This is a genomic window from Mariprofundus sp. KV (assembly GCF_013387475.1).
Lineage (GTDB): Bacteria > Pseudomonadota > Zetaproteobacteria > Mariprofundales > Mariprofundaceae > Mariprofundus.
On record NZ_VWNB01000011.1, the window covers coordinates 57,672 to 115,342 of the forward strand.

48 protein-coding genes, 1 tRNA gene and 1 pseudogene (2 of these 50 cut by a window edge) are annotated in these 57,671 nt (G+C 51.7%); 17 read left to right on the forward strand and 33 right to left on the reverse strand.

The genetic code is table 11. The annotated features are described in order from the left end of the window. The 3 genes in view from miaA to mutL are tightly spaced (at most 9 nt apart) and all read right to left on the reverse strand, a layout consistent with a single transcriptional unit that may run on beyond the window. A protein-coding gene (gene miaA / locus F3F93_RS09945; RefSeq protein ID WP_176959031.1) for a tRNA (adenosine(37)-N6)-dimethylallyltransferase MiaA crosses the window boundary here: on the reverse strand, window positions 1-845 show its 5' portion. The gene continues 76 nt to the left of window position 1, outside the view; only the first 845 of its 921 coding nucleotides appear in the window; it begins with the start codon at window positions 843-845; the stop codon falls past the left edge of the window. Beyond that, window positions 842-2,017, reverse strand: coding sequence for a cation:proton antiporter (locus F3F93_RS09950; protein WP_176959032.1), 1,176 nt, complete (start codon window positions 2,015-2,017; stop codon window positions 842-844). The genes miaA and F3F93_RS09950 overlap by 4 nt, the downstream gene beginning before the upstream one ends. Before the next feature lie 9 nt (window positions 2,018-2,026). After that, window positions 2,027-3,841: a DNA mismatch repair endonuclease MutL gene (gene mutL / locus F3F93_RS09955; protein ID WP_176959033.1), complete on the reverse strand. Its 1,815-nt coding sequence runs from the start codon at window positions 3,839-3,841 to the stop codon at window positions 2,027-2,029. Window positions 3,842-4,005: 164 nt separating this feature from the next. Between mutL and F3F93_RS09960 the strand changes: the two genes are divergently transcribed. Beyond that, window positions 4,006-4,413, forward strand: coding sequence for a cyclic nucleotide-binding domain-containing protein (locus tag F3F93_RS09960; protein WP_176959034.1), 408 nt, complete (start codon window positions 4,006-4,008; stop codon window positions 4,411-4,413). Window positions 4,414-4,428: 15 nt separating this feature from the next. Here F3F93_RS09960 and F3F93_RS09965 read toward each other — a convergent pair whose 3' ends face one another. From F3F93_RS09965 to F3F93_RS09985, 5 genes are all read right to left on the reverse strand, one after another. Continuing rightward, the gene (locus F3F93_RS09965; protein WP_176959035.1) at window positions 4,429-4,707 is read right to left on the reverse strand and encodes a peptidylprolyl isomerase; all 279 of its coding nucleotides are present in this window, start codon (window positions 4,705-4,707) and stop codon (window positions 4,429-4,431) included. 9 nt (window positions 4,708-4,716) lie between these two features. Then, window positions 4,717-4,992 carry a hypothetical protein gene (locus F3F93_RS09970; protein WP_176959036.1) on the reverse strand — a complete coding sequence of 92 codons (276 nt, stop codon included), beginning with the start codon at window positions 4,990-4,992 and terminating at the stop codon, window positions 4,717-4,719. 93 nt (window positions 4,993-5,085) lie between these two features. Then, entirely contained in the window at window positions 5,086-5,817 is a 732-nt protein-coding gene (locus F3F93_RS09975) for a TSUP family transporter (protein ID WP_176959037.1), read from the reverse strand. 135 nt (window positions 5,818-5,952) lie between these two features. Next, window positions 5,953-7,167, reverse strand: coding sequence for a UbiH/UbiF/VisC/COQ6 family ubiquinone biosynthesis hydroxylase (locus tag F3F93_RS09980; protein ID WP_176959038.1), 1,215 nt, complete (start codon window positions 7,165-7,167; stop codon window positions 5,953-5,955). Beyond that, entirely contained in the window at window positions 7,167-8,399 is a 1,233-nt protein-coding gene (locus tag F3F93_RS09985) for an FAD-dependent oxidoreductase (RefSeq protein ID WP_176959039.1), read from the reverse strand. Before F3F93_RS09985 ends, F3F93_RS09980 begins: the two co-directional genes overlap by 1 nt. A gap of 150 nt (window positions 8,400-8,549) precedes the next feature. Here F3F93_RS09985 and F3F93_RS09990 point away from each other — a divergent pair. The 5 genes from F3F93_RS09990 to F3F93_RS10010 all read left to right on the forward strand — a co-directional run bounded on the left by F3F93_RS09990 (window position 8,550) and on the right by F3F93_RS10010 (window position 12,844). Beyond that, window positions 8,550-8,636: transfer RNA gene (locus tag F3F93_RS09990), tRNA-Leu, on the forward strand. A 404-nt stretch (window positions 8,637-9,040) separates the two neighbouring features. Continuing rightward, the gene (locus tag F3F93_RS09995; protein WP_176959040.1) at window positions 9,041-9,199 is read left to right on the forward strand and encodes a hypothetical protein; all 159 of its coding nucleotides are present in this window, start codon (window positions 9,041-9,043) and stop codon (window positions 9,197-9,199) included. A gap of 300 nt (window positions 9,200-9,499) precedes the next feature. Then, a complete protein-coding gene (locus F3F93_RS10000; RefSeq protein ID WP_176959041.1) occupies window positions 9,500-10,552 on the forward strand; it encodes a type IV pilus twitching motility protein PilT in 1,053 nt (350 codons plus the stop codon). 52 nt (window positions 10,553-10,604) lie between these two features. Then, window positions 10,605-11,753, forward strand: coding sequence for a PilT/PilU family type 4a pilus ATPase (locus tag F3F93_RS10005; protein WP_176959042.1), 1,149 nt, complete (start codon window positions 10,605-10,607; stop codon window positions 11,751-11,753). After that, on the forward strand, window positions 11,753-12,844 hold the full coding sequence (locus F3F93_RS10010) for a PilT/PilU family type 4a pilus ATPase (RefSeq protein WP_176959043.1): 1,092 nt from the start codon (window positions 11,753-11,755) through the stop codon (window positions 12,842-12,844). The genes F3F93_RS10005 and F3F93_RS10010 overlap by 1 nt, the downstream gene beginning before the upstream one ends. Before the next feature lie 25 nt (window positions 12,845-12,869). Here the strand turns inward: F3F93_RS10010 and F3F93_RS10015 are convergent, their stop codons facing one another. The 5 genes from F3F93_RS10015 to F3F93_RS10035 form a co-directional block, all read right to left on the reverse strand. Then, window positions 12,870-13,493 (reverse strand): lysophospholipid acyltransferase family protein, encoded by a 624-nt coding sequence (locus F3F93_RS10015; protein WP_176959044.1) that lies wholly within the window; start codon window positions 13,491-13,493, stop codon window positions 12,870-12,872. Window positions 13,494-13,572: 79 nt separating this feature from the next. Then, window positions 13,573-14,289, reverse strand: a complete 717-nt coding sequence (locus tag F3F93_RS10020; protein WP_176959045.1) for a DUF6765 family protein — start codon at window positions 14,287-14,289, stop codon at window positions 13,573-13,575. Next, on the reverse strand, window positions 14,267-14,452 hold the full coding sequence (locus tag F3F93_RS10025; RefSeq protein ID WP_176959046.1) for a DUF6765 family protein: 186 nt from the start codon (window positions 14,450-14,452) through the stop codon (window positions 14,267-14,269). The genes F3F93_RS10020 and F3F93_RS10025 overlap by 23 nt, the downstream gene beginning before the upstream one ends. A 137-nt stretch (window positions 14,453-14,589) precedes the next feature. Further along, window positions 14,590-16,782, reverse strand: coding sequence for a 1,4-alpha-glucan branching protein GlgB (glgB, locus tag F3F93_RS10030; protein ID WP_176959047.1), 2,193 nt, complete (start codon window positions 16,780-16,782; stop codon window positions 14,590-14,592). A gap of 45 nt (window positions 16,783-16,827) precedes the next feature. Beyond that, window positions 16,828-18,459, reverse strand: a complete 1,632-nt coding sequence (locus F3F93_RS10035) for an alpha-D-glucose phosphate-specific phosphoglucomutase (RefSeq protein WP_176959048.1) — start codon at window positions 18,457-18,459, stop codon at window positions 16,828-16,830. 127 nt (window positions 18,460-18,586) lie between these two features. Between F3F93_RS10035 and glgC the strand changes: the two genes are divergently transcribed. The 6 genes and pseudogenes from glgC to F3F93_RS10065 all read left to right on the forward strand — a co-directional run bounded on the left by glgC (window position 18,587) and on the right by F3F93_RS10065 (window position 25,593). After that, window positions 18,587-19,852 (forward strand): glucose-1-phosphate adenylyltransferase, encoded by a 1,266-nt coding sequence (glgC, locus tag F3F93_RS10040; RefSeq protein WP_176959049.1) that lies wholly within the window; start codon window positions 18,587-18,589, stop codon window positions 19,850-19,852. A gap of 174 nt (window positions 19,853-20,026) precedes the next feature. Beyond that, entirely contained in the window at window positions 20,027-21,724 is a 1,698-nt protein-coding gene (locus F3F93_RS10045) for a glycoside hydrolase family 57 protein (protein ID WP_176959050.1), read from the forward strand. 57 nt (window positions 21,725-21,781) lie between these two features. After that, a complete protein-coding gene (gene malQ / locus F3F93_RS10050) occupies window positions 21,782-23,260 on the forward strand; it encodes a 4-alpha-glucanotransferase (protein WP_176959051.1) in 1,479 nt (492 codons plus the stop codon). A gap of 50 nt (window positions 23,261-23,310) precedes the next feature. After that, window positions 23,311-23,571, forward strand: a pseudogene (locus F3F93_RS12480) (DUF2238 domain-containing protein); the annotation flags it as partial. Between the two features lie 80 nt (window positions 23,572-23,651). After that, complete coding sequence (locus tag F3F93_RS10060; RefSeq protein WP_241697085.1) at window positions 23,652-24,848, forward strand: lytic transglycosylase domain-containing protein; 1,197 nt, start codon at window positions 23,652-23,654, stop codon at window positions 24,846-24,848. Between the two features lie 370 nt (window positions 24,849-25,218). Further along, window positions 25,219-25,593, forward strand: coding sequence for a hypothetical protein (locus F3F93_RS10065; protein ID WP_176959053.1), 375 nt, complete (start codon window positions 25,219-25,221; stop codon window positions 25,591-25,593). A 33-nt stretch (window positions 25,594-25,626) separates the two neighbouring features. Here F3F93_RS10065 and F3F93_RS10070 read toward each other — a convergent pair whose 3' ends face one another. Together F3F93_RS10070 and sixA are read right to left on the reverse strand one after the other, a co-directional pair. Then, the gene (locus F3F93_RS10070) at window positions 25,627-28,893 is read right to left on the reverse strand and encodes a PAS domain-containing protein (RefSeq protein WP_176959054.1); all 3,267 of its coding nucleotides are present in this window, start codon (window positions 28,891-28,893) and stop codon (window positions 25,627-25,629) included. Window positions 28,894-29,080: 187 nt separating this feature from the next. Then, complete coding sequence (gene sixA, locus F3F93_RS10075; RefSeq protein ID WP_176959055.1) at window positions 29,081-29,551, reverse strand: phosphohistidine phosphatase SixA; 471 nt, start codon at window positions 29,549-29,551, stop codon at window positions 29,081-29,083. A 127-nt stretch (window positions 29,552-29,678) separates the two neighbouring features. Between sixA and map the strand changes: the two genes are divergently transcribed. Further along, the gene (gene map, locus F3F93_RS10080; RefSeq protein WP_176959056.1) at window positions 29,679-30,431 is read left to right on the forward strand and encodes a type I methionyl aminopeptidase; all 753 of its coding nucleotides are present in this window, start codon (window positions 29,679-29,681) and stop codon (window positions 30,429-30,431) included. 215 nt (window positions 30,432-30,646) lie between these two features. Continuing rightward, the gene (gene typA / locus F3F93_RS10085) at window positions 30,647-32,464 is read left to right on the forward strand and encodes a translational GTPase TypA (RefSeq protein ID WP_176959057.1); all 1,818 of its coding nucleotides are present in this window, start codon (window positions 30,647-30,649) and stop codon (window positions 32,462-32,464) included. 50 nt (window positions 32,465-32,514) lie between these two features. Here the strand turns inward: typA and F3F93_RS10090 are convergent, their stop codons facing one another. Then, entirely contained in the window at window positions 32,515-33,576 is a 1,062-nt protein-coding gene (locus F3F93_RS10090) for a PilZ domain-containing protein (RefSeq protein ID WP_176959058.1), read from the reverse strand. 92 nt (window positions 33,577-33,668) lie between these two features. Further along, window positions 33,669-34,794 (reverse strand): peptide chain release factor 2 gene (prfB, locus tag F3F93_RS10095; protein ID WP_206675424.1). Its coding sequence is split into 2 segments (ribosomal slippage): window positions 33,669-34,718 and window positions 34,720-34,794, totalling 1,125 coding nucleotides; the frame shifts between segments, so codons are not numbered across the junction. Window positions 34,795-34,957: 163 nt separating this feature from the next. Between prfB and F3F93_RS10100 the strand changes: the two genes are divergently transcribed. The 3 genes from F3F93_RS10100 (at window position 34,958) to F3F93_RS10110 (ending at window position 36,340) form a co-directional block, all read left to right on the forward strand. Next, on the forward strand, window positions 34,958-35,494 hold the full coding sequence (locus F3F93_RS10100) for a YaeQ family protein (protein ID WP_176959060.1): 537 nt from the start codon (window positions 34,958-34,960) through the stop codon (window positions 35,492-35,494). A gap of 6 nt (window positions 35,495-35,500) precedes the next feature. Beyond that, on the forward strand, window positions 35,501-35,881 hold the full coding sequence (locus tag F3F93_RS10105) for a S4 domain-containing protein (RefSeq protein WP_176959061.1): 381 nt from the start codon (window positions 35,501-35,503) through the stop codon (window positions 35,879-35,881). A gap of 102 nt (window positions 35,882-35,983) precedes the next feature. Beyond that, window positions 35,984-36,340, forward strand: a complete 357-nt coding sequence (locus F3F93_RS10110; RefSeq protein ID WP_176959062.1) for a hypothetical protein — start codon at window positions 35,984-35,986, stop codon at window positions 36,338-36,340. 23 nt (window positions 36,341-36,363) lie between these two features. Here F3F93_RS10110 and F3F93_RS12755 read toward each other — a convergent pair whose 3' ends face one another. The 16 genes from F3F93_RS12755 to F3F93_RS10195 all read right to left on the reverse strand — a co-directional run. After that, complete coding sequence (locus F3F93_RS12755) at window positions 36,364-37,002, reverse strand: Crp/Fnr family transcriptional regulator (RefSeq protein WP_176959063.1); 639 nt, start codon at window positions 37,000-37,002, stop codon at window positions 36,364-36,366. A 155-nt stretch (window positions 37,003-37,157) separates the two neighbouring features. Then, window positions 37,158-38,933 carry an ATP-binding protein gene (locus F3F93_RS10120; RefSeq protein ID WP_176959064.1) on the reverse strand — a complete coding sequence of 592 codons (1,776 nt, stop codon included), beginning with the start codon at window positions 38,931-38,933 and terminating at the stop codon, window positions 37,158-37,160. Beyond that, entirely contained in the window at window positions 38,917-39,693 is a 777-nt protein-coding gene (locus F3F93_RS10125) for a phosphate/phosphite/phosphonate ABC transporter substrate-binding protein (RefSeq protein WP_176959065.1), read from the reverse strand. Before F3F93_RS10125 ends, F3F93_RS10120 begins: the two co-directional genes overlap by 17 nt. Beyond that, window positions 39,693-40,652 carry an ABC transporter substrate-binding protein gene (locus F3F93_RS10130; protein ID WP_176959066.1) on the reverse strand — a complete coding sequence of 320 codons (960 nt, stop codon included), beginning with the start codon at window positions 40,650-40,652 and terminating at the stop codon, window positions 39,693-39,695. Before F3F93_RS10130 ends, F3F93_RS10125 begins: the two co-directional genes overlap by 1 nt. Window positions 40,653-40,823: 171 nt before the next feature. After that, window positions 40,824-42,047: an EAL domain-containing response regulator gene (locus tag F3F93_RS10135; protein WP_176959067.1), complete on the reverse strand. Its 1,224-nt coding sequence runs from the start codon at window positions 42,045-42,047 to the stop codon at window positions 40,824-40,826. Then, complete coding sequence (locus tag F3F93_RS12485) at window positions 42,048-46,751, reverse strand: PAS domain S-box protein (RefSeq protein WP_241697086.1); 4,704 nt, start codon at window positions 46,749-46,751, stop codon at window positions 42,048-42,050. A gap of 181 nt (window positions 46,752-46,932) precedes the next feature. Further along, a complete protein-coding gene (locus F3F93_RS10150; protein WP_176959068.1) occupies window positions 46,933-47,337 on the reverse strand; it encodes a hemerythrin family protein in 405 nt (134 codons plus the stop codon). A 179-nt stretch (window positions 47,338-47,516) separates the two neighbouring features. After that, window positions 47,517-49,202 (reverse strand): single-stranded-DNA-specific exonuclease RecJ, encoded by a 1,686-nt coding sequence (gene recJ / locus F3F93_RS10155; protein WP_241697087.1) that lies wholly within the window; start codon window positions 49,200-49,202, stop codon window positions 47,517-47,519. Further along, complete coding sequence (locus tag F3F93_RS10160; RefSeq protein WP_241697088.1) at window positions 49,199-50,092, reverse strand: threonine synthase; 894 nt, start codon at window positions 50,090-50,092, stop codon at window positions 49,199-49,201. The genes recJ and F3F93_RS10160 overlap by 4 nt, the downstream gene beginning before the upstream one ends. 11 nt (window positions 50,093-50,103) lie before the next feature. Then, window positions 50,104-51,162 (reverse strand): threonine synthase, encoded by a 1,059-nt coding sequence (thrC, locus tag F3F93_RS10165; RefSeq protein WP_176959070.1) that lies wholly within the window; start codon window positions 51,160-51,162, stop codon window positions 50,104-50,106. Between the two features lie 166 nt (window positions 51,163-51,328). Beyond that, the gene (locus F3F93_RS10170) at window positions 51,329-52,654 is read right to left on the reverse strand and encodes a homoserine dehydrogenase (RefSeq protein ID WP_176959071.1); all 1,326 of its coding nucleotides are present in this window, start codon (window positions 52,652-52,654) and stop codon (window positions 51,329-51,331) included. A gap of 121 nt (window positions 52,655-52,775) precedes the next feature. After that, a complete protein-coding gene (gene alaC, locus F3F93_RS10175; protein ID WP_176959072.1) occupies window positions 52,776-53,954 on the reverse strand; it encodes an alanine transaminase in 1,179 nt (392 codons plus the stop codon). Window positions 53,955-54,149: 195 nt separating this feature from the next. Next, window positions 54,150-55,457 (reverse strand): methyl-accepting chemotaxis protein, encoded by a 1,308-nt coding sequence (locus F3F93_RS10180; protein WP_176959073.1) that lies wholly within the window; start codon window positions 55,455-55,457, stop codon window positions 54,150-54,152. 12 nt (window positions 55,458-55,469) lie between these two features. Then, window positions 55,470-56,309 carry a protein-glutamate O-methyltransferase CheR gene (locus tag F3F93_RS10185; RefSeq protein ID WP_176959074.1) on the reverse strand — a complete coding sequence of 280 codons (840 nt, stop codon included), beginning with the start codon at window positions 56,307-56,309 and terminating at the stop codon, window positions 55,470-55,472. Next, complete coding sequence (cheB, locus tag F3F93_RS10190; RefSeq protein WP_176959075.1) at window positions 56,306-57,373, reverse strand: chemotaxis-specific protein-glutamate methyltransferase CheB; 1,068 nt, start codon at window positions 57,371-57,373, stop codon at window positions 56,306-56,308. The genes F3F93_RS10185 and cheB overlap by 4 nt, the downstream gene beginning before the upstream one ends. Then, window positions 57,370-57,671 carry the 3' portion of a response regulator gene (locus F3F93_RS10195; protein ID WP_176959076.1) on the reverse strand. Its footprint extends 85 nt past the window's final position, so only the last 302 of its 387 coding nucleotides appear in the window; the start codon falls outside the window, past its right edge; it ends in the stop codon at window positions 57,370-57,372. Before F3F93_RS10195 ends, cheB begins: the two co-directional genes overlap by 4 nt.

Genomic DNA, 57,671 nt, shown 5'->3' on the forward strand with positions numbered 1-57,671 from the left:
TGATTGAACCAGGTCACCTGCCGCTTGGCGTAACGACGTGTGGCGGTGATGGCATCACTAATCGCTTTCTCCAGCGTCAATTCACCCTTGAGGTGGTCAAGCAGCTGGCGGTAGCCCACGGCGCGCATGGCAGGGTGTGTATCCGCAAGCTTCAACGTAGCCAACCAGCGCACCTCATCCAGCCAGCCGCTCTCTATCATCCGCTGAAAGCGAGAAGCAATACGCTCGCGCAATACCTCACGCGGCACATCAAGCACAAACACCGGGCAATCTATCGCCACGACTTCACTTATCGCCTCAGCCTGCCACGCAGCCAGCGAGCGGCCTGTACTCTCCAGCACACAGAGAGCACGCATAATACGCTGGCTATCACCGGCTTTCAGACGCTCCGCCATCACAGCGTCGTGCTGCTGCAGGTAGCTGTACAAACCCTCTGTACCCTCCACCCAGTGCATCATCTCAAACTTTTTACGCACCTCAGGTTTCTCATCCGGAATATCGGCAAAACCTTCCAGAAGCGCTTTAAGATAGAGACCCGTACCACCGACAATCAACGGCACACGCCCGGCCGCATTTTCACCGGCAATCACCAGCCGCACCTCTTCAGCCCAGCGTGCTGCCGAATAGAGATCAGGCAGTTCACAGCAATCGACAAGAAAATGATTTATCTCAGCACGCTCTTCTGCACTTGGTTTGGCTGTACCGATATCCAGTCCGCGATAGAGCTGCATCGAATCACAACAGATAATCGAGCTCTGCGTAGCCGCTGCAATCTCCACTGCCAGCGCCGATTTCCCCGTGGCCGTAGCCCCCATCAGGGCAACGGCTCGCAACCCGCCACTCATAGACGATCCGAGGTGTAAACACCACGCATGCGAGCAAAACGCTTAATCAGAGAGTGCCAGAGTGGACTGAGCATCAGCGTCAGGGCAATCACCAGTACCGTCATGGAGTGCAGCGCCTCATCGATCAGCGCCACATGCAGTCCCACTGCCGCCAGCAGGAAGGAGAACTCACCGATCTGACTGAGCAGACCGGCCGTAACCAGCGCCGACTCCCACTGTTCTCCAAGCGCACGCATGACAAACACGTTGGAGCCTGAGTTGAAGAGAAAGACCAGCAGTGTCACAGCCAGTACAACCTCAAGATGAGCGAAGAGATAATCGAGTTCAACAAGCATGCCGACAGAGAGAAAAAACATCGCCATGAAGATGACCTGTACAGGGCCGAGATGCTCATGTACCCATTTGGACTGATCCGAGGAGGCCAGCAGCACACCGGCCAGGAATGCTCCCAGTGCCGGAGAGAGACCCAGCCAGCCGGTCAGCGAGGCTGAACCGAGGCAGAGCAGCAGACCGAGCATCATCCTGTGCTCATAACTACCCAGCAGTGCCGCAGGTATGTGGAAACGTTTGCTGCGCATCAGCCAGAAGACAAACAGCAGAATGGCAATACCGCCTGCCACCTGCAGTGCGATGCCTGAAACCGAGATATGTTCACCGCTGCCGAGCATACTGAGGATAATCATCATCGGAATGATCGCCATATCCTGCACAAGCAGCACGCCCAGTGCGCTCTGCCCCATCGGCAGCTCGAGCTCGCCGGAATCCTGCAGCATTCTGAGCACTACCGCTGTACTGGAGAGGCTGATAATAAAACCGTAGAGCACCCCCTGCTGCCATGTCATATCAACCAGCAGTGCCAGCCCCACACAGGCAGCCACACTGATGATGATCTGAATATTGGTGCCGACAAAGGCCACCTTCCAGCCCTGCATCAGGCGCGGAATAGAGACCTCCATACCGACAAAGAAGAGCAGCATAATCACACCGATCTCACCAATACGGGTGACCAGATCATGATCTTCAATCACCGCAAAACCGGATGGCCCGATCACAATGCCGGTGAGAATATAGGCCACCACAATCGGCAGCTTCAGTCGCATCGCGGCATAAGCCATCAGCATGGAGAAGAACAGTACAATCGTAATCACCAGTATGACCGGATCTAAGTGCATCGAATCACCCTACTCCTTACGGCCAAACAGGCGGTCGAGATCATTCAGGGAGAGGCTGACATAGGTGGGACGACCATGGTTACACTGGGCGATATTGGGGGTAACCTCCATTTCACGCAGCAGCGCCTCCTGCTCATCAACAGAGAGCAGACGTCCGGATTTGATTGAACCTTTACAGGCGCGATTACCCAGCCAGCGCTCAAGTATGCGACCCAGACCACGCCCGTCGGCTTCAGATTCAGCCCCCATCAGCATGATGCTCTGCACCAGCTCGGCAACCAGCTCGCCAGCCGGTTCGCGCACCAGCATCCCAGGCACGGCACGAATCAGAAAGGACTCATCACCTGTAATCTCCAGCTCCACACCAAAGGGGTGCAGATCATCACTATGTTCATGCAGCCAGGCCGCCGTCTCACCTGTCAGATGCAGCAATTCAGGTGTGAGAAGCTTCTGACTGGATACTTTTTGACCGGCCAGCTGTCGTTTCAGTTTCTCGTAGGTCATGCGCTCGTGTGCCGCATGCTGATCCACAAGAATCACACCGGAGTCGGTCTGGGCGAGAATATAACAGCGGTGAATCTGAGCCAGTGGATGACCTAAATGCAGCTGTCCGGCAACCCCGTACTCGCCTGTCGGCTCAGCGACACCCGGTGCAGAGAAGAGGATGCGCTGCATATCTTTCGGCATTGCGCTGGAACCGGTCGACGCTGATGAACCTCTGAAATCTCCGGAGGAGAAGCGCGGCATACTGCCGGATGCAGAACCGGAAGCAGCGGCACCATACTGCATCGAACGCATCGCCTGATGCGAGGTGGTTGACGAGACCGACTTTCCGAACTGCTCAATGGCGGCCCGGATACAGGCGATCACTCCGGCACGTACCGCCTGCGGCGACCTGAAGCGCACCTCGCGCTTGGCCGGATGCACATTGACATCAACATCCGCCGGGTCGATCTCAATCCTGATCACTGCCACAGGATAGCGGTCATGGAACATCACATCGCGGTAACCTGCACGCACAGCTGCCAGCAGTTGTTTGTCGCGGATCACACGTCCGTTGACCATAAACAGCATGCGCGTGGAGTCGCGATGGTGGAATGTCGGCAGGCCCAGATGGCCGGAGATCTGCATCCCCTCATGCTCAATGGCCATCTCGATGCTATTGTCGGCAAAATCACTGCCGAGAATGGCAAATACACGCGAAGGCTCATCCTGCGGGCTGAAATCAAAACGTTTGCGACCATCGAGCTCCAGTTGCATGGCCACCGACGGATTGGCCAGCGCCAGTGAGCGGAACACCTCAACAATCGCGGCATCCTCGGTTTTATCGCTGCGCATAAAATTCAGACGTGCAGGTGTATTGAGAAAGAGATCAAGCACCTCGATGCGGGTGCCTTTGCGCGGTGGCGCCGGACGCACTTCGGTAGTGCCACCACCATCCACACGCACCTCAACCCCCTCACTGCTACCTGCCAGAGCTGTCTGCATGCGAAAACGGGAGACAGAGGCGATCGAAGGCAGCGCCTCTCCGCGAAAGCCGTGGCTGGCGATCAGATGCAGATCTTCCGAGCTCTCAATCTTGCTGGTGGCGTGGCGCTGCAGTGCCAGCTCGGCATCAGCAGCTGACATGCCGCAACCATCATCTTCTATGACAATAGACTTTTTGCCTGCGCCAGTGATTCGAACAACGACTTTGCTAGCTCCTGAATCAAGTGAGTTCTCCATCAGCTCTTTGACCGCAGAGGCTGGTCGCTCCACCACTTCACCGGCAGCGATCTGGTTGGCCACCTGAGGCGAGAGAATATGTATCAGTTGATCAGGCATCAGCGAACTCAGAGAAAAAGAGGCAAACAGTGATAATGGGGCTCCTTAATATAGAAGTAGCGCAAATCTGCTTTTTTTAACTCAAACAATCCACCTTCATAATCAAAAGGTGCACATCCTTCATTGATCTCTAGAGTGTTGCGATTCTGAAACAGGGGTCTGATATGATTGATACGGCAAACACGGTAACATTAATGAAGGGCAACCCCCTTTTTGCCCCGCTGCCTGCCGAAGGTTTAGCTCTGATGGCTGATCACAGCACCATTACAACATTCAATTCCGGTGAAAAACTGATCGAAGAGAACGGTGAAAACAGATCGCTATTCCTGCTGATTTCGGGAAGTGTGAAAGTGATCTCCAATGGTACCGAAGTGGACAGGCAGCAGGCTGGTGATACCGCCGGTGAGGTATCAATGTCAAAGATCAGCCCGCCGGTTGCCGATGTCATTGCTGATGGTGAAGTCGAGGCCATTCTCTTTCCAACTGAAACAGTTGATGCCGCCTGCAGCCAATATCCCGCGTTTGCCAAACTGCTGCGCGAAACTGCCATGAAAAAGGTCTACGACAGATAATCGGATACCGGGGCTTCAGCCCCTGAAGTAGACAACAACCAGATGATAACCGAATTTTGTTTTGATCGGCCCATGCACCTTAAGCAGTGGCTTCTTGAAAACCACATCCTCAATCGGCTTAACCAGCTGACCTGGATAGATCTCGCCGAGATCACCATCCCGTTTCTTTGACGGGCAGGTTGAATACTTTCTCGCCAGTTTGGCGAAATCCTCACCTCTGGCCAGCCGTTGTTTCAACTGCTCAGCCTCATCCTTTGTTTTGACCAGAATATGTTTCGCCATAGCACTTTTCATACAGGGCTCCTAGCAACCATCTTCCCGGTGATATTTGAAAATCATCACCAGTATCAGCAGGCAACACGTTGTACCAAAAACCGATACAGCCACCATCAACCATTGATCCAGATGCGAGTAATATGCGGCAAACGTCGCCGATGCCGCAGCAAACACCATCCACTGCAGACGGGAGAGGCCATCCACATCACGCGTTTTACAGGTAATGCGAAGCTGATCCACAAAACCCAGAGTAAAAGCCAGCGCTGCCAGTGAGCCCATCATTTGCCACAGATCGATATCCACTTACTACCTCTTCCATCGTTAACGCTTCAGCTTCATCAATGTTGATGCGAGGCGCGCACCCTTCTGTTTATCTAATACACTGTCTATCTGATATTAACGCAACAGGCCAACGATACAGATCAACACCAGAGCCCCGCCAATCACCTGCTTGAAGGTGGCAGCATCGCCAGCCATCAGGTGGTCGTGCATTTTAAGACCTATGACATGACCAATGGCTGCACACGGCAGCAGCCAGAGATGGTGCAGCCACCAGAAGTCGACATCTGCCCAGAGCAGCACGGAGAGCTTGATCACCACCAGAATAAACCAGAGCACAAACAGCGTATTGCGCAGCTGATCCCGTGCTACATGCTGGGTGAATACTGCCACAATCAATGGGGCACCGATCAGTGAGACACCTGCGGCATAAGCGCCACTGATCAGTAGTGTGAAATCAACCCAGGCGTGATGACTGCTGATCTGAAACCGGAACAGGTAACAGAGGGCATAAAAAAGCGTGGTGAGATAGACAAAAACAACCACCCATTGCGAGGGTAGCGTCAACAGTCCGAAGACGCCGATCAGCATAGGGATGATCATGATTGCCAATGCTTTTTTCAGGTATGGCCAGTTGATATGGTTGATGCGCGAACTGAGTGTGATGGAAGAGAAGAAGAGCAGGTGCACACCGATCAGCGGCAGCCAGATCAGAGCATCATCAACCACCAGCAGTAGCAGCGGCAGACCAAGGGCGGCACCGCCGAACCCCAGACCGGAGCGCACAAATCCGGTCCAGACAAAAATCAGTGCTGTGGCAATGTATTGCCAGCTTTGCAGCTCATCCATGTTAAAACTCAGTTAATCCGAAAAGCTATTGGAGTGGTTCAGTTTGATGCGATGCAAGGCGTTCAGAGCGTAGTGTACTAAAAGTACATGAGCGAGGAACAACACAGCAGCGCGCAAACTGAGACACTCCGGCACCTAACTGATCTGTTTGGGAACAGGTAGAGACAGCCCTGTCGAGTTGCGCATCAAAAGCTGCTTAATGGCACCGGAATTACCCATCAGACGCATGCCCAGCCCACGCACCTCTTTCAGGCCGGGAATCGTACCGGTGAAGATCTGGTGCAACCCCTCCATCGAACCCATTACCGAGAGCACATCAGGCATACGCTGTTTCATGTAACGCTCCAGCACATCCATCTCACCCCAATCCTCATCAAAGCGTTTGGCATCGGAGATCTCCTGCGCCAACACCATCGCATCGCGCAAGCCCAGATTCACACCGAGCCCGGCCAGTGGATGGATACAGTGGGCGGCATCGCCAATCAGAGCTACGCGCTGGCGCACAAAATGTTTGGCCAAGCGGCCAATCAGCGGAAATGCAGCCCGCTCACCCACTTCAGTGATGCGCCCCAGAACCGGGCCAAAGGTAAGATTGAGTGCATCAAGGAATGCAGACTCATCCATCGCCATCAATCGATCAGCCTCAGCGAGCTCAGCACTCCAGACAATCGAGCAGAGTCCGTCAGTCATCGGCAGCATCGCCAGCGGGCCAGTGGGCAGGAAACGCTGATAAGCGACACCGTTATGGCCGCGCTCAGGGCGCACTGTGGCCACAATACCCTTCTGTTTGTAATCACGCTCCCAGACACCGATACCAGCCTGCTGACGCACCCATGAACGCCCTCCATCAGCACCGACAATCAACGGCGTGGTCAACAGCCGTCCATCGGCCAGTTTGACCTCGACATGCTCTTCCAGCCACTCGATATTGGCTATCTCAGCAGGAGAACAGAACTCAACATGGTCGCTCTCCAGCAATGCTTTATGCATCGCCCGTTGCGTGGCCGAGTTCTCGATCAGATAACCGAGTACCTCTTCACCAATCTCACTGCCTTCAAAGCGGATACCGCCCTGCTCCTGGTTATCCCAGATACGCATACTGCGCATCGGTCCGGCATCCTTCTTGAGATAATCCCAGACACCCAACCCCTGCAGGATTTTCACATTGCCCATGACAATGGCAGAGACACGGCAATCGCGCTCCAGTGATTTGAAAACCGGCGCTTCACCGCGTTCAATAATGATAATATGCAGGCCGGAGTGGCGCAGTGCACAGGCAAGGCCAAGCCCTACCATACCACCACCAACGATAATCAGATCTGCGTGATCAGCATGAATAGATGATGACATTATCTATCTCCCGGTAACTGCATCTGCCCTATGCCTGATGCCTGTCTGAGCAACAGAGCGGAGAGGCTGGGTGCTGCCGGTAATTTCTCCAGCCCCAAACCACGCAACCATTTGGCGCCCGGAACCTCACTACCAAAAATGTGTGACATCGACTCTGTAAACCCTGCAACCGCCAGCACATCCGCACGCCGTTTCTCTGCATAGCCCTGCAGAATAATCGGCTGGCCCGGATCACGATGGGCAAGCTCACCATCCAGCATGGTCACCAGATCCTGAACATCCCTGAAGCCGAGATTCATCCCCTGCCCTGCTACCGGATGAATGGTATGGGCTGCATTGCCTACCAGTGCCAGACGCGGATTAACAAACTGCTTGGCGATGGAGAGCTCCAGAGGATAAGTAGCACGTGGTGAGGTCGCTGTTATCGCACCGATACGATCCATGGTCGTTGGGCCTGCCGCACGCTGAAGTGCCGAGATAAATGATTCATCACTCATAGCAAGAAGTTGCGATGCTTCTGCCGGAGCTGCAGCCCAGACAATGGAATAACGTCCGTCTGCCAACGGTAAAAAGGCCAGCGGACCCGACTTTCGAAAACATTCATGGGCCGTATCGTTATGCCCATGCTCACACGTTACCGATGCAACCAGTCCAAAGCGATTGTAATCCCAGCCGTTCAGACCAATGCCTGCCATCTGACGAATCTGGCTGTGGGTGCCATCGGCAGCCACCAGCAGTGATGCCTTTAACGCTGTTTGTTGGTCGCCCGTTCGCAGCGTAATATCAACATCACTCTGATTGACTGTATAGGCGTTGAGTGTGGCGCCACAAAACAGTTTTACCGATGAAGCCTCAAGCAGCTTATAGATCGGCTTGAGCAGCAGCCCCATCTCCACGACATAACCGAGCTCCTGCATACCCGGTGCAAAAGAAGAACCGTCAGCAGCATCAAGATCAACCCGACCACGGTTACCCGGTTCAGTCACAACAATATGCCTGATATTGCCAACGCCCAGCTCAGCCACACCCGGCCAGATGCTAAGTGCGTCCAGATGGGATCTGGAACCATAGTTCAGGGCAATCACACGTTCCGGGTTTGAAGAGCTAAAGGCTGGTTTGAAGCGTTCGATGATAGCAACACGATAATTCAACTGCTCAAGCTGTAGTGCCAAGGTAGCACCCACAGCGCCACCACCGACAATGACAATGTCAAATTGTTGGACTCCACCCATGTGCTATCCCCCGATCCAGATGTATCCGCATTATCCTTGCGGGTTTAAAAAGGATTGCAAGTGATGAGCAATACCACAGCTCTACAGCTTGACACCTTCATGAGAGATGACAATGCTTCGCGCCGTCTCCGACAAGTTCACAATTGCAATGCCTGAGTGGTGGAATTGGTAGACACCCGGGATTCAAAATCCCGTGCCTTCACGGGCGTGCCGGTTCGACTCCGGCCTCAGGTACCAGCAAGCAACTTTAGAATTAATAATTCAAAAGTTGCGCGCTAGTGAAAATAAAAAATGAAGATTAATAATGCTTAAAATCCGCGATAGGAAGCAATGAGTCACCATTGCTATCTCGCATGAACAAACATCCTTTATACTTTATGAGCGCGACAGGGAGAAGCCATTCATGGCTTCTATCCAGCATCAACAAACACATTCCCAGCTTCACCCGATCTGTGCGATAGGCAGAAGGCCTTGCCCTTCTACCTTACATTTACATCTTCCTTCACATTTCTATCTCGCCATATAAACGTCGGCATTGATCTATTTCTCCCATCTCACCCCATTGTGACCTGCCACACAGATGGCCTGCGCATGTCAGCAGAAAGTTGGCCTTGTTAAATCAGCCGAACAAGGAGACCGATATGCCTACAGCGATGCACATGCACTACCACAACACCCACAAACACGAAGCTCTGGCTTTCATTCCTAAAAAATATCGCGACACGGTTAAAGTCGCGCTGCTGGTGCCAACCGGCCTTGCGGCACTGACCATTTTCCTACTGCTCGGCCAGAGCATGTAACCCGTTTTACCCTTTTATTCGGCAAGGCCTGATCTCTCAGTGCCAGCCATCATCCAGCTCCCCGGATGAACCTGACAGGCACACCAGCTTATCAGGTTCATCCACCTCTCTTCTCCTCAACCTCTCCGCTCTACTCCCTTCACCCAACAATCATCTCACCGACAAAGTGGCAAACATCTTGCGTGTATTTAATTTGTCTGAAAAACAGCCCGGTCTAACCTTTCGGAACTTGCGAGCAGAGGAGAAGACTCTTATGCTCTGCTATACACGGCTGCTGGCAGAAACACCTTTGGAGGAACCATGGAAGTATCGGAACTACTTGCCTTTACTGTAAAAAATAACGCCTCGGATCTGCACCTCTCATCCGGCGAGCCACCGATGATTCGCATCCATGGTGACATGACACGCATCAAGATGCCGCCCATCGATAGCCGAGTGGTACAAAGCATGGTTTATGACATCATGAGTGATGCCCAGCGCAAGGCCTTTGAAGAGCATCTGGAGCTCGATTTCTCATTCTCGCTCGGTGAAATCGCACGCTTCCGTGTTAATGTCTTTGAACAGCGGCGTGGCATGGGCGCGGTATTCCGTGTGATCCCCAGTGAAGTTCTGACATTGGAAAACCTCAAGTGTCCGGAGATATTCAAGGATATCGCCATGACCCCGCGCGGCATCTGTCTGGTCACCGGCCCCACAGGCTCGGGTAAATCAACCACCCTCGCGGCCATGATTGATCATCGCAATGAGAGCGAACGCGGCCACATCCTCACCATCGAAGACCCGATCGAGTTTGTACATAAATCCAAGAATTCACTGATCTCACAGCGCGAACTGGGACCACACACCCGCTCATTTGAGAATGCGCTGCGCAGCGCTCTGCGTGAAGATCCCGATGTGGTACTGGTTGGTGAGCTGCGAGATCTGGAGACGATCCGCCTTGCCCTGACTGCTGCGGAGACCGGCCATATGGTATTCGGCACGCTGCACACCTCATCAGCGCCTAAAACCATCGACCGAATCATTGATGTCTTCCCTGCCGCAGAGAAGGAGATGGTACGCTCAATGCTCTCCGAATCTATTCGTGCTGTGATCTCACAGACACTGCTTAAAACGGCAGATGGCAATGGTCGTGTCGCTGCCCATGAGATCATGATCGGCACACCGGCTATCCGTAATCTGATTCGCGAAAACAAAATCCCCCAGATGGTGTCGGTGATGCAGACCGGCCAGCGTGATGGCATGCAGACACTCGATTCAAATCTGCAGATGCTGGTAAAAACCAGAAAAATCACCCAGCAGGCAGCACTTGAAAAAGCATCTAACAAGAAACTCTTCGGTGGTGGAGCCGTTTAAGCTTTAACCTCCCTGCTAACAAGTTTAAATCTTTACAAGATGGAGTTGATTCATGAATGCACCAGAAGCACAACTATCGATCAAGCAGCTATTGATGGTGATGGAAAAACGTGACGCCTCCGATCTCTACCTGACCGCAGGCATGCCCCCCTCCTACCGCATCAATGGTGTGGTCTATCCGATGAAGCAGCCACCACTGACTGCCCTGCAGTGTGAGCGTCTGGCGACCTCCTCGATGAGTGAGCGCCAGCGTGCCGCTTTTGCTGCCGAGTATGAGATGAACCTGGCCCTCGCCTTCCCTGATATCGGCCGCTTTCGCGTCAATATCTTTCGTCAGCGTGGCCATGTCGGCATGGTGATCCGCAAGATCAAAACCGTTGTACCCACCATCGATCAGCTGGAACTGCCGGAAGTATTCAAGGATATATCCATGTCACCGCGTGGACTTGTGCTGATGGTCGGCGCCACGGGAAGCGGAAAATCGACCTCGCTTGCTGCCATGATCGACTGGCGCAACAGCAATCAGGCAGGACACATCATCTCCATTGAGGACCCGATTGAGTTTGTGCATGAGCATAAAAAGTGTGTGATCACCCAGCGCGAGGTCGGCACCGATACCCTTGAGTACAAGAAAGCTCTGAAAAACACCCTGCGGCAGGCCCCTGATGTGATTCTGATCGGTGAGATTCGGGATCGGGAAACCATGGAGCATGCACTTGAGTTCTCTGAAACCGGCCATCTCTGCATGGCCACACTGCATGCCAACAACGCCAATCAGGCGCTGGAGCGCATCATCAACTTCTTCCCTGAAGAGCTGCATCCGCAGGTATGCCTCAACCTTGCCATGAACCTGAAATCGATTCTCTCGCAGCGACTGGTCAAAACACCGGATGATAAACGTCTGCCCGCCATTGAGATTCTCATCAACACCCCGCGCATCTCAGATCTGATTGGCAAATGGGAGATATCCGAAATCAAGGAGTCGATGGCTGCCGGCAAAAATTACGGCATGCAGACCTTCGATCAGCACCTGCTGCAGCTCTGGATGGAGGGCTATATCACTGAAGATGAAGCGCTGCGTCAGGCTGACTCGGTGAATAACCTGCGCCTGCAGATCAAGATGGTGGATCTCGAAGACAGTGGCGGCGGCGCAGCCGACCTGATTGAGAACTCAGGCAGTTCAGGCGAACTTAGCATCTGATGGAGAGCAGGCAACTGATTGATGATCTTCTGCTCATCGCCAACAGGAATGGCGCATCAGATCTGATCGTACGCACCAATGACCGTGTGCGCATGCGCATTGCCGGCGAGCTTGTCACTATCCCCGAGGAGAAGGTGCCAGAGGCCTCCCGTGAACAGGTGGTTGCTATGATTGAACATCTCACCCGTTTTCTGCCCAAACGTCCCGATATGGAGACCCTGAACAGCCTCGACTTTCACTACACCCTTAAAAACGCCTCGCATTTCCGCATGCATGTACTGCGCACCAATAACAATTTTGGCATTGTCGCCCGTCTGATTCCGCAGCAGATCCCCGGCTTTAGCGAGCTTCGCCTGCCCCCTGTCATCGAAGAGATTACTCACTACCGTAACGGCCTGATTCTGATGGCCGGTGCCACGGGATCGGGAAAAAGCACCTCCCTTGCTGCCATGCTCAATCATATGATTCAGCAGCGTCCGGTACATGCAGTTACCCTCGAGGATCCCATCGAATTCCGCTACAGCACCCGCTATAAGGGCACCGTCAGTCAGCGCGAGATCGGCATGGATGTCGAGAGTTATAAACAGGGACTGATTGATGCCATGCGCGAATCACCCAATATCATTGTGGCTGGTGAGGTGCGTGGTCGAGATGAGGTGCAACTGGCTCTGCAGGCTAGTGAAACAGGACATCTGGTGATGGCCACCGTCCACTCCACCACCGCCATCGGCACCATGCAGCGAGTGATGGCATCATTTGGCAGAGAGGAGCAGCAAGGCATTCGCGAGCGCCTGGCTGAAAATCTGCGTGCCATCATCGTGCAGAAGCTGCTGCCAACCAGAGACGGCAAAGGACGCGTCGTAGCACTGGAGATCATGGTTAAGAATTCAGTGATCAAACATTTCATGCTCGACCCGGATCACTGGAGTGAGATTCCCCGTGCCATGGAAGAGGGGCATTCGCTCTACGGCAGCCAGAGCTTTGACCAGCACCTGCAACAGCTGGTTGAGGATGATCTGGTTAATTATGATGAGGCAGTGTTAAACGCAGTGTTTCATGAGGATTTTGCCATTCGCATGGGCCGCAACTAGGCATAAAAAGCAGGCTTCGTCTGATTCACTTCAGATGTTTAATGGCTCCCCTGATCAGGGCAGTGTCACTGTGAAGCCCCTCTCTTCCCGGTTGTTCGTCGGTCAGGTAGAGCGGCTCTCCCATGACAACCTTTGCCCGACTACGGCGATAAAATGATGGCCCCAGACGGACGTGATCAAACGGCCATACGCCCGATACCCTGAAAGGAATAATGGGAGCACCGCTGGCGCGGGCGATCAAAGCTGCACCCGGCAGGATTTTGTGCAGTGGAATGGGCGGATTAGCCGCTCCCTCAGGGAACAGGCAGAGCACATTGCCCGCCTGCAGCAGAGCCACGGCCTCTTTGATGGCGTGGCGATTGGCTCCACCCGGAGAGACAGGAATGGCACCGACCATATCAAAACCCCAGCGCAACCAGGACATCTTGGTGTAATATTCACGCGCCATCAGAAAGGCAACAGGGCGATTGACTGAAGCCTGAATCAACAGCGGATCCAAGCCGCAGATATGGTTACTGACCAGAATCACCGGCCCATCGGGAAGCTGATACTCAAGGCTGGCAAGCCTGTGCCAGCCACGACAAAAGAGACGATTCAACAGTCGCAGAACGCGATTCGGGCCACGTTGATTATCTGCTGTCAGAGCCATTGGCAATATTCCATCAGCTGAATCTACACAATCCTACAGGCTCGGGTAGAGCCCCATTCAGCCAGCTCTCGCCTGACCCTTAAGCCACGTCAATACCTGCGGCCTTGAGCTCCGGCTTGATCAGTTCAAAGGTAAAAGCAGCATGCTTTTTCACAGCTTCCTGAAACTGAAACCACTGCGTCTGCTCTTTTGGCACCTTCCAGAAATATGAGCTGGACTCATGGCGAACCGCCTGATGCCACCATTTGTCAGGGTCAAACGCTTCAAGGAAACTGATCTTCTGTTTATAACGCGCATAACGATTTGAGCGATTGAGCTCCATCGAACTCATCGTGGATGAGGCGCCCAGCAACGCAACAAGCTCAGCCTCCATCTCTTCAACAGTGCAGCGGGCAGCACTGTTGCGATCCTTATTAAACTTAAGATACTTCACAAACAGAGCCATACCCGCCTCAATGAATCGATCACGGTTATCAATCTGTGGCTTCTCCAGCCGCTCATCCTGCCATAGCAGACAGGGGATATCGGGAGAATAACCTGCATCGGCATGTCCGATATTGGGTTTAGGGTCATTGCCAATCTGATTAAAATCATCTTTGATGCCGATGAAGTTCTGGTGCGCCCAGGTGTCGATATAGGCATGTGAAGCGATGCCAATGCCATGCAGCAGCTGCTCATCTGCACCACCACAGATCTCCCCGCTCAAAGCAGCATCGATCATCAGATTGGCCTTGGCGCTGTTGGGCGTGGTGTTTAAGGGGTGGGTTCTGCCATCATGGCGTCTGGCTGATCTCATTGCAGTAGCCGTTACTATCACCCCACCGCTCTTTGATCTCATAGGCCTGGCAGTTGTAATCGACATAATCGGATGCATAAGCGATGGTAGCCGCTTCGCTCTCTGTAAATCCGGATCTCTCAGCCAGAAAGCCGGTAATATAGTAGTGAAATTCACTGTCCATCTCTCCCCCCCCCCGGTAAAACGTTACTACTTGTATAGACCATGTTGACTGATTCGTCCAATGCACAGGCAGGAGATAAAAAAAATAGCCAGCCCCGGAAGGGCTGGCTATGCAATGTTTTTCCAGATTATGCAGCTCTACTCAGATTCGCTGTCCGGCCTGAGAATGACACATGAGAGCGGCGGCAGTGTTACGGTAATGGAGTGCGGCTGGTGCATCCAGCTATGGTCATCTGCCATCACACCGCCAGCATTGCCGATGTTACCACCCCCATAGAGGCTGGAGTCGGTATTGAGAATTTCACTGTAGTGGCCCGGTTTGGGAACACCCAGACGATAGCCGTGACGAGGCACCGGGGTAAGATTGAGAATGACCACAACAATGCCGCCATTTTTATCACGACGGATATAACTGAGCGTGGAGTTTTCAGCATCGTTACAGTCGACCCACTGGAATCCTCCGCCATCAAAATCGACCTCATGCAGTGCCGGCACATCCTTGTAGAGATGATTCATATCACGCTGCATCAGCTGCAGGCCACGGTGTGGCATGAAATTGGCCTGATCCCATGATAGTGAGCTGTCGAAGTTCCACTCCGGCCACTGCCCGAACTCCAGCCCCATAAACTGCAGCTTCTTGCCCGGATGGGTATACATATAACCCGAGAGCAGGCGCAGGTTGGCAAATTTTTGCCAGTCATCGCCCGGCATTTTTTGTGGCATGGAGCCCTTGCCGTGTACTACCTCATCGTGGGAGAAGGGCAGGATAAAGTTCTCGGTAAAGGCATACACCATTGAGAAAGTCAGTGCATGATGATCGTAGGAGCGATAGACAGGATCGGTCTCATAGTAGGAGAGCGTGTCGTTCATCCAGCCCATATTCCACTTCATGGTAAAGCCAAGCCCGCCCAGATAGGTGGGACGGCTCACCATCGGCCATGAGGTCGACTCCTCAGCCATGGTCACTGCACCGGGGAAACGCTCATGCACGAGGTGGTTAAACTGTTTGAGGAACTCAACCGCCTCAAGGTTCTCACGACCGCCGTATTTATTAGGCACCCACTCCCCCTCTTCACGGGAGTAATCGAGATAGAGCATCGATGCCACAGCATCCACACGCAGGCCATCAATATGAAACTCATCCAGCCAGAACAGCGCCGAAGCGATGAGGAAGTTACGTACCTCATTGCGGCCGAAATTAAAGATGTAGGTACCCCAATCCTTATGTTCACCAAGGCGTGGATCGGCATGCTCGTAGAGCGGCGTACCATCAAAACGGGCCAGTCCGAATGCATCCTTGGGAAAATGGGCAGGAACCCAGTCGAGGAAGACGCCAAGGCCATGCTGATGGCAGTAGTCGACCATATAGCGGAAATCATCCGGTGTGCCGAAACGGCTGGTTGGCGCGAAATAACCGACGGTCTGATAGCCCCAGGAGCCGTCAAACGGGTGTTCGGTAATCGGCATCAGTTCGATATGGGTGTAGCCCATCCACTGACAGTACTCCACCAGCTGATGTGCCATATCACGATAGTTAAGGTATTCACCACCCGCCCTGCGCCATGAACCCGGATGCACTTCATAGATATTCATCGGTTTGTCAGCGGCCTGTGTTACAGCCCTCTTCTTCACCCACGCATCATCACCCCAGTGGTAAGCCTTGGGATAGTGAACAACGCTGGCGGTATTGGGGCGCAACTCCATCTGCTGCGCATAGGGATCAGCTTTCTCGAAAACATCACCGTTCTTGGCACGGATTTCGAACTTGTATACCTCGCCTTCACGCAAGCCGGGGATAAAGATCTCCCAAACACCTGAGGAACCGAGCACGCGCATCTGGTGCTCGCGACCATCCCAGTGATTGAAGTTACCCACCACACTGACGCGATCAGCTGAAGGAGCCCAAACCGCAAAACCGACACCCCATACACCCTCATGCTCACGCACGTGTGCACCCATCAGCTTATACTTTTCAAAATGGTTACCTTCACCGATCAGATGCAGATCCATCTCACCCAGAATAGGCGAGAAGCGATAGACATCCTGCTCATCCCAGGTGTGCCCTTCCCTGTTCTCAATGCGCAGCTTGTAGGTTGAATCAAAATCGCCATCTTGCCAGTGGTATTCGAAGATATCTGTCCCTTCGATACGTGACATGGCAATCGCGCCAGCACCTTCCGGCAAAAGCCACATCTTCTCAGCCTGCGGCTTATTGGCTCGGATGATCACCCCCCCCTCCGAGTGATAGTGACGCCCCAACCAGGCAAACGGATCGTGACTGCGTGCCTCAACAATGGCCCACGCTTCAGGTGACAGAATCGGCTTCTTCATAAGTTTCCTCTACTCCGGTTTAACCCGTTCGAATGAATGATCGGATCAGGTAATAACAGTGGGTTTCTCGCGTCCGGTCAGCTGTTTCAGACCGGATATTTCATCGGCGGCAACAATCATATCTGCCAGTGCATCCTGAGCATCAAGCCCCTGTTTCTCGGCATCCGCCTCATAAGACTCAAGATAGAGACGGACCGTGGCACCACTGGTACCCGTGCCAGAGAGACGGAAGATCAGGCGTGAACCATCCTTAAACAGTACCCGCACGCCCTGATTTTCGCTGATGCTGCCATCCACAGGGTCTGTGTAGGCAAAGTCATCACAGCTGCCTACCACGCGACCTGCCAGCGTTTTACCCGGCAGGGTTGAAAATTTATCACGCACATTCTGCAGCACCTGTTCGGCGGCAGCAGAATCCACACCCTCATAGTCGTGACGCGAATAGTAGTTGCGGCCAAATTTCTGCCAGTGATCCACGACAATCGCCTCAACCGACTCCTGACGAGCAGCCAGCACATTGAGCCAGAAGAGCACAGCCCAGAGGCCATCTTTTTCGCGCACATGATCCGATCCTGTGCCGAATGACTCTTCACCGCACAGGGTTACGCGGCCGGCATCCATCAGGTTGCCGAAAAACTTCCAGCCTGTTGGCGTCTCATAACAGGCCAGCCCCAGCTTCTGGGCAACACGATCAGCTGCGCCTGAGGTGGGCATGGAACGCGCCACACCGGCAATACCGTTTTTATAACCCGGAACCAGATGCGCATTGGCAGCAAGGATCGCCAGAGAATCACTCGGCGTGACAAAGAAGTGGTTACCCAGAACCATATTACGATCGCCATCACCATCAGATGCTGCGCCGAAATCGGGGGCATCATCGCCGTAGAGGATATCCACCAGCTCATGGGCGTAGGTGAGATTGGGATCGGGATGACCGCCACCAAAATCCTCTTTCGGCACGCCGTTGATCACTGTTCCCGCAGGGGCCTCCAGCATGCCTTCGATAATGGCCATGGCATAGGGTCCGGTAACCGCATGCATGGCATCAAAAGAGATGGAAAAATCATCAGCCAGCAGTGCCTTGATGGCATCAAAGTCAAACAGTGACTGCATCAGCTCGGCATAATCGGCAACAGCATCGATCACCTCGATCTGCATGCCGGCCAGCTCATAGCTACCGAGTTGCGAGAGATCAAAATCGTCGTGCTCGACAATCTGATACCACTCAATCTTGCCGGTCTGCTCAAAGATCGCTTCAGTCACCCCTTCAGGTGCAGGGCCACCATTAGCCATATTATACTTGATACCGAAATCCTCATCAGGCCCGGCCGGATTATGGCTGGCGGAGAGAATCAGGCCACCATAGGCCTTGTACTTACGGATAACATTTGAGGCCGCAGGCGTGGAGAGGATACCATTCTGACCGACCAGCACGCGGCTGAAGCCGTTGGCTGCGGCCATCTTCAGGATAGTCTGGATCGCCTGCAGATTGTAATAGCGGCCATCGCCACCCACCACAAGCGTCTCCCCCTGAAAGTCGCCGATGCTGTCGAATACCGACTGCACAAAGTTCTCCAGATAGTGCGGCTGCTGGAAAACCTTTACCTTCTTGCGAAGTCCGGACGTTCCCGGACGCTGTCCTTCAAAAGGCTCAGTCGCAATCGTGTGGATGTTCATAAATGACCCCCTGCCAGATTTTGCTAAGACTAGACGAGATGTCGACAAAATAACATCACTCTATGCATGCAAGAGCGGCAAACTCATGTTATACTTTAGCCCATCAACCAAATGGGGGGAGGTATTCATGAGTTCGACGCAGGTGGAACGTAATATCAGTAAGCTTACATCCAATACTGTTGCACTGGTATTGGCTGGCGGCAAGGGGTCACGACTAAAAGATCTGACGCAGTGGCGAACCAAGCCCGCTGTGCCATTTGGAGGCAAGTTCCGCATCATCGATTTCCCGATGTCGAACTGTATCAACTCCGGCATCCGCCGCATCTCGGTCTTAACCCAGTATAAATCCCACTCCCTGCAGCGCCACCTGCAGCGTGGCTGGTCATTCCTCTCCGGTCAGTTCGGCGAGTTCATGGAGGTACTCTCCGCACAGCAGCGTACCGGTGAAGGCTGGTATGAAGGTACCGCCGATGCGATCTATCAGAACCTGGATATTATCCGCCACTACGATCCTGAGTATGTACTGATTCTTGCCGGCGATCACATCTACAAAATGGATTACGGTAAAATGATCGCCGCCCATGCGGCCAACGGCGCTGATATTACCGTTGGATGCATTCCTGTGCCGCTGAAAGAGGCGACCGAGTTCGGAGTCATGGATGTGGACGCTGAACACCGTATCACCGAGTTTTCTGAAAAACCTGCCAATCCGAAAGCGATGGCCGGAGACCCTGACAAAGCGCTGGCATCGATGGGCATCTACGTCTTCTCAGCCGACTTCCTGCGTCAGCGTCTGCTTGATGATGCGCAACTTGACACCTCCAGCCACGATTTCGGCAAGGATATCATCCCGCAAGCCATTAAGGATGCCAATGTATTCGCCTTCCGCTTTATGAATGCCAATACAGGTGCCCCGCAGTACTGGCGTGACGTGGGTACCCTTGATGCATACTGGGAAGCCAATATGGACCTGGTCACTGTGCAGCCTGAGCTGGACATGTATGACAAGAACTGGCCAATCTGGACGCAGCAGGAGCAGTTGCCACCTGCCAAGTTCTTCTTCGATGAGGACTCCCGCCGCGGTTATGCTGTGGACTCACTGGTCTCAGGCGGCTGTCTGATTACCGGTTCAGCCGTGCGTCGCTCAGTACTCTTCTCCAATGTACGTGTTCACTCCTACTCAGAGGTTGAGGATTCGGTCATTTTGCCGGATGTGGAGATCCGTCGTAACTGTAAGATCCGTAAATGCATTATCGATAAAGGAACCGTGATCCCTGAAGGTATGGAGATCGGTTTCGACAGAAAGAAGGATGCAGAGCTTTTCGAAGTCTCTGATGGTGGCGTGGTCCTTGTTACACCGGACATGCTAGGCCAGGGGCTTCATCAACTGTAGTATCCCCCGCTTAACCTGATAGAAATACCTCAGGGCTGACTAACGTCAGCCCTGAGTCAGCTATACACGGACGTATGGCAACGGCTTGGATTTGCCGGTTGTATTATGGCATCCAAACTGAATCCGACACTCTGAACCGGATAAGAGAGTGTCACCCCATCCAGGAGGTACTCCATGAGTAAACCGTTATCGGTCATCTTTTACTGGCACATGCACCAGCCCTTTTATTGCGAGGCTGATACAGGCAACTACCATCTGCCATGGGTCTACCTGCATGCCATGAAAGACTACACGGATATGGCTGAGATCCTCTCCCAGCTGCCAAGAGCCAAAGCAGTGATCAACTATGTGCCATCCCTGACAGCCCAGATTGAAGATTACGCTGCACATCTGCGTGAGTTCCTCAATGGCGACACAAAAAGCCTGAACGACCCGCTGCTTGCCGCGCTGGCTCACAAATCCGGCGAATACAGCAAGAGTGAGCGCGAATTCCTGCTTGAGGCCTGCTTCCGCCTTAATCATGAACGCAACATGCATCGCTACGCAGACTATTCACGACTATGGAATATGGCTGAACATGCGAAAAACAGTGATGGACTGAGCTACCTTGGTGACAGCTTCTTCTCCGATCTGGTCACCTGGTATCATCTGGCCTGGCTGGGTGAAACTGTTCGCAGCCGCAACTTTGTGGCACGTCGATTAATTGAAAAGGCACGTGACTTCTCCTATCAGGATCGCCGTGATCTACTCTCCCTGATCACCACCCTGCTCTCTGATATTCCTGCCACCCACCGTCGACTGGTTGAAGCGGGTAAAATTGAACTGACCACAACGCCTTACGCCCACCCTATCATTCCATTGATGCTCGATTTTAACACCGCACGGGAAACGGTTGAGGATGCGCTGATTCCCGATGAACCCTATCCGGGTGGTCGCGAACGGGCGCTGGATCATATCGCTCTGGCCCGCAGCAGCCATGAGAAGCTGTTTGGCAACATACCTGCCGGCTGCTGGCCTGCAGAGGGCGCTGTCTCTGAAGATACACTGAAGCTGCTCGGTTCCTCCGGCTTCCAGTGGTGTGCAACCGGCGAATCGGTACTGCACCACTCCCTGAAATATAACCTGCGTGAACAGCAGGGCAATCGTGATCTCTACCATCCGTGGCTGATTGGCGAGGGTGATGAGCAGATCACCTGTTTCTTCCGTGACGACCGTCTCTCTGATCTGCTCGGTTTCGAGTATTCACGCTGGAATATGCAGGATGCGATCAACAACTTCATGCATGAACTGGCCAACATTCGCCACCGCACAAAAGGTATGGATGCCCCGGTGGTCTCTATCATCATGGATGGAGAGAATGCATGGGAGCACTACCATGAGAACGCCCTCCCCTTCCTGACCAATCTCTATCAGTCGATCATCGAACATGATGAGTATGAGCTCACCACATTCAGCGACTATCTGGAGAACAACAAGGCATCAGAAAAACTGGAGCATCTTGTCTCCGGTTCATGGGTATACGGCAACCTCTCCACATGGATTGGCGACAATGCCAAAACCCGCGGCTGGGAGCTTCTGATTGAAGCCAAGAAAGCCTACGACATCCATATCGACCAGCTCAGTCCTGAACAGCAGGAGGCTGCCAATGAGCAGCTGCGTATCTGTGAGGGATCAGACTGGTGCTGGTGGTTCGGCGATTACAATCCGGGTTCGGTGGTACGTGATTTCGACCAGCTCTATCGCCGTCATCTGAAAAAACTACATCAACTGCTCGGCTCGCCTGTTCCACCATCGCTTAGCGAAAACATCTCCCAGGGTGGCGGTGATGCTGAAGGTGGCGGCACCATGCGCCGTGGCGGAGCCGATTCGTAAGTTGGCACGCTGCTAATCCGGGGCGTTAATAGCTGAAACCAATAAGGAAGAACTTTCATGAACTCATGGATTGATCGTCGAAGGTCGGCGGTTCTACTACATATCACCTCCCTGCCCGGCCCCTTCCATAAAGGTGTGCTCGGCGCAGAGGCGAGAGAATTTATCGACCGCATCGATGAGGCGGGCTTTACTGTCTGGCAGTTTCTGCCGCTTGGCCCTACCCATGGCCACGGCTCCCCTTATGAATCACTCTCTTCATTCGCAGGCAATCCTGAGTTTATCGATCTGCGTGAAGGTCTGGCTCACGGCTGGCTGGATGACGAAACACTACAGAAATGCCGCACGGCCAAGAGGCATGCTGCAGCGCGAAATATCGCCTCCCCTCGCTTCTGGCAGCAGGTTGCACAAGATGAGCAGCTGGCCGCCAGCCTGCAGGAGTTCCGTCATGCCCACAGCTACTGGCTGGAGGATTATGCACTCTTCTCAGCGCTGAAAGCACGCTTCAAAGATCTGGCCTGGTGGCAATGGCCGCAACCCCTGCGTGATCGGGATACCGATGCTATGGCGCAGGCAAAAGATGAAAATATGGCACTGATTGAACAGGTGATCTTTGAGCAGTATCTGTTTGATCGGCAGTGGCATGAACTCAAGGCTTATGCCGAATCAAAAGCGGTGCAGCTCTTTGGTGATCTGCCGATCTATGTCGCCCATGATTCTGCGGATGTCTGGTCACATCGTGATGATTTCACCCTCAACAGCAAAGGGCTCTGCACCGAGGTGGCTGGTGTTCCGCCTGACTACTTCTCTGCAACAGGCCAGCGCTGGGGTAATCCGCTTTACCACTGGGAACCCAGAGAGCGCGAGGGCTTCAGCTGGTGGACAGCACGTGTGCGTCAACAGCTTGAGCGCATGCATATGATGCGTATCGACCATTTCCGTGCCCTTGAAGCCTTCTGGGTGATTCCTGCCGAGAGCGAAGATGGCATTATCGGCGAGTGGCGCAAAGCACCGGGTGATGCCCTGCTGCAGACACTGCAGGAGAAGCTGGGTAAATTGCCACTGATTGCTGAAGATCTGGGTATCATCACCGATGAGGTGACTGCCCTGAGACAGAAATTCGGCCTGCCCGGCATGAAAATCCTGCAATTCGCATTCGGTGGTGATGCCGATAACCCCTACCTGCCGAAAAACCATGAACTCAACAGCGTGGTCTACACCGGCACCCATGATAATGACACCACAATGGGCTGGTTCAAAGGTGCAGACAAAGCGACTCGCAAACGTGTGCTTGCAGAACTGGATAACGCCAAAGCAGAAGATATGCCGTGGGCGTTGATCGAGTGTGCACTGGCCTCGGTGGCAAAACTGGCGGTGATTCCGATGCAGGATCTGCTGGAGCTGGGTAGTGAAGCCAAGTTCAATACGCCGGGCACACTGGATAACAACTGGGCATGGCGTATGCAGGAGATGCCCAAAGCCGGTTGCTGCTGCTGGAGAATGAGCCGTCAGCTCAACAGGCTCTACAAACGCATCTAAAAGCCATGCTTGAAAGCAGCAGCCACTATTTCCCACACAGTTGCTGCTGTTTTCGCTTTAGCAACATCGCCTACGGGCTGATGGCTTTCTGGCTTTTCTGGCACACCATCGCTGCTCACTACACCTTTGCTCATGTGCCATTTGAGTGGTGGTACGCTGTGGCTGAGGGCGGTGATGCCGGTATTGAATTTCCTGGCTCCCAGGGTGATGTCCGGGATGCACAGAAGGATATGCTGGCTGATACACTCGCTGCCATATTCTCACTGCTTATCTACCATATCACACGCCCTGATCTGCACCACAACAGGTAACCCCGAAACAAGCTCCCGCCATCTTTTGTTTGGTGATGCAGGTCAACTCTTTCACGGCTTAACAGCCATAATGTTCGTTCATGCGAACTCTACCGATCACCCTCTCCCGCCTGCTCATGGTGCTTATATCACTCACACTGATCTCCTGCGCTCAAGGGCAGCAGCTTGGCCTGAACTCGGAGTGGCCATCACTATCAAGCCTCTGGAGCAGCGACAAAGAGGCCGATCAACTGCAGCAGGATGAGCTTGCAAGCCTTATTGAAGCGGACATCAAGCGCCGCCAGAGCAACCCCTTTCTGGCTGGTCTGAGCGAACAGGATATCGAGAAGATCAAAAAAGAGGCGTGGCGTGAATATGGTCGTTTCTGGCGTGGTGTTGCCACCCGCTCCCGCTATGTACGTCAGCCTGTACTTGAGACACTGGACAAGGTCGGTGCACCACGCGCCCTGCAGATGGTGCCGGTGGTAGAGTCCAGTTATAACCCCTATGTGGTCTCCTCAGTCGGTGCCACCGGCCTCTGGCAACTGATGCCGGAAACAGCAAATGATATGCGCGTGAAAAGTGACCGCTATTTCGATGGTCGCCGCGATATCCGCAGCAGCACCAAAGGTGCAGCCCGATATCTGACCAAGCAGTATCGTCGTTTTGGCAACTGGCCGATGGCCTTTGCCGCCTACCACCTCGGCCCCAGTGCTGTGCAGCGTCGACTTGATCGCCGACCATGGCAGCCGCAAGATGGCCTGAAAAGGATGCCGCTGCCCCCTATCACCAAAACCTATATCCGCCATATTATCGGTCTGATTGCGCTGCATGAGGAGGGAACCATCCGTTTCCCTGAACCGTTCCAGACGAAAACTATCACCCTGCAGACCCCGGTTGATCTTGCTCATCTGCATGAGCTGGCCGAACTACCCAAAGATCAGATTTTCCGTTTCAATCCACAGCTGAAACTGAAACAGTATTATGATGGCAAACCGCAGACCCTGCAGCTGCGTATATCACAGGCGCGTCTGAAGGTACTCAAGCAGCACATCCCTGCTGAGCCCAACGACTACATGACCATTAAAGTGGGCAAGGGTGAAAGTCTGGCCAGTATCAGCCAGCGTTTTAACACCTCCACCTATGCACTGCGCAAAGAGAATCCGGGCATCTCCAATCGCCTGACCGCCGGTTCACGACTGCGTATTCCGGTTAAACTGATGAAACGGATCAGTGCAGAGCACAATCCTCTGGTGAAACGTGCATCTAAAACTTCACTCGAAGTGGCTTTGAATTAACGTTTAAGACAAGTAAGGCATGAACGCGGACACTGCCAACTGTTATCACTGCTCAAGCCTCAATTAACATCCACTGTCGAGGCTTGTTCTTTATCCGCACATTTCACGATTGCATCAATCACTTCATCCAAACGGGTCGGGGAAAATGGTTCGGGCAGAGAGGGATATCGATCTTTCTTTGGCGACTCAAGGAACCCGACATCGCCCTATAACATGATCTGCGTGTTGTGGACCATATACTCAACATCTCCCTGCCCTAATATTTTTATGGAGTTAACGAGTAACCCTGCAATTCCTGTGATTGCTAATGATTTAATATTTTTGAGCGATATATGTAGTTCTGTTTAATTCATTTTCAGGGCGGTTTTTTATGCCATATACAAATAACTGGCGGCCAAATGGTCTGCACAGAATCTTCACAGGCAAGGTGAGCGGCGATGAGATCCTTACCTCTAATCTCGAAATCCATACTGATGTCCGTTTCAAGCATATTGCCTATATTATTAACGACTTCTCTGAAATCACAGGCCACTCAATAGAGAGCAGCCATACGGAGGCCTATGCATCAACAGATGTGATGATATCGCGCACCAAGCACCAGCTTAAGATTGCCCTGCTTGTGCCTCAGCCCAACCAGCTTGAGTTAGCCCACAGCTACTGTGAACTGATGCGCGAAGAGCTGTTCGAATGCGCTGTTTTTCAGAGCGCTGAAGATGCCCACTGCTGGGTGAACAACAAAACCTGACCCAACTCGTCAGGTTTAGGGTGGCACACCAGCTCAGCTTTCGAGCTGCTGCCTGATCAACTGACTGATCTTGACGACAGAAAATGGTTTAGAAATCACGGTCTCATGCTCCATCTCCGCCTGATTGCTCTTGTCATAACCTGTAGCAAAGATGATTTTCATATGCGGTTCAATCTGGCGAATCTTTTCAGCGGCCTCATATCCACCCATCTCCGGCATCACCATATCAAATATACAGAGATCAATCGCATCACGGTGCTTTTCAAAGGTTTCGTAAGCCTCTTCTCCATTAAAGGCCGTTAGAACTTCATAACCCAGAGACTCCAGCACACCTCTTCCTGTCTCAATGATATTCACTTCATCATCTACCAGCAGGATCGTCTCACCTGAGCCGTTACAGACCCCATCATCTGCTCCGATCAAATCCTGTTCCGGTAGCACCTCGGTCAGAGGCAGGTAAATATGGAAGGTTGAGCCCTTGCCAACACAGCTCTCCACCTCCACAAAGCCTTTATGCGTCTTCACTGCACCAAACACCATCGCCAGGCCAAGGCCGGTTCCCTTACCCTGCGACTTGGTGGTGAAGAAGGGTTCAAACAGGTGTTCAAGCTGGTTTTCAGGTATCCCACAACCGTTATCTTCAACACTGATATGTGCATAGGCACAGCGGTTAAAATAGTCATGTTTCTCCAGAAAGAGTTCATCGGGCTCAAAGCGTTCCAGCACGACAGTGATTGATGGACCACTAACCCCCTCAACAGCATCGCGGGCATTGTTTACCAGATTCATCAGTCCCTGATGCAGCTGCGTCGTATCGCCATTGATCATTAAAACATCCGAACTGATCTGCTGATCCATTCTGATATTCTCAGGCAGTGAAGTGCGTAAAAACTTCAGTGTCTCCTTGATAAAGGGGGTAAATGGCAGTGGCTTAATATCTACAATATCCTTGCGGGCAAAGGTAAGCAGTTGCCGGATAAGATCTGCTGCCCGGAAAGAGAGCAACTCAACGGAGTCGAGATTATGTAGCATCTCTGGCTGCGCCTGCACACGCTGTTTGGCCAGATAGAGATTGCCGGTGATACCTGCAAGAATATTATTGAAATCGTGGGCAATACCCCCCACCAGCGTACCGATAGCCTCCATCTTCTGCGCCTGGTGAAACTGCTCTTCCAGGCGCTTATGTTCAGTAATATCTTGGGATATTGCCGCCATATGGAGAGGATCCCCTTCACTATCACGGATCAGTTCGCCCTCGCCGCGCAGATAGCGGAGATCACCATCGGGCCTGATAATACGGAATTCGAATGGGTCAACCTCATTGCCTGCGATGCACGCCTCGATCCATGCCTGCCTGTTTGCCAAGTCGTCCGGATGAACCATATTGTTAATCGCTTCCAAACTTGGCGTGAATGTGGCCGGTGAAACGCCGTAAATATGGTACTGCTCTTCCGACCAGCTAATCTGCCCCTCCATATCATAGGTCCAGCTGCCAATATGGGCTGTAGCCTGAGCTTGTTTCAAGCTCTGTTCACTCTCCCTCAGTGCTTTTTCAGTCCGCTTTCGATCTGTAATGTCTTCGGCAGAAAAAAGGACACCGGAAACATCACCCTCTTCGTTTTCAATATACGTGTTATTAAATGCCAGGAGACGGAGTTCCTTATCTTTGTTAAGCACTTCATTTTCATAATACTCTACTGGAGCGATATCACCGCTCATCACTTTATCAAAAACAGTCTGAATATCGCCACGAAGCTCTTCGGGAATGACGAGATCGAACCAGTTCATCCCTACAATCTCACTCTCGTTGTACCCCAGAATCCGACAGCCACGTTTGTTAATAAGTTTCACACATCCCGATCCATCCAGCACACAGAGCATAACGTCGGCGATATCAAGATATCTTCTGACCTGATTTCGCTCAGTAACAATCTCCAACTCAATCTCTTTTCTCTGGCTAACATCCCTGTGAATACCGATCATACGTAGCGGTTTGTTGTTACTATCCCACTCGATGACCTCAGCAACAGACTGAATCCATACCCAGTCTCCTGACTTTTTCTGCCGTCTGTACTCCATCGTCATTGGCTCGGTTGAGGTGAGACAGGCCTGAAATGCAGCTAAAACCTGATCGCGATCATCCGGATGTACATGCTCCATCCAGTTCTGTAACGACGAATCAAACTCATCCGGCTCATAGCCGATCATCGGCGCATATTCAGGGCTTACCTTCACCTCTCCTGTCTGGACATTGACATCAAACCAGGCCTGATTGGCAGCAGTGAGAGCAAGACGAAGCTGCTCTTCACTCTCCTGCAGGCTGGCTGTTCTGATCTTGACTGCCCTGCGCAAGGTTATAACTAATAAAACAAGCAGCAGAGAAAGAGCTATAAGGAATGTAATTCCAAACTGCCAGCGATACTCTATGAGTGCATCAACAAACCCCTGTTCGGGTTGATAGATGGCTTCTGATGCAACAAAGTCTGCAGGCAATAACCCCTGCTTCTTATAGATGTTAGCAATATCATCCCAGCGTTTCTGCCGCATATAACCGACCTGAACAACATCACTCTCAATCATGGCTTTGGTTTTAAGTGCTTCGAATTTGAGCTGTTTGCGTGACAATGCCTGTGAGCCATACTTTTCCTGTATCACATCAATGGTTTCATCGATGTGCTCCAGTGCATATTCCCAGCCGCGTATGGATGCTTCTGAAAATGCCCTGACACGTTGCGGTTGGCTGTCAATCAATCGGTCGCTGGTAACCAGCACATCACCATAAAAATCGATATTCTGATCTCTGGGGTGAATGATACGATAGGCTATGCCCATCTCTTGCAGTTGATAGGGTTGGTCGGTCTCATATCCGGCAAAAGCATCCGTTTTGCCACTGACCAGATCACGAATATCAAAGCTGATATCCTGTCTGATGAAATCAGCAGCTGTGATGCCGACACTACCCAGTGCAGCATCGATATCGGCATTAAGTCCCGGCACCAGCATGATTCGTTTTCCGCGCAGATCCGAGAAGCTCTGGATACCGGAATCTTCTCTGACGATCAGCGTCAGTGGAGAGTGCTGGAAAATGGCCGTCAACACCTTAACAGGTGCCCCCTTGGCACGTGCGAGAAGCACACCGGGGTCTACTACGGCATAATCAGCCTGACCGTCGAGCAACTGACCCACTGCAGTTTTACCCATCTCGACATCGAATCCGGCATCGCGGTAAAAGCCCTTCTCTTTGGCCATATAAAAACCGGCAAACTGGAACTGGTGCTTCCATTTCAGCTGCAGTCTCACCGGTTCAGCTTGTGCAACAGAACAGGAAAACAGGAGAGTCATAAGAGCACAGAGGGTTCTGTTGATCGTTCTACGACTCTTCACAAGAAACTCTCCCAGTATTTTTTTCGCCGCTGTCACTATTCTAGCAAACATTAAGCCTATCACATAGATAAAACAGGGCTGTCACTACACCATTTCAGGCCAGTTATTCTTCACCATAAAAGAGTGTGGGGTTGATCTGCCAGAGAACGCTCCAGCCCCCTTCTCGTTTTTCGAGGCAGAGAACGCCACCGTTGCGGAAATGGATCGCTTCACGACCCGGATCACCAGCCACCAGCAGACCGGCAAGGCGCTGCATGTGTGGCAGATGACCAACCAGCATCAGATCGCTGTTCATAGAAGCCAAATGGGCTGACCAGGTGGATGGGTCATCATTGGGGGCCAGATCAAGCGTCTGCTCAACCGGAATGCCACCCCAGGCCTGGGCAAACATCTCTGCAGTCTGCTGAGCACGCAGTTTTCCACTATGCAGGATTTTAGAGGGTCGCGGTTTCTCAAACAGGCTGAGGAATCCGGCAGTGCGGGTCACATCCTCCCTACCCTGACCTGAGAGCGGGCGCGCCCCATCCTCACTCTCATCTTGTGCTAAACCGTGCTGAACCAGATAGAGCCGCATGGATATCCCTCCAAAGGCCAAAGAGTGATGACCTTGGCTACAGATTACGCCATAGTAGCGCACCTGATCAAGGCATGCGCTGAATCATCTGTTCAGCGCAGCCTGGAAAAACGCAACTGGAGAAAGCATGGTTCAGATCAAAACAGCGGCAGATATTGAGGCGATGAGACCGGCATGCCGACATGCAGCAGATACACTGGTGATGATCGAGCCCTATATTCAACCGGGCATTACCACCGATGAGATCAATGAACTGGTGCATGATTTTACCATCAAAGCCGGAGCCATCCCTGCCCCGCTGAACTACCACGGTTTTCCCAAGTCGGTCTGCACCTCGGTAAACCATGTCGTCTGCCACGGCATTCCGGGTAACAAAATGCTCAATGATGGCGATATTATCAATGTCGATGTCACCAGCATCATCAACGGCTGGCATGGCGATAACAGTAAAACATTCTTTGTCGGCACACCGAAGATCCGGGCAAAAAAGGTGGTCGACGTGGCGCGGCAGGCGCTGGAGATCGGCATCGAAATGGTCAGGCCCGGTGCCACACTTGGCGATATCGGCCATGCCATCCAGAAATATGTTGAGGGTGAGAAGTGTTCGGTGGTACGCGAGTACTGCGGTCACGGCATTGGTCGCGGTTTCCACGAAGATCCGCAGGTACTGCATTACGGCAGAAAGGGTGAAGGGCTGGTTCTTAAACCCGGCATGGTATTCACCATTGAACCGATGGTGAATATGGGGCGCGCAGCGGTAAAACTACTGGCTGATAACTGGACTGTGGTGACGCGCGATAAATCTCTCTCCGCGCAGTTTGAGCATACCATGGTTGTCACGGAAACCGGAGTCGAAATCCTCACCGTACCATCATCATAAGCATTAACCACATAGGCACAGAGGCACAAAGAAAAGAGAGACAAATCAGCACGCATTCCGCCTTCCATTGCTGCTAAAATTGTAACCTCTGGCATGCTATTGATTGTTTCTTTTGATCACGTTGTGGCTTAGTGCCTTAGTGGTCAGCATGTATTACTTCCATATATGTGGTTAAACGCTACTATGCGCGCCACTTTAGATTAGAGGTACACCACATGTCTCGCAAACTGCGCAATATCGCCATCATCGCTCACGTTGACCATGGCAAAACAACCCTGGTTGATGAGCTGCTCAAGCAGTCCGGCACCATGGACTCGCTCCGTGCCGATATGGAGACCTGTGTCATGGACTCCAACGACCTCGAAAAAGAGCGTGGCATTACCATCACCGCCAAGAATACAGCTATCCGTTACGGTGATACCCATATCAACATTATCGACACCCCTGGCCATGCCGATTTCGGCGGCGAAGTTGAACGTGTCCTGAACATGGTGGATGGCGTGGTACTGCTGGTAGATGCGCGTGAAGGCCCGATGCCGCAGACCAAGTTTGTAACCTCTAAAGCACTGGCTCTGGGGCTGAAACCGATTGTTGTCGTGAACAAGATCGACCGTGAAGGCTCTGATCCCGATGCCGTGGTTGATCTCACCTTTGACCTGTTTGCCTCTCTTGGCGCTACCGATGAGCAGCTGGAGTTCCCGGTGGTTTATGCCTCTGCCAAGAACGGTTACGGCATGATGAATATCGGTGAAGAGTCCGACAACCTGATCTGCCTGTTTGATACCATCATGGAACATGTTCAGCCACCTGAAGGTGACCCGGAAGCGCCGCTGCAGATGCTGGCAACCACACTGGACTGGGACGAGTATATTGGCCGCATTGTGATTGGCCGTATCGCCAATGGTCGTATCAAAACCGGCGAAACAATCACCGTTGTACATGCAGACTCTTCACAGGAGAACTTTAAAGTCACCAAACTGCTCGGTTTCCTTGGCCTCAATCGTATTGAGATTCAGGAAGCAGAAGCCGGTGATATCGTTGCTATCGCCGGTATCGAGCATATCAACATTGGTGAAACCATTGCCTCCAAGGAAACGCCGGTCGCACTGCCTGTTATCCACGTGGACGAGCCAACCCTCTCCATGGAGCTGCACGTTAACAACTCACCACTGGCCGGCACCGAAGGCAAGCTGATCACCACACGTCAGATTCGTGATCGTCTGATGAAAGAGATCCGTACCAACGTGGCGATGCGTGTTGAAGAGACCGACTCGGCTGATATCTACAAGGTATCAGGTCGTGGCGAGCTGCATATCGGCATCCTGCTGGAGACCATGCGCCGCGAAGGCTTCGAGATGGCAGTATCGCGTCCGACTGTAATCATTCGCACCGTTGATGGCGTTAAACAGGAGCCATACGAGCATGTCACCGTGGATGTGGAGTCAGAGTATCAGGGTTCAGTGATTGAGAAGCTGGGTAAACGTGGTGCAGAGATGACCTCAATGGAGACCAATGCCGATGGCTATACCCGCATCGAGTTCATGGCCCCTACCCGCAGTCTGATTGGTTATACCTCAGAGTTTCTTACCGACACCCGTGGCACCGGTATTATGAACCATGTCTTCCATGACTACGGACCATATGTAGGACCTCTGCCCGGCCGTAGTAACGGTGTTCTGATCTCGATGGAAAATGGTGAGTCTGTTGCCTTTGCCCTGTGGAAGCTGCAGGAGCGCGGCAAGATGTTTATCGGTTCCGGAGAGAAGCTCTATGAGGGCATGATCATCGGCATCAACAGCCGTGATTCAGATATGACCGTCAACCCGATCAAAGAGAAGAAGCTGACCAACGTACGTGCATCAGGTAAAGATGAGTCTATCGATCTGGTACCACCGTTGAAACTGAGTCTGGAGCGCGCCATCGAGTTCATTGCTGATGATGAGCTGGTCGAGATCACACCTAAATCGATTCGACTGCGTAAGCGCAAGCTCAAAGAGAATGAGCGCAAACGTGCCACGCCACGTGCGTCATAAAGCAAACCAGCTCTGAAATTAAAAAGGCGCCTCGATGAGGCGCCTTTTTTTTATTCATCCGGATCCCGAAGCTCTATCGGATCCTTCATCCACGATGGTGTTTCAAGCTTTCTCAGACGCCCGATAATTGCCTGCTCCTGAACAAAGATAAATCGATAGACCGTCTCACGCCTGATCGTTTTCGGTTTAAAGTTTATACCAACACGGTGCTCGCCATGAATCTCCTGCGACCAGCAGATCACCGCCTCATCACCCTTCATCAACTCGCTTCCGAGTTGAAACTGGAGCCCCACTTTTTCATTGTGTAGCAGTGAAATACCCTCATCGGGAAATTTTACGCCAACACCGGTACATGAGATATCAACAATACTTGCTTCAATCACCTGATCACGATGGGTCAGAGTAATCGGCAGCTGTCTGGTCAGTTTGACGCGCACATCCCGCCTGCGCTCCCTCAGGCTCACCTCCACTCCGGCGATCTCCAGCATGATTCTATCGGCGCTTTTATTAACACCCCTGATAATCAGGCTGTGAGCACGATCCGGGCTGGTGATATATGCCGTCCTCAGATCGGGAGAGGCGGCAAACATGGTGACAAGATCACGGGTCATGGAGACCCAGATATAACCTTTATTGTACTCTTTGAAATCAACTCTGGCGGAGACCGGAATCTCATCAAAGTAGTTGTGCAGATGAACCTCACCTGTCTCCCGCCAGCGCCTTCGCAGCTCGGCTACGACCCTGAGCTTCACCTCTTTATCAAGCACCCCCTGCCAGCGCTGATCAGCGGCATCAATAATGGCTGTCTGGAGGACATTAAAATGGTCGACACAGTCAGAAAAAATCTTTACCTGCTGTTTGATATTTCCCGGATCTGTTGTCTCAATCAGATGCTGCACACTCAGCCATTCACAGCGCAGCAGTGCGGAGAGAATATGCCCCACAGAGACATTGGATTGCAGCAGCGCAACGGCCAGACTCCCCATAGATTTCTCAACATCTTCACCGAGAATCACCCTGGCCACCTGTTCAATTGTTGAACGATGAACAGCCGGCAGCTCATGCTCCAGATTCTGGATAACTATCTTCAGCATCTTTTCGTGATCATTCATAATAACATGACTCTGCCTTCTCCAGCTGCCTGTTGGCTACAATTCAGAGCATAGGCCATGCCATAACAGCGGGCAAAGTCCGGCGGAGGAGGCTACTCGCTGCCATCACCTCTGCGGATCCCCATCAGTTCAGCCTGAATAAAGGCATCGATATCACCATCAAGGAAGGCCTGTGTGTTGCCGGTCTCCATGCCTGTTCGCAGATCCTTGATGCGCGACTGATCCAGCACATAGGAGCGAATCTGGTGACCCCAGCCGATATCGGTCTTGGTATCTTCAAGCGCCTGCTTCTCAGAGTTGCGCAGCTCAATCTCACGCTCATAGAGACGCGCCTGCAGCATCTTCCATGCCGCGGCCTTATTCTTGTGCTGGGAGCGGTCATTCTGACACTGCACCACGATATTGGTCGGAATATGGGTCAAGCGAACGGCCGAGTCGGTTTTATTGACATGCTGACCACCGGCACCACTGGCACGGTAGGTATCAATGCGCACATCAGAGGGATCGATATCAATATCGATCTCACGCTCGATATCCGCGTAGGCAAATACGGATGAGAAGGAGGTGTGGCGGCGATTACCGGAATCATAAGGCGATTTACGTACCAGACGATGCACACCGATCTCAGCTTTGAGATAACCGTAGGCGTACTCGCCTTTAATCGAGACGGTCGCCGATTTGATGCCCGCCTCTTCACCGGCAGTACACTCCATCAGCTCTGTCTTAAATCCTTTACGCTCAGCCCAGCGCAGATACATGCGCAGCAGCATTTCAGCCCAATCCTGAGCCTCGGTGCCACCTGAACCGGAGTTGATATCAAGGAATGCCGATTCAGCATCGGTTTCACCACCGAGCATCTGAGCCAGCTCAAGTGTTTCAATCTGCGGCTGCACAGCATCGAGCATCTCAACGGCTTCAATCTGGGAGTCCCGATCGCCCTCGTCGTTACCCATCTCAAACAGGGTGGAGGCATCATCAAGCTCATCAACTGCTTTTTTATACTCGTTGATCACCTTTTCAACACGTGCACGCTCCTGCATCAGTCGCTGTGCCTGTTCTGCATTGTCCCAGAGGGTCGGGTCTTCAATGCGTGCGTTTAACTCGCGCAGGTCCTCTTCTTTGGCTTCAACGTCAAAGTGACCTCCGCATGGCATCAAGACGTTTGCTGTAATCTTCCGCCCGCGTTCTGAATCCTGCAATCTGATCTTCAATGCCCATCATTTAACTCCAAAAAAAGCTCACTTATCAAAGGAGGTGGAAGGTACATATTCACAGTATCAAATCAACTACCATGCGACTGACAGCGTATGCATGCTCTGCAGAGTCGGCTACTCCGTCACTTCATACTTGCTCAAAGACGGCATCTGGCCTAGAAGCCGCCATGGCCATTAAATCGACGATATTCAAAGCTGAACTGCAGATCACCGACATGGATCGCAACTACTACAACGACCATGCCCTGACCATCGCCCGTCACCCCTCCGAGAATGATGAACGCATGATGCTGCGCATCCTCACCTTCGCGCTGCATGCCAGTGACACGCTCAGTTTCACCAAAGGATTGAGCACGGAAGATGAACCGGATCTGTGGCAGAAAAACTACAGTGATGAGATTGAGCTGTGGATTGATCTTGGTCAGCCCGATGAGAAGCGTATTCGCCGTGCCTGTGGCCGTGCAGATCGGGTGATCATCTACACCTACAACCGCAACAGTGCCCAGACCTGGTGGGATAAGATCAAGGGTAAAGCACAACGCTTTGATAACCTGAGTATTGTCAGTGTCGATGATGCCGCCATGAGCAAGCTGGCAGCCTTCAGCCAGCGAACCATGCAGCTGCAATTCACCATACAGGATGGCATCACCCTGATCTCTGATGGCGAGCGCTCACTGGAAGTGACGCTCACAACGACCAAGTAACTATTCATGGCTGTACGCATCGACAAATGGCTCTGGGCCGCCCGCTTCTTTAAAACCAGAACGCTGGCAACCGAGATGGTCAATGGCGGCCATGTGCAGATGGATGGAGAACGGTTAAAGCCCTCAAGGCAGGTCTCATGCGGTGATCAACTGACCATCGTGCGCGGCCAGGAGAGCTTCACCATCACCATTACCGCTCTGGCAGAAAAACGCGGCTCAGCTGCCATCGCGCAATCGCTCTATGAAGAGAGCCAAGAGAGCCAGAAAGCCAGAGAGAGGCTGCGCGAACTGCATCGATTCGATGCCGCCACTGCCCCTGCCCCGAAGAAACGCCCCGATAAAAAGGCCCGCCGTCAGATTATCCGCTTTGTAAGACGTGAAGATTAAACCGTCTCTGCAAAGTGTGAAATAGTTCACGCCTTATATCGATCACCATTAACTATCGTTCCCCGCACAAAGTAACCGATGTTATGTTAAGGGGAAGCGTGCTTGGTTCTTATTATTGAAAACAACTTTTATCTGGGCAATGCACTGAAGGATGTTCTGCTGAGCATCGCAGACAACAGCGTGCTCTACAGATCTGCAGAAGAGGCCATCAACGATCTGGGTTTTCTCAGTAATCACCATGTCAGGGCCATCATCTGCAACTACTCTCTGCCCGGCATGAGTGGATCCGAATTTATCAAACAGGTCAAAGCACACCTGAAACCGGGCGTTTGCATCCTGATCTCCAGCACCCGTCCAGCAGATATCCCCCATGAGACCATCTTTCTGGAAAAACCGTTTGTACCCGGAATGCTGTTGAAAACAATAAAAGAAAAGACAACTGCACTTCAAACCATGTGAAAACAAAAGACGGCAGTGAAGCCTTAACCCGTAGTCATCTCCAACAGGCGCGCATGCGATAACAGCACCTCGCCATCAGAACCAACTTTCTCAATTACCCCGGAGTTGTAGAAATGACGCATCACCGCCGACATGCGCTCTCGGGTACAGTTCACCATCATTGCCAGCTTGGCGTTGGATGGCAGTGTCACACGGATAACATCGGCGTCGCTCTGACGCCACTGGGGCAGTGAGATCAGGTAGATGCAGAGTCGATGCAGCACTGTGGACTGACCAAGTCGATTGACCACTTCGGTGGTCTCAATAAAGCGATGCAGAAGAATATCGTACACTTTTTTAAGAAACTCAGGGTTCTGCATGCACTTCTGCCAGCTGTTTTCATTGATCTTGATCAATGTTGCGTTTTCAACCGCATAGACACTGGCTGTACGCTCACTGACTCCCATAAACACCAGCTCACCAAACAGCTCACCCGGGCCAAGCTTGTAGAGCAGAAGCTGGGTGCCATCGACACACTCGGTTTTCACCTCCACACTGCCGGAGACAATAAAGTATGCGATCTTCTGGCTCGCCTCACCCCTGTAGATCAGGCAGGCACCTTTCTTCACACTGATTTCAGGCGCCCCCTGAAAATCTTCGCTATTAAATTTCGGATTACTCACAATTGTGCTCTTCCCACCATGTTAAGGGCTGAAGTTTTCACCCTTATCCCCTATGTAGAATATACCTTCCCAGCAAGTGAAATTGTTGGCCCAAAGTAAGCCGAAGTAAAGCTGTCATGTCTACAGTCATCACTTCTGCAGAACCAGCCACCCGGTTAATGATGAAGTTGATGGTGAATAACTGCACTCATCTTCTCAATCTCAAATGGTTTGAAGATGATCGTTTCACCACTCATCTTCTCACCCTGCAGCAGTGATTCATTGCGATCATAACCGGTTGCAAAAACTATCTTCACATCCGGTTGAATAGAGCGGAACACTGCAGCTGCTTCAACACCCCCCATCAACGGCATCACCAGATCGGTAATCACCAGATCAATCTTATGCTGCTTCTCTCTGAACAACTCACACGCTTTCACGCCGTTGTCAGCAGTGAGTACACGGTAATTCATCGATGCAATAATATCCCTGTTGGTCTCCAGAAAAGACAGGTTATCATCAACCAGCAGAATCGTCTCACCAGCCCCCTGCACGATCTCGGTGCTTTGCTGCTGTTCAGCTTCTGAGCCTTTCTCACCGTGCAGAGGAATATAGATATGCACCTGAGTTCCACTGCCCAACTCACTATTAATCTCGATGATGCCGCCATGCCCCTTCACTGCACCATAGACCATAGAGAGGCCAAGGCCGGTCCCCTTCCCTATCGCCTTGGTGGTAAAGAACGGGTCAAACACCTTATCCATATCCTCTTCTGCAATACCCACTCCGTTATCTGAGACTCTCAAATGTGCAAAGCCGTGCGCTGTGGCACCTTCATTCCTCGCAAGGAATGTTTCATCCGCTTCAAAAAAGTCGAGCAGCACAGAAATCTCACCACCATCAATATCTGCAACAGCATCACAGGCGTTACGAATCAGGTTAATCACGACCTGTTGCAGCTGCACCTGATCACCGCTGACAATCAGTTCGTCACTGCTGATATCCTGTCTGAATATCGCCCTGGGAGGTGTGACAACACTGTTCAGCTTCAACGCCTCTTTCACACAGGATGAGAGCGAGACAGAGCGCATCTGAACCAGATCTTTGTGAGCAAAGGCGAGCAGCTGCTTAATCATGCCTGCCACTTTAAACGAGAGCCCTTCAATCGCTTCAAGTCGTTTGGTTACAGCAGGAACATGCACCTCTTTTTTCGCCAGATAGAGCTGACCGGTCATACCCGCCAGTGTGTTGTTAAATTCATGGGCAATGCCGCCCACCAGGGTTCCCAGAGATGCCATCTTGCGCGCCTCGATCAGTTCATCCTCCAGCTCTTTTTCTCTGGTGTGATCCATGATTGTACCGTTAAGCCATTTCACCTCACCGGTATCATTAAAAACCGCCTGTCCCTTCTCATAGACCCAGCGGATCTCGCCTCTGCTATTGAGAATTCGATACTCCATCGCAAATGGTTGACACTTTTCTATCCCTTCAGCCACACGCTGTTTAACCATTGCCTGATCATCAGGATGAATGATGCTGGCGTAACTCCTGACGCTGTTGTTCAGGAAATCCGCAGTTGCATAACCGGTGATTGATTCAATCTCCGAGCTGATAAAGCTCATCGACCAATCCCTGTCATTGTTACAGCGGTAGGTTGCACCCGGGATATTCTGCACCAGTGTGCGGTAGCGGGTTTCACTCTCTTGCAGCCCTCTGTTGGCCAGACGCAGCCGCACCACTAGCAACAGGATTACCAGAACGACAACTACTCCGATTACAATATACCAACGATAATCCTCCCAGAGATAACTCCAGTAATATCCGGGTATCTCGGTATAGGGTGGCAGTCGCAGGTCCCTGAGAATATCGCGCACAGGTTCATAATCAGCAGCAACGTTAAAGCCGTGCAGGCGCATCTGCTGCACAACAGGCCCGTCATGCGGCAGGGTCAACAGTGCAACCGGTCACTTCTCGGATGACTCCCTCTTGCATATGAGATAGCGCTGTAAACGGCCACTCGGGATAGAGATGCGTAGAAGCATGAAGCGGAAAGCCAGTCAGATTCTGACGATTGATGATTTTGATCTGCCGGGCATCGACAGTGCCATTGCGAATCAGCCGTTCCAGCACCCCTGTCCGTACAAATCCTGCATCGGCTTCCCGCTGCAGCACCTTCTCTACCACCCTGTCATGCGGCATCTCCGTCCATAACATCTTCAGCTCATCTGTTTCAATGCCTGCCTCATACAACGCATAGGCCTGCATCTGGAAGCCTCCCAGAGACCCCTGATCAACCGAAGCTATGGATCTGCCGGCAAGGCTCTGTAGATTGGAGATATCACTTCGTTCAGCCAGCGTGAATATCACCCCACCAAACACAGCCACCTCTTCTCCTGCAATACGGTTCACCTGCGTGGCCAGCGCCCGATTCACCAGATGGTAGTGCAGCAGGCGCACATAGTGGCCGGGATTGGTGAGAAGAAAATCGATCTTGCGCTCTTTAATGGCTTGATCCAGCGCACTGTAATTAAGCGGAAGTACCTCAAAGCTATGCTCAGGAATCTGTTGATGTAGATAGTCGGCTAATGGCTGCCAGCGTTGCATCGCTTCTGCTCGCGGCTGGAAGGCAAGAATACCGATCTTATAGTGCTCAGCCCATGCTGTTGAAGAGAGCAACAGCGAAAATAACAACAGTAAAAGACGCCGAATCACTACTCTCTCCTCATCAGGCGGGTAAGGTATTCACTCTTCACCAGTCCAGAGGTGTCATGGGAGACTAAAAAACCCTCCCGCTTCAGCAGCTGACCCAGCCTCTCGGAGTAATCCTGCAGTCGACCCGGAGAGCCTGCTGCCAGCTCAACATTGTAATCCAAATTGGGAAGAATCATGCCGTTATAAAATTCACTCACTTCTGTTTTGCTCATCCCAGTGAGTGCAGCAAGCCGATAATAGGCATCGTTTCGATTGCCATGAATATGCTGCAGCGCTTTGAAATGCCCCTGTAGCAGATGAAGCAGTGCGCTATCCATACTCTTCATTACATCATTTCGTACAACCAGCACATCAAAAACAGCATCTGCCATGCTGCGGGTGTCAGTAACTCGAATCGCTCCTTTTTTGATCAGTGCCGATGCCATCGGTTCATAGGTGATCAGCATATCTGCACCCTTCTGGTTCCAGAAGGATTCATGCTGATCAGCTGTCACATTGATAATCCTGAATTTTGAGCGATCCAGACCGGAAATTTCGATGAATTTGGCAAACATGAGAGTGCCCAGAGCATTACTTTCGATGCCAATCGTAATCTCTGATTGAGCTATCAGCTTTTCCATCTCAAAGCGGGCCAGCACCACATCAGCACCGGAAGAGATATCAAAGATCAGAATAACAGAAACATCTGCACCTTGAGAACGCAACTGTATGGCTTCATCAAGTGTCAAAGCAGCAGCATCGACCTCGCCACTGCTCATCTTCTGCATCGAAAAGGTTGAGGATTTGGTATGAATCAAGGTTACCCGATCACGACTGATCCACCCCTCCTGCTGTGCCAGTGGCATACTCTGATAACCCAGCCATGGATGCATCGCCACCGTGAGCGGACGCTCCTGAGAACAGGCCGTCATCAAAAACATCACTGTTAATGCCAAAAACCATCCTGGTTTATGCTGCATCTACACCTCTCTATTCAGATAGAAATGATACAAAGGGTTAAGCATAATTGATGCCAATGTGGTTTTGATGGTGAAATAAATTAGTCCAATTTCTGAGTAGGCTCCTCAGCTCGGAATTACATCCTCAATGACAAATTGAACAGCCCTATTGCCTCGTCCTAGAGGTGTTTATCAAGCAGCGCGAGAAAATAGTGATTTACACTGCTCAGGCCACTGCTCCACCCAGGCTGGGATATCAGACCCGGGAAGCGGACGCGAAACAAAATAGCCCTGGACAACTTCGCACCCCAGAATCTCAACGCGTTGCCACTCCTCTAACGTCTCAACCCCTTCCACGATAATCTCCATATCCAGTTTTTTGGCGATCTCAACACTTGATTCCAGAAGAGCCCTCGTCCTTTCATCAGTCGCTGCGCCCTGCACAAAGCTGCGATCCAGCTTAAGCTCATCAAAAGGCAGATCCCGCAACTGAGAGAGGTTGGAGTGACCCGTACCAAAATCATCAATCGACAACGAAATTTTCTTCAGGCGCAAGCGCAGAAGATTATCCAGAGGCGTAACCAGATCCTCCATCAATCGACTTTCGGTCACCTCAAGCTGAAATGAGGATGGATCGACATTATGATCGCTCAGGTAGCTGGCAACCCGCTCAGGAAAGCTCAATTCGTAGAGGCTATCCATCGAGACGTTAACAGCTATTTTCAGGTTCAGCCCAAGCTTTTGCCACTCAGCCTGCATCGCAGCTGACTTTTTCAAAACCAGAAACGTAAGCGCATCGATCAAATTATGCTCTTCAGCCACAGGAATGAATGCATCGGGGAAAATCATCCCCTCCTCACTGTTGGGCCAGCGCACCAGTGCCTCGACACCTACGACCCGCTTGCTGGCGATTTCAACCTTTGGTTGGAACCAGGGCTCCAGCTCTTCATCTTCAATGGCACGAACCAGTCGCTCTTTGGCAACCATCTGGGTAGCCGGACGACTACTCTTTCGCAGTATCTGTCCACGTTTGGTAAGAAGTTGGCTAAGTTCGTCCACTTGCAACGGCTTGGATACTGCTCCAAGCACGGAAAGGTTTCTGGCTTTGGCGAGACTCTCCGCCATTTTAAGTGTGCGCTTATCCTCGCCACTGAAAAGAACGATATCCCCTTCAAATCCGCGTTCGGCAAGCAGCCGCAGCAACTCTACCCCATCCACATCGGGCATATTCAGATCACATAACAGCAGTGAAATAGATGCATGATCCGAATCGATATATTCTATGGCCTGCTGCGCACGCTCGGCAGTATACACCGCTTCAAAACCAAGGCGTTGAAGTATGAATGCCGTTGTTTCAAGCACAAACGGCTCGTCATCGACAACCAAAACAGATGTATCTGATAACATTGATCTCATCTAACCACCCTCATGTTCACGCATATAGGCTTTAATCCAATCCGTGGTCGACTGATACAATGATTGAAATTCATCCATTCGATCAGCAACGCCATCGATGTCACCCGCCTTTCCAGCCTGCTCAAGTGCCAAACAACAATCCGCCAGAGGCATGGCTCCGACTGTTTTTGCTGAGGACTTCAGTTTATGTGCCAACTGGCCTATCTCCATAGCATTTTGGCTCGCAAAAGCTGTGCCAATTTCCACAACAGTCTTCTCACTGCTGGAGAGGAAGCTGGCAAAAAAACCAGCAACTGTTTTCGGATCATCACTTCCCAGCAGTTTCGGCAATACAGTGGCATCGACAGCTTCAACTCCAACTGCATCACCCGCATCATCCACTTTTTCTGTTTCATCGATATTCGAATCAGGCATCCAGGCGCTGATCACCTGCGCAAACTCTTCTAACAAAATCGGTTTGGTTAAATAGCCGTCCATTCCGGCAGCATAACACCTCTCCGCGGTTCCCTTCAGCGCATCAGCAGTAATAGCAATAATCGGAAGGCGCTTATCATCAGCCTCTTCATCACGAATCGTTCGTGCCAAATGGTAGCCATCCATTTCAGGCATATGGCAATCGGTAAGCAGCATGGCATAGCGCCCCTTGCGCCACATCTCCAGCGCCTCTCTGCCATTCTCCACCACCTCAGCCACATAACCGAGCTGAGCCAACTGCATCCGAATCACATTGCGGTTGGTCTCATTATCTTCGGCCACCAGAATCAGCCGTCCACTTTCTCGCGCTTGATCAATGGTGGGCAGTTCGGCGATATGCTCGCAATCGATCTCCTGAGCAGTTATATCCAGTGATTCTCGCCCAACCAGTGATGCCACGCCATTGATCAGCGAAGTGCGTCGCATAGCGTTGATATCGATGCTCATCGTATCCTCATTAACAGCTCGCACATAACGTCTTCTACCGAAACCGACGCTAAGGAAACGAACCTCTCTACTTCCGGATACCACCTCTCGCAGGGTGTCGTACAGTTGGTCGCATCCCTCCTCTGCCTCCTGAAAAGCGATCACTACCAGAGGCTCCTCACCACGCTCTGAAAGCCCTTTGATGCGTTTAGCAGCATCGACTTTTGTCGTCGGAACAACATCTGCTCCGGCATAACGCAGGTAGGTATCTATAATCCGGACAGCTTCAGGATTGTGCTCGAGCAGTAGCACCTGCAGCCCTCTCAGCGCTTCAGAAGAGTCCGTCGTCTGATCGGCTGCTTTCTGCATATCCAACCTGATGGAAAAGCGTGAACCTTCGCCAGCCTGACTATTGAGTTCAATCTCTCCTCCCATCATCTCAGTCAAGCGCCGTGAAATAGCCAGTCCAAGCCCTGTGCCGCCAAAACGACGGGTTGTTGAGCTTTCTGCCTGCACGAAGGGTTGAAACAGTCGCTTTTGCTGCTCGGGAGTCATGCCGATACCGTTATCTTTTATCGCCAGAGAGATCTGCGCGTTGTTACCCTCCATCTGTTCCAGAAGCGCACTGACCTCAACACACCCCTGTCTGCCTTCAAGATCGGCAGAGAACTTAATGGCGTTACCAACCAGATTATAAAGAATCTGGCGCAGGCGCACCGAATCGCCCACCACTTCGGGGATGGCCGGATCACAAAACACCAATACATCGACATGTTTTTTCGCTGCAAGTGGCTGCAGTGACTCCATGCATGCCTCTACCAGATGCTGTAAGTCCAGTGGGCCATTATCCAGCTCAAAACGGCCAGACTCGATCTTCGAGAAATCGAGAATATCATCAATAATCCCCATCAATGTCAGTGAGGATTCACGTGCTGTTTTAACCATCTCTTTCTGGTTAGATTCAAGTCGCGAATGGTTGAGCAGATCAATGGTCCCCACCACACCATTCAACGGCGTGCGTATTTCATGGCTCATAGTAGCGAGAAATGATGATTTAGCCTGATTAGCCATCTCCGCCTCTTCTTTGGCCTGCTTGATTGCCATCTCTGCCTGTCGCTGACGGGTCACATCGCTCTCCAGAGCAATGAATTCGCTTACCTCTCCTGCTTCATTGCGAATCGGCATAATCTGAATATGCAGAATATATGATCTGCCATCCTTGCCATAGTTGGTGATATCAGTTTCGACCCGTTTTTGGCTTCTGATAGCATCACCAAGGAGGTGGATAGCTGCTTTCTCGGTTTCTGGGCCCTGCAGGAAATCACCCGGCTTCCGGCCGACCACCTCTTCGAATGTATAACCTGTAATATCAGTAAAACCGGGATTGACCCACTTGATCTTCTGATCAAGCCCGGTGACTACTACCCCGTTATCGGTCTCGGCAGCTACCAGAGACTTCATGCGAAGTTCCTCTTCGATACGCTTGCGCTCAGTGATATCGATACTGAAACAGATCAGCCTGTCATCCTCTTGCTCATGCCGTGAAGCGTAATACTCAATAATGACCTCTACGGGGATGATTGTTCCATCCTTGGCTTTATGTAAAACCTCCAGTCGGCCCCCCCCCTGTTCTCGCAAGGCTTCAACAGCCCCGATATATGTTTCTTTAGGATAATCAGGAGCCCAGGCCTCAACAGGCAATGCGTACAGCTCTTCAGCTGTGTATCCAAGATAGTCACAGAAGCGTTCATTCACCTTTAAAAGCTGGCCAGTGGATGCAGCCACCCAGAATTCACCGATACCACTGCGCTCCAAAGCCGCCTGAGTGATCGACAAAGTCCTGTTGATCGCTTCTGTAGCATCTTTTTCTCTGCGCAACGCATCTTCAGCTACACGTCGTTCGGTAATATCCGTATGCGAAGTCACGATCATCGGTTTTCCGCGCGATTCGAAACGGGACGCCAGCATCTGGAACCACCTTTTTTTGTCCGGTGTATGGCAGGGGTATTCGATAGAAAAGGTGTGCTCTCTTCTTTCCAGCATGGCGGAAAGATGAGCTGCCACCTTATCAGCATTCTCAGAGTCCTTTCCGATCGCTTGTTTTGTCGCTGAAAGATAGTTCATACCCACAGGGTCCATATCTTCAGGCATACCATTCTCATAAGCAAAACGACGCCAGACATCATTCACAAAGATGATCTCACCGATATCATTCAACACAGCAACATGCGAAGCCAGAGAGTTCAGAACCTGAGCGTTAAACCGTTGTTCCGCTTCAAGTTCAGCCTCAGCCTCTTTACGTAGGGTCAGATCTCGCAGTGTTCCTGCAAAATGGGTGCCGGAGTCGAGTTCAAAACGGCTGATTGTCAGCTCTGCTGGAAACAGTGAACCATCAGCACGCCTGGCCTCCACCTCCCGGCCTACACCGATCACACGCGCTTCACCGGTCTCCATAAAGCGGGAGATGTATCCATCATGTGCATCACAATGGGGATTCGGCATCAACATACTCACATTTTTGCCGACCAACTCTGAGGGGGCGTAGCCAAACACCTTCATCACTGCCGGGTTGGCACTCTCGATGATGCCTTTGTGATTGATCACGATAACACTGTCCACAGTATGTTCTACCACAGCAGCAAGGCGGTTCTGCGTTTCACGAACCCGCTTTCGTCCTTTACCGAAAAAGAGCGCCATCATCATGATCGTCAACGTGGACAATGCCGCAGCAGTATAGATCAGGTAAAACATCTGAAGCAGGGTTTCATAGGCCTCGTCGTAGTCCTGCTCGACAGTGATCCCCACATCCAGCTCCTGCTCCCATTTCCAGGCGCCGACAACCATTTTGCCGCGATAATCGGGATAACCAGTGAGATCGACATCTTGCTTCCCTAACGTTGCACTGGCTGCCATCCGATTCAAGCCGGACTTGGAGTTTGCTCTGTTATCACGCACATAGAGCCGTCCAACAGTTGATTGTCCCGGCCCGATTAATCCCATACTGACCAGTTCATCCCTGAAGCGACTCGGGCTGAGCATCAAACCCTGCCGGTCGAAAATATAGGCTTCTCCGGTTTCGCCCAGCCGGGCCTGATGCAGCATGGAAAACAGCGTTTCATTCGGATCGATGCGCAGAGTCAACAGGGCGATGATCTTTCCGCCGGATTCACGAATCGGGGCACCAACAAACATATTCAAATCGCGTGTACCTACGGCAATCTCGGTCTGCTTCGGCATCGGCACATCAGAGCGCTGCACCCGGCTCATCACCACCTCTCCCCGCCACATTTTTTCCAGTGTGGCCGGTTGCCGGATCAGCAGATTCTCGGTGCCCACATTGCTGTCTCTAGATGAGGCCAGGCTGATGTTGTCGGGAGCGATGATAAAAAAGCCGCGCAGATTGCCGCCCTTCAGATAGCTTTTAAAAAGGGCTCTTATCTTCTCCTGGGCTGGTGAAGCTAATAGGGCTTGTTGCTTTCTTGGGCTTTGCAGGAGTTCCTGTGTAAGGCCGAGAATATCGTGATCACTGGCCAGATTCTCAACAATCGCTTTTTTCTCACGACTCCATAGATGAATCGACTCATCCGTACTCGCAAGAAGTGTGCTCAGTTCACTTTTAACACCACGATCATACCCGACCTGAACAACCTTGATGGAGACAACCGTAGCAAACCAGACCAGAGAGATTGCCAACAGCAGCAGCAAAAGCTCTGAATTCTGCAAACCCGACCAGCGCCTAAGGGCATCGAACAGATGGCTACTCTGTTTGCCAGCGGTTTGTTCAGCAGAGATATTCTCGTCCATGCATCCCCCTTAGCTACCTATATCCGGGGTTACCCCAGGGTAAATTACCTGACTATTTTACTAGACTATAGATCAATAAAAATATTCATTCAACCCAATCCGAAAAAGCAGTGATCCATCCACAAGCATTGCCCCATCTGGATATCTTCTCAATACACTGTCCAGATATGGCGAGAGAGCATCACGATAACTTACCGTTTATTTTCAGATATCTGGCATAAGTCCGATCTTCCTCATTGATATGATGTAACCACCAGCTCTTGAGAAACTGCAAAAATGGATCCGGGTCACTATTTGCAATCGACTCATCAAATATGTTACCCATTTTAACGAGCAGTTTCTGATGCAACAGGGCATGGGAGTGAAGATGGGGATAACCCATCTGTTTGAGAAAGCGCTCCTCGGTCTCAAAGTGCATGATGGTCATCTCATCAAGCATGCCTTTGGTGAGTCGCAGTGACTGTTTAGAGAGCCCCTGGCTGACACCGTAGTAAAACGAGTTAATAGCAGAGACCACGCCGCGGTGCTGTTCATCAATGATATCTATGCCCAGCTCATTTTCCTCATTCCAACGGATATAAAGCATCAACAAACACCTCACACAACGAGATTGCCATCAGCAGTCCGAAATCATACCGACAGATGATGCAAGCAATAAAGGAGCCAATTCACTCCAACATATTACGCTTATTGTTGAATTATCTGTATGGTGGACTTCACCGCGCGCAACGGTGTTACAATCAGCATCAGTTTTACCGGGGGATGTCAGCTTGTGATAAGATCTTCAATCACAAACTGTACAGCGCCATTGCCACGCCACTCATCCTTCTGCAGCTGACCGATCACCGACACGGTAAGCCCCGGCTCAATGGCATCACTCATGCCGTTGGCACCAAAGACAATACCGTCGATCCAGTGAGAACCATCGGTAAGTTTAAGCCGCACCACCCCACCCTTGAGGTTACGACGATCAGCAATGTGCAGATCTCTGATCAGCCATGAGCAGGCTGGATTGCCTTTGCCGATCGGTTCAAAACGGGCAAGGCGATCCGCCAGTGCACTATGCAGAGCCCCCAGACTCAGTACACCATCAATGTTATGGCTAAGAAAATCGGATGCATGTTCAGCCTGATCAGCAACCACCTGAGCAAAGGTTTCGCAGAACCGGTCCCACTGCCCCGCTTTTATCGTGCCACCACCGGCACCGGCATGGCCGCCAAAGCCCTCCAGATGCTCGCTACAGCCGTTTAACAGCTCGCCAATATGGAATCCCGGCCTGCCACGCAGAGAGACGCGCACAGCGCCTTCAGGTGTTACAAACCCTACAGCAGCCGGCCTGCCATGCTTGCGCGCCAGCCGGCCTGCCACCAGCCCGACAACACCGGCATGCCAGCGCTGATCGTAGAGAGCCAGCGTGCGGCTGTCGCCCAGTATCAGTTCGGCCTGTTTGAACGCCTCAGCCTCGACCAGTCGCCGCTGTTTGTTGGTCTCATCCAGCTCAGAGGCAAGTCTGGCAGCTTCATCCTCATCGCGTGTAGAGAGCAGCCGCATGGCTGCCTCACCGTGCTGCAGACGTCCGGCTGCATTGATGCGCGGCGCAAGGTAGAAACCGATGGTCTCAACTGAAATCTCCTTTTTCACCTTGGCAACGGCAATCAACGCCCGCATGCCTACAGAGGGTTCGTTATTCAGTCGCTGCAGACCGTGATAGACCAGAATGCGATTGGCCCCTACCAGATCCATGACATCGGCAACGGTAGCCACCGCAACACGATCAAGCAGTTGCCGCAGATCAAAAGCGGGACGATTGCCTCTGTCTCCAAGCACCTTCCATACCGCCATCAGAAGAAAGAAGGCAACACCGGTTCCACAGAGCTGGCGATCGGCAAAGCCGCAATCGGCTCTGGCCGGATTGAGCAGTGCAAAGGCAGCAGGCAACTCACTTTCAGGCAGGTGGTGATCAGAAACTATCAGATCAAAGCCAAGTTCATGAGCTGCACTGCAGGCATCAAAGCAGGTGGTGCCTGTATCGACACTTAAGCCCAGCTTACAACCCGCTTCAACGGCCGCACGTACCGGCTCGACACCAATGCCGTGCCCCTCATCAGCCCGATGCGGAATCGAAAAGGTCACCTCTGCACCTGTGGAGTGCAGTGCCTCCACCAGAATAGCGGTGCCATTGACGCCATCAGCATCAAAATCACCGAAGATATGGATCGCTTCACCGTTTTCCACCGCATCAGCCACGCGACTGGCAGCTTTATCCATATCGGTCATCAGAAACGGATCGGGAAGATCGCTCAGGCGCGGTGAGAAAAACGGATCGCTTTCATTCAGGCCGCGGTTGTGCAGCAGGCTTTGCCAGGCAGTGACCGGATCATCCGCATGTAGCGGTTCGTGCCGCCAGCTCAATCTGCACCCTTTTGCACTCCGCTGCTCTGGCAGGCTCATGTTATACATCCGGAGAGCATAGAGATCAGCTCCGCTTCACCTCTTACCCGTCGGGGGCACCATGAGGGCTTGCCGAAGGTTGGCAACAGCGACTTCTTCAATAGCAGGGCATACCCCTCTCCGGTCAGAAGTATCTGTTTGGGCAGTTCGGCGCCAACCTTCACCAGCTCAGAGAGGCGTTCGGCCTCGCTGATCACAAGCCGGGCGTTGCGCCCCTCCACCAAAGCGCTCAGACAGGGGTTGCGTGTAGCTACTGCAACCTGTTTTTCAGCAACTACTTGCGGCCAGGCAGTCGGATTGGAGAGCCAGATGCCGCTCACTGCAACACTGCCACTCTGCTGCCGTGATGCAGGCTGCTGCTGGTGCAGCATCATCTGTATTTCAGCCATCAGACGGTTAAGTCTGCCACCATCGGCGCCTTCGTGATGACGATTGGGCAGCATCTTTCCGGAGATTGCGGCAAAGGAGAGCGGTCTAGCATCAAGCGGATCACGACAGCTTAACAGCAGTGCGACATCGGCATGCAACAGCGCCATCCCCTCCTCGGCCAGCAGCGGATTCAGCGTGGCACACAACCATGCTGCATCCTCACGACTCCAGGGGAAGAGCCCTTGCGGATAGACCCTGATCGAATCACGGGTCAGTTGGGCGTGGTACGGGGTAACGCTCCAACACTGGCGAACTTCAGCAGGCAGGGCTTCGAACTGACTGGCCAACAACGCTGTTACATCTAACCCCAGCAGGGTGGCGTACCACTCGGCAGGTGTACGATCTGCAACCTGAAACCAGTATTGCTTACGGGTCGCCAACTGTTGCTGCCATAAAACAAGATCAGGATGGAGAGTGACTCCATCCTGATTAGGGATTAATGCCTGACTGACGACCAGCATCGAATCTCTGATTACGACTCCAGAGCCTTTCGCACAGCACTCTCATTGGCATCAATCGTCACCGGTGCAGCCACACCCTTCATGGCTGTGTCAGGATCTTTCAGGCCATTGCCGGTCAGGGTACAGACAATGCTCTGGCCCGGCTGGAAATAACCGGCTTTGTTCAGCTTGATAATACCGGCCACTGATGCTGCTGATGCAGGTTCGCAGAAGACACCCTCAAGGCAAGCCAACATGTTGTAGGCTTCCAGAATCTCCTCATCGGTTACTGCATCAATGACACCACCGGACTCATCACGGGCGGCTTCCGCCTGCTTCCATGAGGCGGGTTTACCGATACGGATAGCCGTGGCGATGGTCTCAGGATTCTCAACCGGATGACCGAGCACAATCGGGGCGGCACCTGCGGCCTGAAAACCGAGCATCCTGGGCAGGGATTTGGAGATACGTTTCTCGGCATACTCCTTATACCCCATCCAGTAGGCGGTGATGTTACCGGCATTGCCTACCGGCAGTGCGTGGAAGTCGGGTGCAAAACCGAGCTCATCAACAATTTCGAAAGAGGCTGTTTTCTGACCCTGAATACGGTAAGGATTGACCGAGTTAACCAGTGAGATAGAGCCATCGGCAGAGATCTCACGCACCAGCTCCAGTGCATCATCAAAGTTGCCGCGAATCTGAATCACCTTGGCACCATAACGCATACCCTGACTCATCTTACCAAGCGCAATCTTACCATCGGGAATCAGCACATAAGCTTCCATGCCCGAGTTGGCAGCATAGGCAGCTGCAGATGCGGAGGTATTACCTGTAGAGGCACAGATAATCTTGCGTGAACCGGCATTATAGGCCTGTGTTACAGCCATGGTCATGCCGCGATCCTTGAATGAGCCGGTAGGGTTCAGGCCTTCAAACTTGAGGAAGATATTCAGCTCAGGGTTGATGGCATTGCGCAGGTTGAGCGACTCATGCAGCGGCGTATTACCCTCATAGAGGGTGATGACTGCATCATCCTTCTCTATCGGCAGAAAAGCGCGGTAACGGTTAATGATTCCTTCATATCGAGGCATGGTATCTTCCTTGGGGGAGCGTCGATTTACTCGGCGCTTCCACGCAGCCCATGGATGGGCTGCCAAAATTTAACGACATTAGTCGTGGATTTTGTGAGTTGGGACAAAGTCGCACCTTTGTTCCAACGCGCTGCTTTTGGGCAGGATGCCAAAAATGCAGCATCGATCAGGCTACAGCTGATTCTTTACGCAGAATCAGCACATCTTCTTCTACGGCTTCAAGGCCGGTAATGCGGCTGATCGCCGCCTGCAGGTTTCCTTCGGTTGTCTCATGGGTGAGCATCACAATCGGCACATTATGGCTGGCATGACGCTCTTTCTGAGTCAGTGCCTCCAGACTGATGCGATGATCGGCCAGGATCGAAGTGACTGATGCAATCACACCCGGCTGATCCTTCACCATCAGACGAATGAAATATTCACACTCGGTATCGGCCATCGGCATGGTCGGTTTATCGCGACGCGAAGCCTCAACAAAACCCATCGGTGGTGCCAGATGTGCAATACCATCAGGGAAGCCACTGGCGATATCCATGATATCGGCCACTACAGCCGAAGCGGTAGGACGCTCACCGGCACCACGACCGAAGTACATGGTGTGCTCAACAAAGTCGCCGGTAATCTGCACCGCATTATAGGAGTCGGAAACCTGTGCCATCTGGGAGGTAAGCGGTACCAGTGTCGGATGCACGCGCATCTCCACAGCATCCACTTCACCATGTTTACCATGCGGTTTGGCGATGCCGAGCAGTTTAATGCGGTAACCCATCTCATGCGCGGCAGCAATATCATCAGCAGTAATCTTGCTGATGCCATCGGTATAGACCTCTTCAAACCTGATCTTCGAGCCAAACGCCATGGCTGCAAGAATCGAGAGCTTCTGAGCTGTATCGATACCTTCAACATCAAAGGTCGGATCAGCTTCAGCGTATCCCAGCGCCTGCGCCTCTTTCAGGACATCAGCGTAGTCGGCACCCTCATTCTCCATTTTGGTAAGAATAAAGTTGCAGGTTCCGTTAAGAATACCGTAGACCGACTCGATAGCGTTGGCAGCCAAACCCTCGCGCAGTGCCTTCATGCACGGAATACCGCCACCAACTGCCGCTTCAAACCCGATCTGCAGCCCATTGGCAGCAGCAACAGGGAACAGCTCTTCGCCATGCTTGGCGATCAATGCCTTATTGGCTGTCACGACATGTTTGCCATGCTCCAGCGCCGTTGCCACAAAGGTGCGGGCCGGTTCATAGCCACCGATCAGTTCAACCACCAGGTCAATATCGTCAGCCGCGACAATATCATCGGCATCACTGCTCAGACGAATGCCGGTGAAATCAAGGCCACGGTCACGATCCAGATCGCGATCAGCCGCAGCAACCAGCCTCACCTGTTTACCAAGGCGACGGCTAATCAACTCCTTCTGCTCGATCAGGATACGTGCTACTCCGGTACCGATCGTACCAAGCCCCAGCAGCCCTACTCTCAATTCAGTCATTTATTCTCTCCAAACCATGAACCACGAAGACACAGAGGCACAAAGTAAATACTTTCAATCAACGCAATAACACCATCTCTTCTTGGTGCCTTCGCGCCTTAGTGGCAAATAAATCTATTCCTTACGAACCCGCATTCAGGAACTGGCGCATACCGCGCAGTGCCTGCCGTGTTCTGTGCTCGTTCTCAATCAGTGCAATGCGCACATAGTGATCACCGTAGTCACCAAAACCGATGCCCGGAGAGACCGCTACCCCGCCCTCTTTAAGCATACGCTTGGCAAATTCAAGTGAACCCATCGCTTTGAATTGATCGGGAATTTCAGCCCAGATAAACATCGAAGCTTTCGGCTTCTCAGCCATCCAGCCCATCTGGTGCATACCGTTAATCATGACATCACGACGTGACTGATACATGGCCCGAATCTCATCCACGCAATCCTGCGGGCCGTTAAGTGCTGCGCACGCAGCAATCTGCAGAGGCTGGAAGGTACCGTAATCCAGATAGGATTTGATCTTGCCAAGAGCAGCGACAATATCTTTGTTACCGACCATGAAGCCCATACGCCAACCCGGCATGTTGTAGGTTTTGGAGAGGGAGTAGAACTCCACTGCCACATCCTTGGCTCCTGGCACCTGCATGATCGACGGGCACTGATAACCATCAAAGGTGATCTCGGCATAAGCGATATCGGAGATTACGATGAGATCGTTCTCACGCGCAAAATCGACAAGTTTGACATAGAAATCGAGATCAACCACTTCAGCTGTCGGATTGGAGGGGAAGTTCACCACCAGAATCTTCGGCTTAGGCCATGAGTCCTTCACAGCTTTTTGTACTTCCTCAAAGTAGTCGAAGCCCGGCCCCATCGGTACATGGCGGATATCTGCACCGGCAATAATAAAACCGTAGGGGTGAATTGGATAAGCAGGGTTCGGGGTAAGGATCAGATCACCGGGAGAGGTGATCGCCACAGCCAGATGTGCCAGCCCCTCTTTAGAGCCGATCGTAGCAATCGCTTCGGTTTCAGGGTCGAGATCAACATCAAACTTGGTCTTATACCAGTTACAGATCGCTCTGCGCAGCCCCGGAATACCCTTGGACATCGAGTAGCGATGGTTACGACCATCCTGTGCCGCTTCACACAGTTTATCGACAATATGCTGCGGTGTCGGCTGGTCAGGGTTACCCATACCGAGATCGATAATGTCTTCGCCGGCATGGCGAAGCTCCATCTTCAGTTGATTAACAACTGCAAACACATAAGGTGGAAGGCGTTTAATCTTTTCAAATTCGCGCATGGACGAGGCCTGATCTCCGGTAAATTAGTGACCCTAAACAAAGTCGGTGAGACTACGAAGCAGGCCGTATACGGTCAAGGAAGGGTAAATAACCAAAGGGTCTTAATACCACTATAAATGAAAGGATACTTGCTACAAATTTCGTATGACTTCTTTTAGACCAGATAACAAAAAAAACACTTCTAATCAATAGCTTCATTTACTCTGCAACTTTTCAAGTAATGAAACCACCTCGCTAGAAGGAAGACTAATCTTATCAAGCAGCGCGCTTGCGCCCTCTTTATCACCATTATTGAAGCGCTCGACAATTTTCCTAGCTAATTGATGGACCTCAGCATGTGGCGGCTCGAGTTCACTGAACTCAGTGTATTCACCATATACTTCCTTGCCCTGTGCGTAGTACCATTTACCGAGACGGCAATTGCGGTGATCAGTCACTTCATCAACAGCTATCTGCTCTATACCGAGCACCATATCGACTAACCGTTTTTTCCATAGCATATGGTCAGTCTTGGCAAGACTTAGCACACCTTTACTCACCTTGTTTTTGGAGAGTTCATCAAGTTGTGACTTAATACCAGCTTCAAGCGCCCTCATATGGCGCACATTGGATTCGATTTCATGACTCTCATTGCTGACTAACTCCGAAACCTCATGCGTTCGTTTAGCAATTTCTCGAGATGCTTCACCCTGATCAGATGAAGAGGCCTTGATGTGCTCAACTTTATTAGACACCGTACCAAAAGCAGTTATCACATGCTGCATACTACGGCCTGCATCTTCTGCAGCTGAACCGCCGCGCTCTGCCCTTTCTACATTTTCACTGAACAGAACCACTACACTATCAATCTCCTCCTGAAGCAAACCGATTTTACTGCTGATTTCAGCTGCAGCTTTAGCAGTCTGCTGGGAGAGTTCTTTCACTTCACCGGCTACTACAGCAAAGCCTTTGCCTGCATCCCCTGCCCTTGCAGCCTCAATGGTAGCATTCAACGCCAACATATTGGTTTGGCCTGCAATACGCTGAATTGAATCAACGATGGCACCAATATCTCCAGAAAATTGAACAAGCTTCTCAACTTCACTCATTGCTGAACGTGCCCTATTAGCCATTTCACTAAGCATACCCAACGCACTCTCTACTGACTGAGTTCCCATATTCGCCGCTTCGACTGCCTCATGAGCCAAAGCAACCGCTTCATCGGAAGCGCTAGCAATCATCTCGTTGGTGGTCGCCAACTCTTCGGTTGCTGCCGCCATGGCAAGTGTACGGTCATCCATATGTGACATGCCATCAGCCATCCGACTCATAGATGAGACCACTTCAAATATACCCATACAGTTTCCTGCCTGATTTTCGAGCAATTGCTCTACCATGAGCTCAAGAGCTTCCCCCAAACTGTCAATGGTTTTTCCAAGTTCACTATTTACACTACATCTGGCAGTAAAGTCCCCTTCTGCAAAACGACTTAAAGTTTCAATTGTCTGTTCTTTATTTGGCATAATTCACTCCCTTTACTTGGATACCAGTCGCCAGACTGGCCTGTTTTCAATTCTTACCGTTTCCCATACCGAGCGCTGGCCTTGCACCATTTCTCCGGCTCCTGTAAATAAATATCCACCTATCTGCGTAAGTTGTGCAATATGGTCAATCACTTGCATTCGCTGTTTTAGATCAAAATATATCAACACATTGCGACAGAATACGATATCAAACAGAGAATAATGCCTGATATTTGTTACTAGGGATGGTGAAATAAGGTTGGCTTCTTGAAATTTTACCATGGCTTTCAATTCATCCTTTACTTGCCAGCTATGCTCATCCCGTTGTTTAAAAAAATTCGCCAGATCCTGAATAGCCAGACCTCGCCGAACTTCCATCTGTTTATATACACCTTCTTTCGCAGCTGCGATAGCTACAGAAGAGATATCAGTCCCCAGAATACTCACCTTGTTGGCAGCATCATCCAGAGTCTGAAGTGCAGTCATGGCTATCGAATACGCCTCCTGTCCTGTTGATGCAGCAGCAGACCATATTTTGATTCTCGAAAACCCCGGCCGCTCAGAGACTAGAGTTGACAATAAATTATTCTTCAAAGCTTCGAATGGGTACTTATCCCTGAAAAAAAGGGTTTCATTGGTAGTCATGCGATCAACCACCTGTTTGGCTATCTCACAACGTTCATTCTTTTTAACCTCATCAATAAGCGCATCGAGAGAATTGATCCCATGCTGGCGAATAACCGGCAATAATCGTGCGCGAATCAGATAAAGTTTACTCTCATCCAGAGCCAAACCTATTTCTCGCTTAAGAAAGTCAGTAATAAAAGTTATTCTATCAGTAGAAATAGTCATTTCAGTCTTCCTGCCACATAGCGCTTAATCGCTGATGCTATATCACGCAAAGCCAGCACTTCATTTGCTGCCCCTAGCTTTACGGTCTGGCCAGGCATCCCCCAAACTACGGATGTTGCTTCATCCTGCGCAATGACTCTGGCATTGGCATCGGCCAGCAATTTCGCCCCTTTGGCTCCATCTGCTCCCATCCCGGTAAGGATGACAACCAAAGTCGAGACAGATGGAGCCAAAGCATGCAGTGATCGTAAAGTTACATCCACAGCCGGACGACAATGATGTTCAGGCGGACCATCGTGCAATCGAGCCTTTAATTTTTCACCAGCTGCACGAACCACGTCGAGATGACTTTCTCCGGGGGCGAAATAAACTGAGCCTGCATGCAACCCCATGCCATCCTCGGCCACACAACAATTCAAGCTTGTCAGGCTATCAAGACGGCTGCAGAGCGATTCAATAAACAGCTTGGGCATATGCTGTACAATTACAATCGGAACTGGGCAATCAGCAGGCAAACCCTTCACTACTTCACTCAAAGCTGCAGGTCCACCTGTGCTGGAACCTATTGCCACTATGTCAGGCTGATAACCGTTGGATGATCTCTGTACTATAGGGGCTTTAACAACCGGCGTGGTTTGCGCTGAAACAGACTTCTGTAGTGATGTTTTTTTCTGAACTGCAGCCTGTAATTTTGGTATGAGTTCATCACTTAATGTACGCATGGGGGTAGGATCATTTGCTTTGGGTTTAACCACCACATCGAATGCACCTGCCTCGAGTATCGAAACTGCACTCTCAGCGTCCTTGTAGGTTGCAGCAGCGACTACCACAACTTTCACATGTGGATATTTAACTGATAAAACTGCCAGTGTTTCCATACCGTTCATGCGAGGCATATTTAAATCTAGTGTGAGCACATCAGGCTTCAGTGAAGGTATAAGCTCAATTGCTTCCTGGCCATCAGAGGCCACACCGACGACTTCAATATCGGAAACACCGTTCAGTGCCTTCTTCAGTAATAGCCTGTAAACAGCAGAGTCATCGACAATTAGAATCTTGATCATGGCTGACACTCACACCCTGCAATCGCAAGTTTACTTTTGATAATTGTTTCATCATAAGGTTTCATTGCGTAGTCATGTACCCATAGTGAAATCGCATTGAGTCTCGAAGAGACTTCAGTTTCGGTAGATACGCCACTCACAGGCGACCTCCCCACATCTGCAAAATAGCTACGAAGAGCTTCCAGAAACTCCATGCCACCTATCACTAGCGTATTGAGATTTAGAAAGAGTGCTGCAACATCTGGGTGATCGCAATATTGTCGCAAATCCTGCTCCCCATTTTCTACTGCAAGGCTGT

Bases quoted from the DNA above. Each gene is read 5' to 3' on its own strand.
- F3F93_RS10170 (WP_176959071.1), bottom strand. From the start codon at position 52,654: ATGACTGAATTGAGAGTAGGGCTGCTGGGGCTTGGTACGATCGGTACC.
- F3F93_RS10060 (WP_241697085.1), top strand. From the start codon at position 23,652: ATGCGAACTCTACCGATCACCCTCTCCCGCCTGCTCATGGTGCTTATA.
- F3F93_RS10020 (WP_176959045.1), bottom strand. From the start codon at position 14,289: ATGAGATCAGCCAGACGCCATGATGGCAGAACCCACCCCTTAAACACC.
- thrC (WP_176959070.1), bottom strand. From the start codon at position 51,162: ATGCCTCGATATGAAGGAATCATTAACCGTTACCGCGCTTTTCTGCCG.
- F3F93_RS09965 (WP_176959035.1), bottom strand. From the start codon at position 4,707: ATGAAAAGTGCTATGGCGAAACATATTCTGGTCAAAACAAAGGATGAG.
- recJ (WP_241697087.1), bottom strand. From the start codon at position 49,202: ATGAGCCTGCCAGAGCAGCGGAGTGCAAAAGGGTGCAGATTGAGCTGG.
- F3F93_RS10150 (WP_176959068.1), bottom strand. From the start codon at position 47,337: ATGCTTTATATCCGTTGGAATGAGGAAAATGAGCTGGGCATAGATATC.
- F3F93_RS09985 (WP_176959039.1), bottom strand. From the start codon at position 8,399: ATGGGTGGAGTCCAACAATTTGACATTGTCATTGTCGGTGGTGGCGCT.
- glgC (WP_176959049.1), top strand. From the start codon at position 18,587: ATGAGTTCGACGCAGGTGGAACGTAATATCAGTAAGCTTACATCCAAT.
- F3F93_RS10000 (WP_176959041.1), top strand. From the start codon at position 9,500: ATGGAAGTATCGGAACTACTTGCCTTTACTGTAAAAAATAACGCCTCG.
- typA (WP_176959057.1), top strand. From the start codon at position 30,647: ATGTCTCGCAAACTGCGCAATATCGCCATCATCGCTCACGTTGACCAT.
- map (WP_176959056.1), top strand. From the start codon at position 29,679: ATGGTTCAGATCAAAACAGCGGCAGATATTGAGGCGATGAGACCGGCA.
- F3F93_RS10160 (WP_241697088.1), bottom strand. From the start codon at position 50,092: ATGCTGGTCGTCAGTCAGGCATTAATCCCTAATCAGGATGGAGTCACT.
- F3F93_RS10185 (WP_176959074.1), bottom strand. From the start codon at position 56,309: ATGACTATTTCTACTGATAGAATAACTTTTATTACTGACTTTCTTAAG.
- F3F93_RS09960 (WP_176959034.1), top strand. From the start codon at position 4,006: ATGATTGATACGGCAAACACGGTAACATTAATGAAGGGCAACCCCCTT.
- F3F93_RS10135 (WP_176959067.1), bottom strand. From the start codon at position 42,047: ATGAGATCAATGTTATCAGATACATCTGTTTTGGTTGTCGATGACGAG.
- F3F93_RS10105 (WP_176959061.1), top strand. From the start codon at position 35,501: ATGGCTGTACGCATCGACAAATGGCTCTGGGCCGCCCGCTTCTTTAAA.
- F3F93_RS10015 (WP_176959044.1), bottom strand. From the start codon at position 13,493: ATGGCTCTGACAGCAGATAATCAACGTGGCCCGAATCGCGTTCTGCGA.
- F3F93_RS09995 (WP_176959040.1), top strand. From the start codon at position 9,041: ATGCCTACAGCGATGCACATGCACTACCACAACACCCACAAACACGAA.
- F3F93_RS10130 (WP_176959066.1), bottom strand. From the start codon at position 40,652: ATGCAGCATAAACCAGGATGGTTTTTGGCATTAACAGTGATGTTTTTG.
- sixA (WP_176959055.1), bottom strand. From the start codon at position 29,551: ATGCGGCTCTATCTGGTTCAGCACGGTTTAGCACAAGATGAGAGTGAG.
- F3F93_RS10025 (WP_176959046.1), bottom strand. From the start codon at position 14,452: ATGGACAGTGAATTTCACTACTATATTACCGGCTTTCTGGCTGAGAGA.
- F3F93_RS09950 (WP_176959032.1), bottom strand. From the start codon at position 2,017: ATGCACTTAGATCCGGTCATACTGGTGATTACGATTGTACTGTTCTTC.
- mutL (WP_176959033.1), bottom strand. From the start codon at position 3,841: ATGCCTGATCAACTGATACATATTCTCTCGCCTCAGGTGGCCAACCAG.
- F3F93_RS10045 (WP_176959050.1), top strand. From the start codon at position 20,027: ATGAGTAAACCGTTATCGGTCATCTTTTACTGGCACATGCACCAGCCC.
- cheB (WP_176959075.1), bottom strand. From the start codon at position 57,373: ATGATCAAGATTCTAATTGTCGATGACTCTGCTGTTTACAGGCTATTA.
- F3F93_RS09980 (WP_176959038.1), bottom strand. From the start codon at position 7,167: ATGTCATCATCTATTCATGCTGATCACGCAGATCTGATTATCGTTGGT.
- F3F93_RS10065 (WP_176959053.1), top strand. From the start codon at position 25,219: ATGCCATATACAAATAACTGGCGGCCAAATGGTCTGCACAGAATCTTC.
- F3F93_RS10010 (WP_176959043.1), top strand. From the start codon at position 11,753: ATGGAGAGCAGGCAACTGATTGATGATCTTCTGCTCATCGCCAACAGG.
- glgB (WP_176959047.1), bottom strand. From the start codon at position 16,782: ATGAAGAAGCCGATTCTGTCACCTGAAGCGTGGGCCATTGTTGAGGCA.
- F3F93_RS10005 (WP_176959042.1), top strand. From the start codon at position 10,605: ATGAATGCACCAGAAGCACAACTATCGATCAAGCAGCTATTGATGGTG.
- F3F93_RS10100 (WP_176959060.1), top strand. From the start codon at position 34,958: ATGGCCATTAAATCGACGATATTCAAAGCTGAACTGCAGATCACCGAC.
- F3F93_RS10090 (WP_176959058.1), bottom strand. From the start codon at position 33,576: ATGAATGATCACGAAAAGATGCTGAAGATAGTTATCCAGAATCTGGAG.
- F3F93_RS10035 (WP_176959048.1), bottom strand. From the start codon at position 18,459: ATGAACATCCACACGATTGCGACTGAGCCTTTTGAAGGACAGCGTCCG.
- F3F93_RS09975 (WP_176959037.1), bottom strand. From the start codon at position 5,817: ATGGATGAGCTGCAAAGCTGGCAATACATTGCCACAGCACTGATTTTT.
- F3F93_RS10180 (WP_176959073.1), bottom strand. From the start codon at position 55,457: ATGCCAAATAAAGAACAGACAATTGAAACTTTAAGTCGTTTTGCAGAA.
- malQ (WP_176959051.1), top strand. From the start codon at position 21,782: ATGAACTCATGGATTGATCGTCGAAGGTCGGCGGTTCTACTACATATC.
- F3F93_RS12485 (WP_241697086.1), bottom strand. From the start codon at position 46,751: ATGGACGAGAATATCTCTGCTGAACAAACCGCTGGCAAACAGAGTAGC.
- alaC (WP_176959072.1), bottom strand. From the start codon at position 53,954: ATGCGCGAATTTGAAAAGATTAAACGCCTTCCACCTTATGTGTTTGCA.